At 35.0% G+C, this 57,671-nt stretch carries 46 protein-coding genes, 1 rRNA gene and 1 riboswitch (1 of these 48 running past the window's edge); of the genes, 23 read left to right on the top strand and 24 right to left on the bottom strand.

Translation table 11 applies throughout. The annotated features are described in order from the left end of the window. The 8 genes from fdnG to A9G12_RS06560 all read right to left on the bottom strand — a co-directional run. On the bottom strand, window positions 1-414 hold the 5' portion of the coding sequence (fdnG, locus tag A9G12_RS06595) for a formate dehydrogenase-N subunit alpha (RefSeq protein ID WP_081299684.1). The gene continues 2,655 nt to the left of window position 1, outside the view; only the first 414 of its 3,069 coding nucleotides appear in the window; its start codon is at window positions 412-414; its stop codon lies beyond the left edge, outside the window. Between the two features lie 283 nt (window positions 415-697). Next, window positions 698-3,124 carry a glycerol-3-phosphate 1-O-acyltransferase PlsB gene (gene plsB, locus A9G12_RS06590; RefSeq protein ID WP_065565075.1) on the bottom strand — a complete coding sequence of 809 codons (2,427 nt, stop codon included), beginning with the start codon at window positions 3,122-3,124 and terminating at the stop codon, window positions 698-700. 225 nt (window positions 3,125-3,349) lie between these two features. After that, on the bottom strand, window positions 3,350-5,392 hold the full coding sequence (locus A9G12_RS06585) for an oxidoreductase (protein WP_065565074.1): 2,043 nt from the start codon (window positions 5,390-5,392) through the stop codon (window positions 3,350-3,352). A gap of 208 nt (window positions 5,393-5,600) precedes the next feature. Next, window positions 5,601-5,888 (bottom strand): putative quinol monooxygenase, encoded by a 288-nt coding sequence (locus A9G12_RS06580; RefSeq protein ID WP_065565073.1) that lies wholly within the window; start codon window positions 5,886-5,888, stop codon window positions 5,601-5,603. Window positions 5,889-6,004: 116 nt separating this feature from the next. Continuing rightward, window positions 6,005-6,853 carry an SDR family NAD(P)-dependent oxidoreductase gene (locus A9G12_RS06575; protein ID WP_065565072.1) on the bottom strand — a complete coding sequence of 283 codons (849 nt, stop codon included), beginning with the start codon at window positions 6,851-6,853 and terminating at the stop codon, window positions 6,005-6,007. Between the two features lie 88 nt (window positions 6,854-6,941). After that, entirely contained in the window at window positions 6,942-7,706 is a 765-nt protein-coding gene (gene aroD / locus A9G12_RS06570) for a type I 3-dehydroquinate dehydratase (protein ID WP_065565071.1), read from the bottom strand. Window positions 7,707-7,878: 172 nt separating this feature from the next. Next, on the bottom strand, window positions 7,879-8,751 hold the full coding sequence (locus tag A9G12_RS06565) for a shikimate dehydrogenase (protein ID WP_065565070.1): 873 nt from the start codon (window positions 8,749-8,751) through the stop codon (window positions 7,879-7,881). Window positions 8,752-8,796: 45 nt separating this feature from the next. After that, entirely contained in the window at window positions 8,797-9,618 is an 822-nt protein-coding gene (locus tag A9G12_RS06560; RefSeq protein ID WP_065565069.1) for a sugar phosphate isomerase/epimerase family protein, read from the bottom strand. Between the two features lie 447 nt (window positions 9,619-10,065). On the opposite strand from A9G12_RS06560, the gene A9G12_RS06555 reads away from it, so the two are divergent. Further along, the gene (locus A9G12_RS06555) at window positions 10,066-11,409 is read left to right on the top strand and encodes a Na+/H+ antiporter family protein (RefSeq protein WP_065565068.1); all 1,344 of its coding nucleotides are present in this window, start codon (window positions 10,066-10,068) and stop codon (window positions 11,407-11,409) included. 35 nt (window positions 11,410-11,444) lie between these two features. Next, window positions 11,445-12,734, top strand: coding sequence for a 16S rRNA (cytosine(967)-C(5))-methyltransferase RsmB (rsmB, locus tag A9G12_RS06550; protein WP_065565067.1), 1,290 nt, complete (start codon window positions 11,445-11,447; stop codon window positions 12,732-12,734). Between the two features lie 64 nt (window positions 12,735-12,798). Here rsmB and A9G12_RS06545 read toward each other — a convergent pair whose 3' ends face one another. Continuing rightward, window positions 12,799-13,338, bottom strand: coding sequence for an NAD(P)H-dependent oxidoreductase (locus tag A9G12_RS06545; protein WP_065565066.1), 540 nt, complete (start codon window positions 13,336-13,338; stop codon window positions 12,799-12,801). Window positions 13,339-13,448: 110 nt separating this feature from the next. On the opposite strand from A9G12_RS06545, the gene A9G12_RS06540 reads away from it, so the two are divergent. The 3 genes from A9G12_RS06540 (at window position 13,449) to radA (ending at window position 16,362) form a co-directional block, all read left to right on the top strand. Further along, a complete protein-coding gene (locus A9G12_RS06540; protein ID WP_065565065.1) occupies window positions 13,449-13,790 on the top strand; it encodes a winged helix-turn-helix transcriptional regulator in 342 nt (113 codons plus the stop codon). A 208-nt stretch (window positions 13,791-13,998) separates the two neighbouring features. Further along, the gene (gene serB, locus A9G12_RS06535) at window positions 13,999-14,973 is read left to right on the top strand and encodes a phosphoserine phosphatase (protein WP_065565064.1); all 975 of its coding nucleotides are present in this window, start codon (window positions 13,999-14,001) and stop codon (window positions 14,971-14,973) included. A gap of 9 nt (window positions 14,974-14,982) precedes the next feature. After that, entirely contained in the window at window positions 14,983-16,362 is a 1,380-nt protein-coding gene (gene radA, locus A9G12_RS06530) for a DNA repair protein RadA (RefSeq protein WP_065565063.1), read from the top strand. Between the two features lie 71 nt (window positions 16,363-16,433). Here the strand turns inward: radA and ppnN are convergent, their stop codons facing one another. After that, a complete protein-coding gene (ppnN, locus tag A9G12_RS06525) occupies window positions 16,434-17,810 on the bottom strand; it encodes a nucleotide 5'-monophosphate nucleosidase PpnN (RefSeq protein ID WP_065565062.1) in 1,377 nt (458 codons plus the stop codon). Between the two features lie 217 nt (window positions 17,811-18,027). Further along, window positions 18,028-18,159, top strand: a riboswitch (molybdenum cofactor riboswitch). On the opposite strand from ppnN, the gene moaA reads away from it, so the two are divergent. Next, complete coding sequence (gene moaA, locus A9G12_RS06520; RefSeq protein ID WP_065565061.1) at window positions 18,154-19,128, top strand: GTP 3',8-cyclase MoaA; 975 nt, start codon at window positions 18,154-18,156, stop codon at window positions 19,126-19,128. (Overlaps the previous riboswitch by 6 nt.) On the opposite strand, the gene gluQRS is transcribed toward moaA, so the two are convergent. The 5 genes from gluQRS to syd form a co-directional block, all read right to left on the bottom strand. Further along, window positions 19,108-19,998 carry a tRNA glutamyl-Q(34) synthetase GluQRS gene (gene gluQRS / locus A9G12_RS06515; protein WP_065565060.1) on the bottom strand — a complete coding sequence of 297 codons (891 nt, stop codon included), beginning with the start codon at window positions 19,996-19,998 and terminating at the stop codon, window positions 19,108-19,110. The genes moaA and gluQRS overlap by 21 nt on opposite strands. Before the next feature lie 39 nt (window positions 19,999-20,037). Beyond that, the gene (gene dksA / locus A9G12_RS06510; RefSeq protein ID WP_065559802.1) at window positions 20,038-20,493 is read right to left on the bottom strand and encodes an RNA polymerase-binding protein DksA; all 456 of its coding nucleotides are present in this window, start codon (window positions 20,491-20,493) and stop codon (window positions 20,038-20,040) included. 135 nt (window positions 20,494-20,628) lie between these two features. Beyond that, the gene (gene folK / locus A9G12_RS06505; RefSeq protein WP_065565059.1) at window positions 20,629-21,114 is read right to left on the bottom strand and encodes a 2-amino-4-hydroxy-6-hydroxymethyldihydropteridine diphosphokinase; all 486 of its coding nucleotides are present in this window, start codon (window positions 21,112-21,114) and stop codon (window positions 20,629-20,631) included. A gap of 133 nt (window positions 21,115-21,247) precedes the next feature. Beyond that, on the bottom strand, window positions 21,248-22,423 hold the full coding sequence (locus A9G12_RS06500) for an amino acid aminotransferase (protein ID WP_065565058.1): 1,176 nt from the start codon (window positions 22,421-22,423) through the stop codon (window positions 21,248-21,250). A gap of 112 nt (window positions 22,424-22,535) precedes the next feature. Continuing rightward, window positions 22,536-23,084, bottom strand: a complete 549-nt coding sequence (gene syd / locus A9G12_RS06495) for a SecY-interacting protein (protein ID WP_065565057.1) — start codon at window positions 23,082-23,084, stop codon at window positions 22,536-22,538. Window positions 23,085-23,390: 306 nt separating this feature from the next. Between syd and glnS the strand changes: the two genes are divergently transcribed. Continuing rightward, complete coding sequence (gene glnS / locus A9G12_RS06490) at window positions 23,391-25,070, top strand: glutamine--tRNA ligase (protein WP_065565056.1); 1,680 nt, start codon at window positions 23,391-23,393, stop codon at window positions 25,068-25,070. 43 nt (window positions 25,071-25,113) lie between these two features. Here glnS and A9G12_RS06485 read toward each other — a convergent pair whose 3' ends face one another. Then, a complete protein-coding gene (locus tag A9G12_RS06485) occupies window positions 25,114-26,505 on the bottom strand; it encodes a DUF3999 family protein (RefSeq protein WP_065565055.1) in 1,392 nt (463 codons plus the stop codon). A gap of 57 nt (window positions 26,506-26,562) precedes the next feature. Then, window positions 26,563-29,325, bottom strand: a complete 2,763-nt coding sequence (locus tag A9G12_RS06480) for a DUF2339 domain-containing protein (protein WP_065565054.1) — start codon at window positions 29,323-29,325, stop codon at window positions 26,563-26,565. Window positions 29,326-29,562: 237 nt separating this feature from the next. Between A9G12_RS06480 and purL the strand changes: the two genes are divergently transcribed. Then, a complete protein-coding gene (gene purL / locus A9G12_RS06475) occupies window positions 29,563-33,465 on the top strand; it encodes a phosphoribosylformylglycinamidine synthase (protein ID WP_065565053.1) in 3,903 nt (1,300 codons plus the stop codon). A gap of 57 nt (window positions 33,466-33,522) precedes the next feature. Here the strand turns inward: purL and A9G12_RS06470 are convergent, their stop codons facing one another. Then, the gene (locus A9G12_RS06470; protein ID WP_065565052.1) at window positions 33,523-34,599 is read right to left on the bottom strand and encodes a 3-deoxy-7-phosphoheptulonate synthase; all 1,077 of its coding nucleotides are present in this window, start codon (window positions 34,597-34,599) and stop codon (window positions 33,523-33,525) included. A gap of 688 nt (window positions 34,600-35,287) precedes the next feature. Next, complete coding sequence (aroB, locus tag A9G12_RS06465; RefSeq protein ID WP_065565051.1) at window positions 35,288-36,367, bottom strand: 3-dehydroquinate synthase; 1,080 nt, start codon at window positions 36,365-36,367, stop codon at window positions 35,288-35,290. 121 nt (window positions 36,368-36,488) lie between these two features. On the opposite strand from aroB, the gene A9G12_RS06460 reads away from it, so the two are divergent. After that, a complete protein-coding gene (locus A9G12_RS06460) occupies window positions 36,489-38,096 on the top strand; it encodes an NAD+ synthase (protein ID WP_442903475.1) in 1,608 nt (535 codons plus the stop codon). A 23-nt stretch (window positions 38,097-38,119) separates the two neighbouring features. Beyond that, on the top strand, window positions 38,120-38,458 hold the full coding sequence (gene glnB, locus A9G12_RS06455; protein WP_065565049.1) for a nitrogen regulatory protein P-II: 339 nt from the start codon (window positions 38,120-38,122) through the stop codon (window positions 38,456-38,458). A gap of 1 nt (window position 38,459) precedes the next feature. Here glnB and A9G12_RS06450 read toward each other — a convergent pair whose 3' ends face one another. Next, window positions 38,460-39,083, bottom strand: a complete 624-nt coding sequence (locus tag A9G12_RS06450; RefSeq protein ID WP_065565048.1) for a hypothetical protein — start codon at window positions 39,081-39,083, stop codon at window positions 38,460-38,462. Window positions 39,084-39,335: 252 nt separating this feature from the next. On the opposite strand from A9G12_RS06450, the gene A9G12_RS06445 reads away from it, so the two are divergent. Then, window positions 39,336-39,944 (top strand): TfoX/Sxy family protein, encoded by a 609-nt coding sequence (locus A9G12_RS06445; RefSeq protein ID WP_065565047.1) that lies wholly within the window; start codon window positions 39,336-39,338, stop codon window positions 39,942-39,944. 38 nt (window positions 39,945-39,982) lie between these two features. Here the strand turns inward: A9G12_RS06445 and rhlB are convergent, their stop codons facing one another. After that, window positions 39,983-41,278, bottom strand: a complete 1,296-nt coding sequence (gene rhlB / locus A9G12_RS06440) for an ATP-dependent RNA helicase RhlB (RefSeq protein ID WP_442903474.1) — start codon at window positions 41,276-41,278, stop codon at window positions 39,983-39,985. A 91-nt stretch (window positions 41,279-41,369) separates the two neighbouring features. Between rhlB and trxA the strand changes: the two genes are divergently transcribed. From trxA to nrdG, 5 genes are all read left to right on the top strand, one after another. Then, the gene (gene trxA / locus A9G12_RS06435) at window positions 41,370-41,696 is read left to right on the top strand and encodes a thioredoxin TrxA (protein ID WP_065565046.1); all 327 of its coding nucleotides are present in this window, start codon (window positions 41,370-41,372) and stop codon (window positions 41,694-41,696) included. Window positions 41,697-42,063: 367 nt separating this feature from the next. Further along, complete coding sequence (gene rho, locus A9G12_RS06430; RefSeq protein ID WP_065565045.1) at window positions 42,064-43,326, top strand: transcription termination factor Rho; 1,263 nt, start codon at window positions 42,064-42,066, stop codon at window positions 43,324-43,326. Between the two features lie 160 nt (window positions 43,327-43,486). Then, complete coding sequence (gene gndA / locus A9G12_RS06425; protein WP_065565044.1) at window positions 43,487-44,902, top strand: NADP-dependent phosphogluconate dehydrogenase; 1,416 nt, start codon at window positions 43,487-43,489, stop codon at window positions 44,900-44,902. A gap of 366 nt (window positions 44,903-45,268) precedes the next feature. Then, window positions 45,269-47,404, top strand: a complete 2,136-nt coding sequence (gene nrdD / locus A9G12_RS06420; protein WP_065565043.1) for an anaerobic ribonucleoside-triphosphate reductase — start codon at window positions 45,269-45,271, stop codon at window positions 47,402-47,404. Between the two features lie 13 nt (window positions 47,405-47,417). Further along, window positions 47,418-47,882, top strand: a complete 465-nt coding sequence (nrdG, locus tag A9G12_RS06415; RefSeq protein WP_065565042.1) for an anaerobic ribonucleoside-triphosphate reductase-activating protein — start codon at window positions 47,418-47,420, stop codon at window positions 47,880-47,882. Between the two features lie 22 nt (window positions 47,883-47,904). Here nrdG and can read toward each other — a convergent pair whose 3' ends face one another. Together can and A9G12_RS06405 are read right to left on the bottom strand one after the other, a co-directional pair. Further along, window positions 47,905-48,555: a carbonate dehydratase gene (gene can, locus A9G12_RS06410; RefSeq protein ID WP_065565041.1), complete on the bottom strand. Its 651-nt coding sequence runs from the start codon at window positions 48,553-48,555 to the stop codon at window positions 47,905-47,907. 68 nt (window positions 48,556-48,623) lie between these two features. Further along, the gene (locus A9G12_RS06405) at window positions 48,624-49,682 is read right to left on the bottom strand and encodes an FAD-binding protein (RefSeq protein ID WP_065565040.1); all 1,059 of its coding nucleotides are present in this window, start codon (window positions 49,680-49,682) and stop codon (window positions 48,624-48,626) included. 487 nt (window positions 49,683-50,169) lie between these two features. Here A9G12_RS06405 and murA point away from each other — a divergent pair, with 487 nt between their 5' ends. The 6 genes from murA (at window position 50,170) to A9G12_RS06375 (ending at window position 55,766) form a co-directional block, all read left to right on the top strand. Continuing rightward, window positions 50,170-51,423, top strand: coding sequence for a UDP-N-acetylglucosamine 1-carboxyvinyltransferase (gene murA, locus A9G12_RS06400; protein ID WP_065565039.1), 1,254 nt, complete (start codon window positions 50,170-50,172; stop codon window positions 51,421-51,423). Between the two features lie 56 nt (window positions 51,424-51,479). After that, window positions 51,480-52,055 (top strand): DJ-1 family glyoxalase III, encoded by a 576-nt coding sequence (locus tag A9G12_RS06395; RefSeq protein ID WP_065565038.1) that lies wholly within the window; start codon window positions 51,480-51,482, stop codon window positions 52,053-52,055. Window positions 52,056-52,062: 7 nt separating this feature from the next. Continuing rightward, on the top strand, window positions 52,063-52,977 hold the full coding sequence (locus A9G12_RS06390; RefSeq protein ID WP_065565037.1) for a cation diffusion facilitator family transporter: 915 nt from the start codon (window positions 52,063-52,065) through the stop codon (window positions 52,975-52,977). 74 nt (window positions 52,978-53,051) lie between these two features. Further along, window positions 53,052-54,014 carry a 6-phosphofructokinase gene (gene pfkA / locus A9G12_RS06385; RefSeq protein ID WP_065565036.1) on the top strand — a complete coding sequence of 321 codons (963 nt, stop codon included), beginning with the start codon at window positions 53,052-53,054 and terminating at the stop codon, window positions 54,012-54,014. A gap of 300 nt (window positions 54,015-54,314) precedes the next feature. Further along, on the top strand, window positions 54,315-54,563 hold the full coding sequence (locus A9G12_RS06380; protein ID WP_065565035.1) for a GNAT family N-acetyltransferase: 249 nt from the start codon (window positions 54,315-54,317) through the stop codon (window positions 54,561-54,563). 132 nt (window positions 54,564-54,695) lie between these two features. Then, a complete protein-coding gene (locus A9G12_RS06375) occupies window positions 54,696-55,766 on the top strand; it encodes an acyltransferase family protein (RefSeq protein ID WP_065565034.1) in 1,071 nt (356 codons plus the stop codon). 6 nt (window positions 55,767-55,772) lie between these two features. Here A9G12_RS06375 and A9G12_RS06370 read toward each other — a convergent pair whose 3' ends face one another. Continuing rightward, window positions 55,773-56,192, bottom strand: coding sequence for a hypothetical protein (locus tag A9G12_RS06370; protein WP_065565033.1), 420 nt, complete (start codon window positions 56,190-56,192; stop codon window positions 55,773-55,775). Between the two features lie 569 nt (window positions 56,193-56,761). Between A9G12_RS06370 and A9G12_RS06365 the strand changes: the two genes are divergently transcribed. Continuing rightward, window positions 56,762-57,671: ribosomal RNA gene (locus A9G12_RS06365) — 16S ribosomal RNA — on the top strand; the annotation flags it as partial.

The raw sequence follows: 57,671 nt of genomic DNA, 5'->3' as shown, positions 1-57,671 counted from the left end.
TTTCATTAACCTAGCTATGCGATCAATTGCTTCTTCCCAACTAATACGTTGCCATTTATCTGAACCAGGGGCTCGGTATTGTGGGTACCTAACGCGGTTTTCACTTTTGATATAATCTAGAACGCCAGCACCTTTAGGGCAAAGAGAACCACGGCTGACGGGATGGTCAGGATCACCTTCAATATGGAAAATAGAAGATTCAGCATTTTTGGCGCCATCTCCGCGGCTATAAAGAAGCATTCCACAACCTACAGAGCAATAGGTGCAGTTATTACGAGTTTCTTTTGATTTTAACAATTTATATTGGCGAGTTTGTGCAAGCGCAACATTGGGAGCAAGCCCAAGTGTGGCTACAGTTGTTCCTGCCATACCACCAGCACAGATCTTAAAGAACTGTCTACGGTTAAGTAGCATATGAACTCCTTAGAAAGCTGACATTACATTACTTATTATTTTATAATTTGTATAGATCCTTATTTACTCACAATAATAATCGTTTATTAAATGGAAATAAAGGGAAAAAAAGATGTAAATACCTAAAGTTTGATAAATATCAAAAATAAGTAAGCTATTTTATTTCTCTAAATTAACTTCTAATATAAAAATAATTCTGATAACAAGATTTTAAGAAGTAGCAAATTGTTTAATAAAATTAGATGCCTTGTCTATGGTTTAATAGACAAGGTCAAGCTAGCAATTATTTAATTAATGGATTGATTTCGTCGATTGTTTGCATTACACGCGCAGTGATAAGTGGTTTAAGTATGTCATTCATTTTGTCAATTTTTTGAAGGTTAGCGCCATCTTTATCATCTAAATATCCCTGTTCTCTTAAAGATGAAACTAGGATTGAAAATACGCCTTTATCAAAGAATTCTGGGGCATTAATTCCATGTAGCACTGATAATCGCTCAGCAATTAAACGAGCTTCTTTTTCAAGAGATGATCTACTAATTGTTGGATCTTTTTGTAATAATGAAAATGCAATCGCGTAACGCTGTAAAGTATCTCTCGATGAGGATGCGATTAGTTGCATTCCCGACATTTTTAAATAATTGAGCACTAATTTATCAGGTGAATAGTTAATCAAATTTAACTCTGCATAACTATGTATAATTTGCTGTACATAAGTGGTTAGTTGTTCTTCGTTTTGATAAAGAAATAATTCTGATTTGATTAATGGATAAAGCAGTTTTACTTGATGTATAACTTCATCTAATGAAATTCTATTATGTTTGATTATTATTCTTGCCACTATGGCAGGAATGATAAGTAAGTGTTGAATATTGTTGCGATAATAAGTCATTAATACCGCTTGGTCGGTAGTTAAACCAACTATTTCACCCACTTCATCAGTAGTTATTACAAATTTCCCCATCTCTTTAGCATGCTCAAAAAGTTGTTCCGCAGTTTCATCAGGTATGGTAATTGAATTAGAATAAGGAATATTTTTTAATAAATTCAATAAATAATTAATATTTTCTAGTAATCTAACTTTAGTTAGCGCACGTTGATCTGCCGCAAGTAAAATAGAGCAACATAAATTCATGGCATTAATGGCTGATGAAGCGTTAATTCTTTCCATAATCTCCGTCGCTAAAAGGTTCGTTGTCGGAGTCAACCAATTAGGACGTTGAGTACCTGTAGGATCAATAGCTTCACGCCAGTCGGGAATGTGATTAGTTAAAAATTGATTTAACTGAATTGGTTGTCCAAAATTAACATAACCAAAACCTAATTTCTTCAATTTAAAAAATGCGTTAACTGTACGCCATAAGTTCTCTTTTTCTTTTTTGGCACCACGTAGCTCATTAGCATAAGTAGCTACTTCCAAAACATGTTCATAGCCAATATAAACAGGTACCACCGTAATTGGACGAGGATCACCGCGTAATAATGTTTGAATAGTCATCATGAGCATGCCGGTTTTGGGGTCGAGTAGTCTTCCTGTTCGTGATCGGCCACCTTCAATAAAGTATTCTACAGCATAACCGCGAATAAATAATTCAGCCAAGTATTCACGAAATACAGACGTATAAAGTTTGTTACCTTTAAATGAACGACGAATGAAAAACGCACCTAAACGCCTAAATATAGGTCCGGCAGGCCAAAAATTTAAATTAATACCTGCGGCAATATGAGGGGGGACCAGACCTTGTCGATAAAGCACATAAGATAATAATAGATAATCCATATGACTACGATGGCAAGGTACATACACAATCTCATGTCCATTTTGAGCTAACTCTCTTACTGGTTCGGTATTGGTTATTTTTAGTCCTTGATACAGTCGGTGCCATGCCCAAGTTAATACAAAATCGGTTATTCTTAACATGCGAAACGAAAAATTAGCGGCAATTTCGTTGAGCATAGCTAAGGCATTTTTCTTAGCTTTTTCTTGCGAAATATCTTTACTTTTAGCTTCTTCCTGTATTGCTTTGGCAAGTCCAATATTATTTAATAATTTATTTAACATCGCTTGACGATCAGGGAGTCTAGGTCCAATAGATGCTGTTCGTTGTTTAGTAAAATGAATGCGTGCAACACGAGCTAATTTATGTGCTAAAACCGATAAATCCTGCTGATTATCCACATTAATATTTTTGAAAGATACTGTACGAGAAAAATGAGTATAACAATCTCGTCCGGATACAATTATTTTATATAATTTAAATGTGGCCCCTAAAACTTGTAATGATGGTTTTTTCTTGCCTTCTTTGTCTGGGCTACGTCCAAACATTACTGAGACAGGCAATAGTTGAATATCAAGTTGTGGGTTTTGTTGATGTGCTGAAATATAATCTCTTAAAATTTCTATTGCTTTTTTTTGTTGGCGCTTAGAGGCAAAAATACCCGGTCCTTTATCAATATAAATAAATCCAGGTACTAATTTACCATTAATGTTAATGCCTGCTAATGGATCGGGAAGATCGTAACGTAAGCACAGCGAACGAACGACCATTAAGTCTATATTAGAATTATAAGGTAATACATATAAAATTGGCCGATTAGTATCAAGTTCTAATTCGGTTATTGGATCAGTAGGGATAGGTTTACTTTTAATAAAAAGCTTAACAGGGATTTGAATAAGAAAAAAATAGGCTTTAACCCACCAAGAAAACATAACCAATAAACCTTTTAATTTTTGTTAATCACCTAATATAGATATTAACTTGCTAATTTATCAACTAACTAAAAAATCTTTTAGTTCCTAATTTCAACAACTCTCTTTTTCTATTCTCGAAAAAGAGAGTTTAATTAAGTATATACTCGTTATTATTTTACTGTTAGCAAATTTCTATCATCTTTACATGACTCAATTTAAATATTGTTATTGGTTTTAAGAGTATTATAAAGGTTTGTTAATATCAACCCCACGAATGTCTTTCGCTTTAATTCTTTCTAATTTCTGGATAATTGCAATGACATCACGTCCTTCCCGCATACCATCAATTAATTTTCTTGCTTGTTTGCTATCACCAATTTTATGAAAAATATAGTTATGTTGTTTTGCATGTTCAGTAAATGCTTGACTAAATGTGTTTTCAGCTTGCATACCAAGGCAGACAAAACCATAGTCAAAATCAAGCTCAAATTCATTACCATCTTTATCTTTTACTAAAAAATAGTTATCAGCAACTTCAAGTAATGTAGTTGATAAATGAACATTGACATGATTGTTTTTGAGCATAGTCATCATTGATATGCGGCCTATATAATCTAAGTCTTCAGCCATTGCGGGTTTCATTTCTACGATAGAAACATCTTTAGCCTTGTTTTCTGAAAAATATTCGACAACATCAAGTCCAACTGCTCCACCACCGATGACAACTACTTTTTTGTTTGGAATATCCGTAAACTGATCAAAGTCTTCCATAATGTCAAAAATAGAAAAAACCTTTCTATTGACAGCAGATAACTGATTTTGTAAGCCTTTTATTGGTGGTAGTAATGGTTTAGATCCAGTAGCATTTACTACTAAATCTGGTTTTAGACTTTCAATGAGTTCGGGCGTGGCTATAGTATTTAATTTTATAGTTAGATTTTTTAAGGTTTTGGCTCGATTTATTAAAAATTTAGGTAAATCAGCAATACGTTTTTTATATGGGAAGCGAGAAATCATCATTGATAATCCACCAAGAAACGATTTTTCTTCAAACAGGGTTACATTACAACCTACTTCTGTTGCTGTACATGCTGCTTCAAGGCCTGATGTCCCACCACCAATCACTACAACATTAAGTGGTGTTGATATATGATAACGTTTATAATCTTCATAACTAATAATATCAGGATTAACAGTACAACGGATTGGTTTTGAACGAGCAATTCGATGATCTGCGCAGCCAATATTACAGGAAATACATTTTCTGAGTGTATCAAGTTCATTATTCTGTACTTTTTCAACCCAATAAGGTTCAGCAATTAATCCTCTTCCTAAAACTACAAAATCAGATACCCCATCTTCGATGGTTTTCGCAATAATTGCTGGATCACGGAAGTTACCAGACGCAATTGTTGGTTTTTTGAATTTATCGCGTACCGCTTTTGCCATATATGAACGCCATCCATCAGGCATATTCATCTGATCGATTTGGAATTGAATGGTATCATTTTGTGCTGCAGATACATCAAAAATATCAACACCATCATTAAGATATTCTAATGTTTCTAATGTATCTTCTAAGGTATTACCACCATCAATAAAGTCAACTGCACTTATACGTAAAAGAATTGGAAAAAATGGACCAACTTTAGCTCGAATTTCATCGATAACCATACGGATCAAACGAGCTCTATTTTCAATACTTCCACCAAACTCATCAGTACGATTGTTATATAGAGGCGATAAAAATTGACTTAATAAATATGAGTGACCTGCATGAATCTCAATCGCATCAAAACCAGCTCGTTGAGCGCGATGAGCCGAAAGTCCATATTGTTTTACGATTTCATGTAGTTCTTCAACAGTAGCTGCTCTCGGAATATTACCACCAGTTTTTGAAGGTATATTCGATGATGAAATTGGTTGTAAGCCATTTAAACGCCCAGGATAAGCTGATGCACCAGCATGATTAATCTGTACGGCAACCGATGCACCGTGTTTATGCATACGTTCTGTGAATTTATAAAGTCCGGGAATATATTGATCATTATCTATTCTAAGTTGGGTTGTGCCATTAGTACCATATGGAAAGTCGATACAGACATTTTCAAGAATAATGAGTCCTGTTCCTCCTTTTGCCCGTTGTTCATAATACTGAATATGATCATCAACCATTTCCCCGTTTAGTGTAGCAAAATTTGTACCAATGGGAGGCATGACAATTCTATTACGGATAGTAGTTCTATTAATCACATACGGTTCAAATATAGCTGAAAAGTTAGGCATATTTGGCTCCTTTTTTGTAATATCTTTATTAACAGGGTAGGTACTCTTATCTAAAGTTAAATTGATAATCAAAGAATACCTATTAATTTATTAATTAAAACTATAAAATATACAAAATCAATATAATTATTCTATAGATTATTTAAAACTATAATGGCTCACGTATTAACTAAGACGTGAGCCATTACTAAAAAATGAATTTATTTAATTATAATTTATTGGTTATATAAAAATTTCTTTCAACTAATTTGTTATCTAAAAACGCTATAAACTCTAAAAAATGCGCTGTTTGTTTGTGATATTCAATGGCTTGCTTTGTTGCCCATGTTTCAGTGAAAATAAAAGTATTTGGGTTATTGATATCAACATTTACCTCATATTTCACACACCCAGATTCTTGTCTGCTTTTAGTTAGGACTATCTTTGCTGCTTGATGATATTCATTTACAAATTCTGGTTTAACTTTGTGAATAGCTATTATGTTGATATCACTCATTAAAGCTCCTTATTTTAGATTACTCTCTTTGGTTGATATGCCACTAAAGAGAGTAATCACACAATCCTATTGAATAACAATAATCATTTTTGATAAGGTTAATTGCTATAACCTTATTATTTTTTTGCAGACAGAGAGGCTGCGTGCTGTTCTATTGCAAATTGACGACGTCCTCCCGGGCGTGGAACTAAGTCTCCTAACATGACTTCATATCCACCATCTACAACAAGCTCTGTACCATTAGAATAATCAGAACGTTTACTGGCAAGATATAAAACTGCATTTGCAATATCGATAGTTTCTCCAATACGTCGGCTAGCAATCATACGAGTACGGCCGTTCTCTACTTCTTTATCTTCATAAAATTTCTTAGATAAAGGTGTTTTAACAAAACATGGGCAAACAGCATTACTACGGATACCAAATTGTCCCCATTCTGCTGCAAACTGTTTTGACATCATTGACACTCCAGCTTTAGTTGCACTGTAGGCACCACTATATGTTTCAGGAGTGTGAGAGGCTACAGTTGAAATATGTACCATGCGACCTGATTTTTGCTCAAGCATCAGACGACCAAAACGTTGAGACATTAAGAAATAACCTGTTAAATTAATATTAACAGTAGCACTCCATTCATCTAATGGTAAATCTTCAATTGGACAAAAACGTAAAATGGCAGCAGTATTGACAAGTACATCACAGCGTCCAAAAACTTCTTTTACTTTTGCAACCGTGGCATCAACTTGTGCTTCATTGGTCGTATTACAAGCTAAACCTATTGCTTTAATTCCATATTCTGCAGTGAGTTCTTGAGCAAATTGTTGGCATTTTACTTCATCTAAATCTATTAATACTAAATTGGCTTTTTGTTTTGCAAACTCACGGCAAATCTCTGAGCCCATACCACCAATAGCACCAGTTATTACACAAACATCATTTTCTAATCCTAACCAATTCTGACTCATAAAAACTCCCCTTGATAAACTTGTATAACCAATTTTGTCTGATTTATATCTCGAAGTAATTTAAATTTATTAAAATATAAATATTTAATTAGGCTTTACTTCTATACAAAACATCCAAAATATATCGTAATTCTTTTATATCTAATTGACCTGGAGCCGAAGCATTTTTTGCAGCACCAAATGTCATTGATGAACCAAATGTTGTCCCAGCTACTCGACTAATTGCCCCCAGTCCTGCCATTGACATAGTGATAAGTGGTCTCGTTGCATATTTTTCATTCATTTCAGTTGTTGCCGCAAGAAGTGTCAAAACATCTTCTGTTGTTTGTGGCATAACCGCTATTTTGGGAATATCAGCACCAAGATCTTGCATTTTTCGTAAACGATAAATAATGTCGCTTTTAGACGGTGTTTTTTGGAAATCGTGGTTTGATGCAACTACCAAAACTTGGTGTTGATGAGCGACATTAATAATATCGGTTACATATTCATCACCGATAAAAACTTCAACGTCTATTAAATCAACTAAACCACTACGTGCCATTTCTTTATTCAATTCAATATATGCTTTAAGTGGCCATGGTTTTACACCGCCTTCATTTGCAGTTCTGAAGGTAAATAAAATAGGTTTATTGGGTAATAATTGAGTAATTTTTTTTGCTACATCTTTAACAGCGTCAATATCATCAACTAAGTTAAAGTGATCAACTCGCCATTCTAAAACATCAAAATCTATGGATTTTAAAAAGGTGATTTCATCAAGTAATTCGGTTTCGGTTTTGCCCACAACCGGAACAATAATCTTAGGTGCTCCCGAGCCAATCTCAATTTCTTTTATAGTAAGTGTGTTCATTTAATATCCTATAAACAAAGATTCATGTTATTAGAAGATACTATTCATATAAATGATTAATTTAAAATTGAAAATAAAAAACTAATCGTATTTCTGTTTCATGTTAAGTTATTACTACCAAATAGTAATTCGGTAGTAATATATTTTAAAGACCAAAAACAGATTTCATCTTTTAATCATTGAATCCCATTTTTTCTTTTACGTATTCAATAGGTGAATCTTCTCCAGTCCAAATTTTGATTTGGGCTGCGCCTTGCCATAACATCATGCCAATACCATTTAAAATTTTACAACCTTGTTGCTCAGCTATTTCCAGTAATTTGGTTTTTCGAGGACTATAGATACAATCTGTAACCACAAGATCTGCTCTTAATAAAGTAGGATCAGTAATCAGGCTTTGTCCTTCCATTGGTTTCATTCCAACACCAGTAGCATTACAAAGCACAGTACTATTTGCAATTTCTTTCCTTAGTTGATCTTTATCAGCTAGATCATGCACATGTACTTTACAATTGGTATTTTCATTTAATTTTTTAGCAATCGCCTCTATTTTTGGATAGCACTCATCTTTCTGATTGAATATTGCTATTTCTTTTACACCATCTAATGCTGCCTGTACGACAATGGCTGTTGCTGCACCACCTGCACCTAAAATGGTTATTTTTTTATCAATAACATCAACCTCGGCTTCCTTTAACATACGCATATAACCAATGCCATCAGTGTTGTAACCAGTTAAGACACCGTTATCATTAGATATAGTATTACAAGCACCACTCATTTCCACTGCAGGTGTTAATTTATCAAGATATTGACAAACAAGTTGCTTATTAGGCATTGATACTGCAGAACCGCGTAACCCTAGTGCTCGAATGCCTTTTACTGCATCTGGTAACTTTTGTTGGTCAACTTCAAAAGCTAAATAAACATAAGGGATATTCAATTTAGAATAGATAGTATTTTGCATTTGTGGCGATAAACTATGGCGAATTGGATAAGCCATTAAGCCAATTAGTAAAAAATGGCCGTCAATATTGTTTCTCATTAAATATTCTCCAAATAATCTTTTTTGTAGCTAGGTTTTATACTATTAAGACTCTTCAGCTACGCGTTTTAATAAAGCTCGGGTATCTTCAATATACATTTTAGCTCGTTCAATTGGTGATTTTGATAAAGCTAATTCATCATTACAGCATTCAATTGAAATTGGCATTTCAGGTAATGCTTTTAATAATGAAACTAAATCAATTCCTCCCCGACCTGGAGATAATCGGTAATTACGAGCTTGATAAAGTAGACCTTCAATATCTTTTGGCTTTTCTTTTGTTCCATCACATAATTGCATATAACGCCAACAATCTTTAGGTACTTTTTTCAAATCTTCTAGAGTATTAGGACCACGATCAAAGTGTAATGGATCAATAATCATTCCTTGATTATTTTGATTAGCTTTTTTTAGTAATTCAACCCCTGAGTTAACACTAGGAATGTCGGTCCAAGGCATTGGTTCAATATTAATGGCAATACCTAATGGTGCAGCAATCTCACAAAGTTGAGCAAAATTATCAGCTAGGCGATTTTGATCAGGATCATTACCAGCTAATAAAACTTGGCTAGCACCTAGTCTTGCTCCTGTTTCAAGTACTGGCAAAAAGTTAATGACTCGAGTGTCAGGTTTTAAACGGAAAATTTCAATATCTAGGACTTTAACACCTGTTTCTTTTAAACGGCGTTCAACTTCACGTATTAAAGGTGTATCACCAACAGTTGCATAAACTGGTTCTGTTGGTGTAGCAGGAATAAGCCGTAAACCTACATGGGTGTAACCAGCTTCAGCAGCGACAATAACTTGGTTTGCAGGTGAAACATCTAAAACAGTTAATGCAGCCAATCCTATTGGACGTTTAGACATATCGTTCTCCTTCATTTAAAAAATAATTTATATAAAACAAAAATTCAGGTAATTTTAAAATCTTTTAAATAACTATCTATTAGAATATTTCTATAAATAAGTTGATTTCTATTAAAAATATTTATTGTTTAAAATATAGATTTATTGACAAATTAGCAAGGTAAAAAAAAGAATTTTTATTAAAATGAGATCTTCATCAATAAAAATAATCATACAATTGCAATTAATATTGCTAATATATTAAGCAATTTATTGATTTTATTTTTATTTATATTTTTTAATAATTATTGAGAATCTATTAAAAAATAAAATAAGTATTTTTCATATTAAATACTTATTAATCATCTAGTTTATTTCGATAGGTTGATGTTGGTGCAAATTGCACTTTTAACCTGCATCACCTAAAATAGACGGTTTGTTTGTCTATCTATTTATTTTGAGTTTTTTATGGATTTTATCCTTAGTCTGTTCTCATCAGTTAATGCCGTTGTGATGGCAGTAATTTGTATGCTAATACTTTCGTTATGTCGGGTTCATGTCGTTATTAGTTTGATTATAGGGGCATTTGTTGGTGGGTTGTTTAGTCATCTCACTTTAAATGAAACGATTAATGCTTTTAATACGGGTATTAGTAATGGTGCAAACATTGCGCTTTCCTATGCTATGCTTGGTGCTTTTGCGGTTGCCATTTCTAAATCTGGATTACCGGAACTATTAGCGGAGAAAGCAGTAAAACAGCTCACATCCAGTGGCGCCAAAAGACGTATTAAATGGGCATTAATTATTATTATTGCGTTAGTAAGTATTTCCTCACAAAACGTAATTCCAATTCATATCGCTTTTATTCCCCTTTTGATTCCGCCGTTATTATATGTGATGTCGCGATTACAACTTGATCGGCGAATGATTGCCTGTATTATGACCTTTGGCTTAATCACGCCATATATGTTTTTACCCGTTGGCTTTGGGAATATCTTTTTAAATCAAATATTATTAAAAAATATCATTTCATCAGGTATGGATGTCAGTCATGTTAATGTGATGCATGCAATGGCAATCCCGGCTTTTGGTATGTTTATGGGATTATTATGGGCTATTTTTATTAGTTATCGTAAACCGAGGCAATATCAAATCATTCATGAAACCATGAGTTCACAAGCGGCAACTAATGTTAGTGCGCGTTCACTTATTATTTCATTAATAGCCATTGTGTTATCGTTTAGTATTCAACTTTATACCGGTTCAATGATTCTTGGCGCATTAATTGGTTTTATTTGCTTTATTGTTTCAGGATCAATTAAATGGGGGGAAGCCGATGGAGTATTTACTGATGGTATCAAAATGATGGCCATGATTGGCTTTGTGATGATTTCTGCGCAAGGTTTTGCTGAAGTATTAAAACAAACTCATGAAATTGAGCCTTTGGTTATCAATAGTGCAGCTTTATTTGCGGGCAACAAAGTTATTGCTTCGTTTATGATGATGTTAGTTGGTCTGGTTATTACATTAGGTATTGGTTCTTCATTTTCAACAGTGCCAATTATTGCCGCCATCTATGTGCCACTGTGTGTACAACTTGGTTTTTCTCCGGTTGCTACCGTATGCTTAATCGGTGCATCAGGGGCAATTGGTGATGCCGGTTCACCGCCGTCAGATACGATTTTAGCTACCTCGGCAGGGTTAAATAGTGATGGGCAACATGACCACATTCGCGATAGTGTTATTCCCACTTTTACCCATTTTAATATTCCATTGTTTATAGCTGGTTGGCTTGGGTCATTAATTTTATAATGAATCGAATTAGCTAAATTAAGGTCATGACCTGTATGAATAACAAATCTCAGCCAAATATTCGAGCCGTTTGTGCTCAAGCCATTTTTAATGTACTTGAACAAGGGCATTCCCTGAGTGCTACATTGACTATTTTAAATGATAAGGTGGCCGATAAAGATCGCGCTTTAGTGCAAGAAATCTGTTTTGGTGTAATGCGCGTATTACCTGAACTGAATTTTTATGTTCATACCTTGATGAATAAAGTACTAACCGGAAAAAATCGAATCTTGCACTATTTATTATTAGTTGGCATTTATCAGATCCTTTATACTCGCATCCCTGAACATGCCGCGGTTGGTGAAACGGTTAGTGCGGTTCAGCCACTGAAAAAAATACCATTTAAAGGCTTAATTAATGGTGTACTGCGTGAATTTTTGCGCCAGCAAACATCATTACCGCAAAAATTTAGACAAGATACTAAGCAACAAGTTAGCCAAACCTTGCACCCGAGTTGGTTGTTAAATCGTTTAAAACAAGCTTACCCACAGCAATGGCAAGCAATAGTTAATGCCAATAATCAAAAACCACCAATGTGGTTACGAATTAATCAAACGCATTATTCAACACAAGAGTATCAACAGTTGCTTAAACAGCAACAAATTGAAACTAAAATTTGTCCGGAGGTACCTGATGCGCTCCAGTTACTCACACCGGTAAATGTTAATCAATTACCGTATTTTGATAATGGCGCGGTAACCGTGCAAGATCTCTCTGCTCAATATGCGGCCTACTTATTAGCGCCACAAGATGGCGAGCAGATTTTAGATTTATGTGCCGCACCAGGTGGCAAAACGACGCATATATTGGAAGTTGCCCCAAAAGCTAACGTGTTAGCAGTTGATATTGATGCCGGTCGCGTTAAACGTATCTATCAAAATTTGGCACGTTTAAAACAACAAGCAGAAATTAAAGTTGGAGATGGACTTACGCCTGAACAATGGTGTGCAGGGCAAGAGTTTGACCGAATTTTGCTTGATGCACCTTGTTCGGCAACTGGTGTTATTCGGCGTCATCCCGATATAAAATGGTTGCGTAGAGATAGTGATATAGCGCAATTAACTGAACTACAATATGCAATTCTAAGCAAAATTTGGCACTATTTAAAAATTGGTGGCACATTAGTTTATGCAACTTGTTCAATCTTACCGGATGAAAATAAATTACAAATTGAACGTTTTTTACAAGCGCATAGTGATGCAAAGTTACAAGGTGAAATGAAGCAATTTTTACCTGTACCAGAGGGTGGTGATGGCTTCTTTTATGCAGTATTAAATAAATGCTAAGAGATAAATAAGAGATAAAATAGAATGTGATGATTGATTAGTTAATCATCACATTTGATCATACTCAGCTATGTTGTTTAATGATTTCCTGTAATCGTTGGCTTTGCTTTAACGCTAACGCTTTTATTTTATCGTGGCTACTTTCAATTACTGGTGACACGCCATATATAAAAATCGGTGAAAGATATTGCATTTGTGTATAGATGGTTGAGATTTTGACCGGTTGTAAAAAATCATCGATTAAATTATGCCCATCTTGTTGATAGACTTCTTGATTGGCTCCAATGGTCAAACTCGGTAACAGTTTTTTATTTTTTAATTTATCGCCTTTAGAGCCATAGGCAAATTGGTAAGTTAATACTTCATCGAACCATATTTTTAGAATAGCTGGCATATTAAACCAATACATAGGATATTGTAAAACAATCAGATTATGCCTTAAAAGTGCTGCTTGTTCTTCTTGGACATTGATTTGATAGTCTGGATAAAGTTGATGAATATTGCGTATTTCAATATCCGGCATATTGACTTGCACATTCTCAATAATTGTTTTGTTAGCCACAGATTGTTCGATGTTTGGATGACCTAAAATAATTAATGCCATAATGATCCCCTTTCCCTTTTTTTACTATTAAAATGATAGCTTCTATTATTAGTTTATTACTAAATAACTTTATCGCAATATCTATCAAATTAGATAGTTAGGAATATGTCATGCAAACAGATAAACAACGACCGTCAAAACGTTATAAAAATAAAATTTATTATTGCCCAATTAGTTTGGCGATGGATTTAATTGGTGGCAGATGGAAAGGGGTGATCCTTTACTATCTGTTATTAAGTGAAAAACGTTTTAGTGAATTAAAAACAGTGATCCCTGAAATTACGGATATGACCTTAAGTATCCAACTCAAAAAACTGGAAGATGATGGTTTAATTACGCGCACTGTTTTTGGCGATAAACCACCTTTAAAAGTAATATATAAATTGACCCCACTTGGTGAACGACTAGGACCAGCGTTAGAGCAACTCAGCGTGTGGGGATTAACTATCTAATCGTCAATAAAGATATCGATATATATTAAAAAAATTCAGAAAATGGAATATTTAAGTATAAAAATAGTGGTTATTTTGTAAAAACTATTGCGGAGTCTATGCCGTTTCATTTTATTTTTTAGTTTATATGCGCAAAAAACGTAGTTTGGACAAATATTGGTAGATATGATAAATTCGGACTTTGTTTTATGTTATAAAGACTTTTGATATGGCTTACACGCTTACCTATACGGATCTTCCTGAAAATATTCAACATTGGCAAGGTTTACCACTTTCTTTAAATGGCTGTGAAGTAGTACCACTTGATTATAATGCCGGTAAAACAGGCTGGATTATTTATGGGCGCAAGTTAAATAAGACTATATTGTCTAAATTTCAAAACCAACTAGCTATGCCTATGGTAATTGTTTCTTCATGGAAGATTAAAACTTATCAAATTGTTCGTATTGCAGGAATGATGCCTAAAAAGGCTAAATCTATATCATTGGCACTAGGTATTGATGTTGCGCCGATTGATAATTTACCAACACTACATTCACCCGGATTACTTGTCATGGATATGGATTCAACGGCGATTGGCATTGAATGCATTGATGAACTGGCCAAATTACACGGTGTTGGGGAACAAGTGGCAGCAGTGACGGAACAAGCGATGCGTGGTGAACTTGATTTTGCCGCTAGTTTACGTAAGCGGGTTGCTACTTTGAAAGGTGCACAGCAAGATATTTTAGATCAAGTCAAAGATAATTTACCGTTAACTCCGGGTTTAACCTATTTAGTTAGAGAATTGCACAAAAAAAATTGGCATGTAGCTATTGTTTCTGGCGGGTTTACCTATTTTGCCGATTACTTAAAACAACGATTAAAACTTGTTGCGGTTTATGCTAATGAACTCGAGATCAAAAATAACAAATTAACCGGTAAAGTTGTGGGCCAAATTGTGGATGCAAAGTATAAAGCCAGAACATTACAACAGTTAGCTGCATCACTAGAAATACCAATTGAACAAACCGTTGCGATTGGGGATGGTGCTAATGATTTGATGATGATTCGTATTGCCGGGCTTGGCGTTGCTTATCATGGTAAACCCAAAGTAGTCGAAAAGGCGCGCATTAGCATTAATTATGCAGATTTAACTGGGTTATGGTGTATTTTGTCTACCAGTTTATTAAGTGAAGGCTAGGAGAATAATTTGGCAAAAACAGTAAAGCGAGCTTATGTATGTAATGATTGTGGGGCAGATTATCCACGTTGGCAGGGTCAATGCAGTTCTTGTCATGCTTGGAATACTATCACCGAAGTTAGGCTTGCTAGTACATCTTCGCGTAATGACCGCTTAACTGGTTACGCCGGTAGTGGCGCTGGGCAAGCTAAAATCCAAAAATTATCCGAAATCAGTTTAGAAGCACTACCGCGTTTTTCAACCGGTTTTTCCGAATTTGATCGGGTATTAGGTGGCGGCGTGGTACCCGGTAGTGCTATTTTAATTGGTGGTAATCCAGGAGCCGGTAAAAGTACTTTGTTACTGCAAACCATGTGCAGGCTTGCTTCACAAATGAATACCTTATACGTCACGGGTGAAGAGTCTTTACAACAGGTAGCGATGCGTGCTCACCGTTTAGGGTTACCGACAGATAATATCAATATGTTATCTGAAACCAGTATTGAACAAATTTGCTTGCTTGCCGAACAGTCGCAACCCAAATTAATGGTAATTGACTCTATTCAAGTTATGCACCTTGCTGATATTCAATCATCGCCCGGTAGTGTGGCACAAGTGCGTGAAACCGCCGCTTATTTAACCCGTTTTGCTAAAACTAAAGGCATTGCCATTATTATGGTTGGGCATGTGACCAAAGATGGTTCACTGGCTGGCCCTAAAGTGCTTGAACATTGTATTGATTGCTCTATTTTATTAGATGGTGATGCTGATTCACGTTTTCGAACATTACGCAGCCATAAAAATCGCTTTGGTGCAGTAAATGAACTTGGCGTATTTGCCATGACTGAACAAGGTTTAAAAGAGGTAAGTAATCCATCAGCCATCTTTTTAAGTCGTGGTGATGAAATGCTACCTGGTAGTTCGGTAATGGTGTTATGGGAAGGCACGCGGCCATTGCTGGTTGAAATCCAAGCCCTTGTTGATCACTCCATGTATGGTAATCCAAGGCGAGTTACGGTTGGTTTGGATCAAAACCGACTGGCATTGCTCCTAGCGGTGTTACATCGACATGGTGGCTTGCAAATGGCCGATCAAGATATCTTCGTTAATGTAGTAGGTGGGGTAAAAGTAACCGAAACCAGTGCGGATTTGGCATTGATTGCCGCTTTAGTCTCCAGTTTTCGTAATCGTGCGTTACCACAAGATGTCGTTATCTTTGGGGAAATTGGACTAGGTGGGGAAATTAGACCAGTTCCTAGTGGGCAAGAACGAATTGCAGAAGCTGCTAAACATGGCTTTAAAAAAGCGATTGTGCCGATTGCTAATATGCCAAAAAAGAAACCTGATAATATGCAGATATTTGCGGTTAAAAAAGTGTCAGAAGCACTGGATATTTTGGCTGATTGTTAAAAATATTCACAGCTAAGATTTTCCGCCGAGCTGATTATCGGCGGAACATGTTAATTTACTTAGATTTTCAGTTAATAACAAATCTCATAACAAGGTTGATAGGCGGTTCCACCCGGCAATTTCATCCGATCTTGCTTAATGAAGCTACGCAATAAGTTATCTAAGTGCTGCATAATCTCCGGATCGCCTTGTAATTTATAAGGTCCATGTTCGGCAATTAGTTTCATGCCGAACTCTTTGACATTACCGGCAACAATACCTGAAAACGCCCGGCGTAAATCTGCCGCTAATAGCTCAACCGGCTGATCTTTATGCAGATTTAGCGATGCCATATTTGCATGCGTTGGATCGAACGGATGTTGTAATGATTCATCAATTTTAAGTAACCAGTTAAATCCATATGCATCGCCAGTGGTTAAACGTGATGATTTAACCTGTTTTACCCCTTCCTTCATAATCCGTGCTACTTGTTCTGGTGAATCAATCACAATTTGATACAGTTTAGTCGCTTCATCACCTAAGGCACTACGAATAAAATTATCAATCGCAGTAAAGTATTCCTCACACTCTTTCGGCCCAGTTAAAATAAGTGGTAAAGTTTGGGTTTTATTAGCTGGATTTAATAAAATACCTAGTATATACAGTAACTCTTCCGCGGTACCAGGACCTCCAGGGAATATAATAATACCATGGGCTATACGCACAAAAGCTTCAAGACGCTTTTCGATATCGGGCATAATAATAAGTTCGTTAACCAAGGCGTTAGGTGGTTCGGCGGCAATAATTGAGGGTTCAGTCATACCAATAAAACGGCTATCTTTATAACGTTGCTGAGCATGACCAACAGCAGCCCCTTTCATTGGTGCTTCCATAATCCCTGGACCACAACCAGTACAAATATTAAGTTCACGTAACCCAAGTTGCATGCCAACTTGGCGTGCATAGTAATATTCATTTTCATTAATTGAATGCCCACCCCAGCACACAACTAAGTTTGGTTCTTCACCTACATGCAATGCATTAGCATTACGTAAAATCGAAAAAACTAAGTTAGTAATATAAAAGGAATGGTCTCTTTCTAGCTTAACATTGGATACTAATTGTTTAATGGCACTGATTTGATTATTTAAAAACAAGATATCGCGCAATACGGCAAAAAGGTTGGCTTGAATGGAACGAATGATGCGGCGATCCACAAAGGCGCTTTCGGGGGCATTAACCAGTTCTAATTTAACACCGCGCTCTTTACTAATCACATTAATCTCAAACGATTGGAATCGGTCTAGCAGTTCTTTAGTATTGTCAGTTTTACTACCAGCATTTAATGTTGCTAGTGAACAATTTCTAAATAATTGATAAAGTTCACTGTTAGCAGATCTTTTTAAAATATCCACTTCAGCTTGAGCAAGTAAATCCATTGATCCCAAAGGACTAATATGAGTGATCATCACAACCTCCATTTGACGGTTTTATCGACTAGATATTCATTATATACATAAATTGATCTAATAAGTAAAACATAAAAAGCTAACTATATAGTAGCTTTATTAAAAAATTATATTAAAACGCTAGCATTACCTGAAATTTTTTTATACAGATAATCAATCAAAACTGTTTAAATTTGCCAATACATTTGCTCATAGTTAAAAAATAAAGACTGTGCTAAACTTAAACAAACTCTGAAGCTTTTTATACCTAAGTGTTATCTATACTGATTTCATAAGGTGAATTAGCCGCGGTATAGTTCAGAAATGGCTATGCTTCCCGATTTGGATAAGGTGTTTTTAAAATATGCAATTAATGGATAATTATCAGCGTCGATTTCAATATCTACGTCTGTCGATTACCGAACAGTGTAATTTTCAGTGTCAATACTGTTTACCTCAAGGTTATCAACCTAATAAAGATCATCAATTTTTATCACTGAGTGAAATCAATAATATTGTGGGTACATTCACTGAGTTAGGTGTGCATAAAATCCGTTTAACTGGTGGTGAACCTACCTTACGCCGGGATTTTACTGATATTTTGTCAATAATTTCATCTTATCCAAGTATTAAAGAACTGGCTATTACCACTAATGGCTCGCGGTTACTAAAGAATATTTCCTATTGGCAACAAGCGGGTCTGAATGCGGTGAATATTAGCATTGATAGTTTTTCGCCACATTTATTTAAATTAATTACTGGTCAAGATAAACTCAAAGAAATAGTTCAATGTGTTGAAAAATCGTTAGAAGTCGGTATTAAAAAAGTCAAAATTAACACCGTGTTGATGAAAAATATGAATGATAATCTAAAAGATTATTTAGCTTGGATAAAATATCGACCTGTAGATTTACGTTTTATTGAGCTTATGGAAACTGGTAAAAACAATGATGTATTTAATCGTTATCATTTAGCTGGTAATTTGATTGAAACTCAACTCCTTGCTCAAGGATGGCAATTGCAATCGAAAGTGGCATTATCTGGGCCTGCTAAAGTGTATTCGCATAGTGATTATCAAGGTAAAATTGGGTTAATCATGCCATATTCCAAAGATTTTTGTAAAAGTTGCAATCGATTGCGGGTTTCGTCACTAGGTAAATTACATTACTGTTTATTTGGTGATGCTGCAGTAGACTTACGGGATTTGTTAGTTAGAGCCGATCAAAAAGAACAATTAAAAGCCAGAATTTTTGCTTCATTAATGAGTAAGCCGGAAAAACATTTTTTACACGATCATAAGGTGGGTATTTTACCTAACTTATCTTACATTGGTGGATAATAGACTATTTTGCTGGGGAACCTTAGTTAAGTCCCAATGTTCAATAGCCCAATCTAACAGTTGTTGTTGGCTAGCATCTTGCCAATTTCCCGGAATAATTTGCCCTAAGAATTGTAATGCTTGAGCTGTTGCGGTAGTTAGATCATTTAGAACCAGTGGTTGAGCGTGATTTTGCTTGGAAAGTTTATTGCCATTGTTATCTAATACTAATGGTAAGTGACAATATGTGGGCACGGGTAAATCAAGTAATTGATAAAGTGATATTTGTTTGGCGGTAACAGGCAATAAATCTGCGCCACGGACAATTTCAGTAATGCCTTGCTGATGATCATCGAGCACCACAACTAAATTATAAGCAAACAAGCCATCTTTACGATGAATGATAAAATCTTCTTGAGCATTGGTTTTGTCGACATTTTGTAAACCACGAATTTGATCGATAAATTGATAAACAGGACAGGTTTGTTTCAAACGTATAGCAAGTTGTTGGCTAGCAGGTTGGCATAGATGCCGATTTCGACAAAAACCATCATAAAGGCTATCAGGTAAATGGTGGATGCGCTGGCGAGTACAGTCACAATAATATGCGAGTTGTTTATCCAGTAGAGACTGTAAAGCTGCGTAGTAACGCTCACTACAAGTCGATTGGTATAAGATGTCATCATCCCAATATAAATGGAGTGCTTCTAATGTCTTTAGAATTTGGGATGATGCCCCTTTGATTTCACGAGGAGGATCAATATCTTCAATGCGAACCAGCCATTTACCATTTTTAGACTTAGCTTGTAAGTAGCTACCAATCGCTGTCACCAACGAACCAAAATGTAATGGTCCAGAAGGTGATGGTGCAAAACGACCAATATAGCGCATGGTGTATCAAATAATAGTCAATAATTACTGTCGGAGTAATTACATACCCATTTGTTTTTCGCGTAGTTCAGCTAGTGTTTTACAATCAATACATAAATCAGCCGTTGGTCTTGCTTCTAAGCGGCGAATGCCAATTTCCACACCACAAGACTCGCAAAAACCAAAATCATCCGTTTCAATTTTCTTTAACGTTTTTTCGATTTTCTTAATGAGTTTACGTTCTCTATCCCGAGCACGAAGTTCTAGGCTGAACTCTTCTTCCTGTGTTGCCCGATCCGCTGGGTCTGGGAAGTTTGCAGCTTCATCTTGCATGTGAGAAACCGTTTTACCCATTTCACCTTGTAATTGAGCTAACCATGCTTCTAAAATTAGTTTAAAATGTTTCAATTGCTTAGGATTCATGTACTCCTCACCTTTAGCCTCTTTGTAAGGCTCCAGCCCTGCAATTGATAGTAGGCTTAGAGAAGATGTATTTACTTTTTGTTCCTTTTTCACAGCAATCCCCTTAAGTACATATTATTTTTAGGGGGTAAACTATAGCAATAAATTAGCTATTGGCAAATTTTTTTTATCATTTTTTTGCGGTAAATAATGCGATTTAATACAACTCTATGTTATTAATGAAAATAATTATTCATGCCACTTTGTAAGCCCATTTTTAGCACATTTACTCACTAAATCGAGTAATTTTTCGTTATCAGGTAAGATAAGTTGTGGTTCTATATCAAATAATGGGTAGAGTACAAACTCTCTATGCTTCATATGGTAATGTGGAATAGTTAACCTTTCACTATTAATAATCAAGTTATCGAATAGTAAAATATCCAAATCTAAAGTTCTGGCTCCCCAGCGATTTTCTTTGCGTATTCTTCCTTGTGACTTTTCTATTGTTTGTAGTTCATCCAGTAAAGCTATTGGCGATAAATCAGTATATATTTTAATAACCGCATTAAGATAATCATTTTGATCCTGAGGTCCTAACGGTTTACTGCGGTAAAAGGGGGAAACATCAATAACTTTACTTTGTGGTGACTGTTGCAAAGCTATAATGGCTCGATTGGCTTGGGCAAAAGGGTCTTCCAAATTGCTACCTAAAGCGATATAACAAATTGACATAATTAGATTTTTAATTTTTTGCTGGTAATTAGCCTTATAGGATAAGGCGCCTATTTGTGAATTAAAAAGTTGTTATTAATACACAGTAATAGCTTGATTAAAAATTAAATTTTTATCAAGCTATTTGCACATTTTATAAAACTTCGACAATAGATTCACATAGTCTTGACATATTATCAAGAGTCATTCCTGCTACATTGATACGTCCAGAATTAATAATGTAAATACCGTAATCATTGCGTAATTTTAGAACTTGTTCTTCGTTTAAACCACTAAAGGAAAACATTCCATTTTGTTTAGCAATAAAACTAAAATCTTGGTTAGCTCCTTTTTCTTGTAAGGTTTTAACAAATAATTGGCGCATACGGTGAATTCTTTGACGCATCCCTGTTAATTCATCAATCCACTCTTCTTTCAATTCGGGTGTGTTGAGAATGTAAGAAACAGTTTTGGCACCATGCGCTGGTGGATTAGAATAATTGGCTCGAATAATCGTCTTAACCTGACTAAAGGCACGATTAGCAATATCTGCACTAGTTGCAATTAAAGTGAAGGCGCCAACACGTTCATTATAAAGACCAAAGTTTTTAGAATATGAACTAGCAATCAGTAATTCTGGTTGTGAGTTGGCAAATAATCTTAAACCATAAACATCTTCTTCTAAACCTTGACCAAATCCTTGATAAGCTAAATCAAATAGTGGTAACCAACCATTTTTTAATGCTAAATCAGAAATTGTTTGCCATTGTTCAGGAGTAGGGTCAATGCCGGTTGGATTATGGCAACAGCCATGAAATAATACTGCTTCGCCAGCTACAACTGAACTTAAATCATTCATCATGGCATCAAAGTCAAGTTCGCGAGTTTGTGCATTGTAATAACGGTATTCGCGCACTTCGAGTCCAGCGGTTTGGAACACGCTACGATGATTTGGCCAAGAAGGATTACTAACCCAAATACGTTTTACTTTAGTTCGGCGCGCTAAAAAATCCGCCATGATTCGTAATGCACCAGTGCCTCCAGGTGCTTGTGCTGTTTTAGCTCGTTCGTTTTCACTACCAAAAAGCAAATTTTGTGTAGCAATATTAAATGCATTAACCCCAACAATTGGTAAATAGCTTTTAGTCGTTTCTTCATTTAATAAAAAGTGCTCAGCTTTTTTTACACTGGCTAAAATAGGAGTTTGTGTCGTTTCATCTTTATATACACCAACACTTAAATTAATTTTATTAGTGCGTTCATCATTATTATAAAGATCTGCTAACCCAAGAATGGGATCTGCTGGTGCAGCGGTTAAATTTTCAAACATAAATCACCTATTTCTTTTAATTACCTTAAAGGCATTATATACACATTATTTTATAAGATACAATTTAGATAATTACTATTCTGATAATGTTAATCGTAAGTGCTTTGTTATTTTAAAGGTTTATTTTGACGTCAGTAACGATAAGTCTATTTAAAAAAGTTATTAAATTATCTGCTAATATGGTTAATTCAGCTGAAATTAAATTTTCTTTTACAACTTCACCCGTTAAATTATTTATAGAGATTATTTCACTACCTTCATCGGTTGATGCAATAAAAATAGTTGGTGTGCGTTTTAATTTTTTTTGTTGAGATAAATGGGCAATTAAGTTTCGTTCTAAATTGGAAAAATCATCATCACTCCACGCTTGAAGTAGTAATAAATTGTTTTCAGCTAATTTTGCCGTCATATTGCCTGCATATTGAGTACCGTAAAAGATGTGTGCACTGGGGTGCAAGGTAATTCCAACTACTTGTTCAATAATGGTAAGTGTTCTCGGTGGTTCTAATAAAAAAGGCTGCCAATATACTGTTAGTTGTTTCGTCGTTAAAATACATGGGGAAGGAATTGCATGTAAATCTTCACTGTTAGGTGCGAATTCAAACTGATTGATCCAGCGCGTAGTAAAATCGATTAAGGCATTTTTAGTGGTTGAGTCCATTGGCAACTATTTTTCTGTTAATGATAAGTGAACTTTATTGCTTATTATACTGATCAACAATGAATATGCACTATTTCTTGTAATGGTTAGACGTTTAATCAATTTGGTAAATTATATAAAAACTAGTTATCAAACAACTTGATAATAGCTAATTTCTAAGTATAAATCTAATCAATAGTTTCAATACTATATTTTTCCCATTTCGGAATAACAAAAAATTTGTTATATTCGTTGGTCAATACGATAACAGTGACAAAAATAGCTTGTTAAATTAGTCATTATTAATTATAAAATCAGAGGTTTTTTATGAGCGGTTCGCTACCGGCAGAGACTCGTCCAACTAATTTTATTCGTCAGATTATTGATGCCGATCTTGCGGCAGGGAAATATCAAACCATCCATACTCGCTTTCCACCAGAGCCTAATGGTTATTTGCATATTGGTCATGCTAAGTCAATTTGTTTAAATTTTGGTATTGCCAAAGACTATCAAGGTAAATGTAATTTGCGTTTTGACGATACTAATCCGGTCAAAGAAGATGTTGAATATGTTGAATCCATCAAAGAAGATGTGCGTTGGTTAGGTTTTGAGTGGGATGGTGAGATATGTCACTCCTCTGATTATTTTGATCAACTTTATGACTATGCTATCGAATTAATAAGTAAAGGCTTAGCTTATGTTGATGAACTTTCAGCTGACGAAATTCGCGAATACCGTGGCACTTTAACTCAAGCGGGCAAAAATAGTCCTTATCGAGATCGCAGTGTCGATGAAAATTTAACCCTATTTAAGCAAATGAAGGACGGTAAATTTGCTGAAGGAAAAGCTTGTTTACGCGCTAAAATCGACATGGCGTCGCCATTTATTGTGATGCGCGATCCGGTTTTATATCGCATTAAGTTTGCTGAACATCATCAAACAGGTAATAAATGGTGTATTTACCCAATGTATGACTTCACTCACTGCATTTCTGATGCGATTGAAAATATTACGCACTCTTTATGCACACTAGAATTTCAAGACAACCGCCGTTTATATGATTGGGTATTAGATAATATTACTATTAACGCGCGACCGCATCAGTATGAATTTTCAAGATTAAACTTAGAATATGCAATTACGTCAAAACGTAAACTAAATTTATTAGTATCAGAAAAAATAGTTGATGGCTGGAACGATCCACGCATGCCAACCATTTCAGGTTTACGTCGCCGTGGCTATACGCCAGCGTCTATTCGTGATTTTTGTCAGCGAATTGGTATTACTAAGCAAGAAAATACTGTTGAAATGAGTACACTTGAGTTTTGTATTCGCGAAGATCTTAACGAAAATGCGCCACGAGCTATGGCCGTACTTGACCCGGTTAAAGTAATTATCGAAAACTTTTCCGATACACTTGATGAAGTACTGAGTATGCCTAATCATCCAAATCGACCTGAACTCGGACACCGCGAAGTGACTTTTACCCGTGAGATTTACATCGATCGTGCTGATTTTAGAGAAGAGGCAAATAAGAATTACAAACGACTGGTATTAGGTAAAGAAGTCCGTTTACGTAATGCCTATGTTATTCGTGCCGATAAGGTTGAAAAAGATGCGCAGGGAAATATTCAAACTATTTATTGTACTTATGATCCGGCAACACTAAATAAAAATCCTGAAGATGGTCGCAAAATTAAGGGTGTTATTCATTGGGTTTCGGCTAAGTTTGCCAAACCAGCGGAAATTCGCTTATATGACCGCTTGTTTAATACACCAAATCCAGGCGCAGCCGAAGACTTTTTGGCAACTATTAATCCATCTTCATTAGTTATTAAGCAAGGATTTGTGGAACCAAGCTTACAAAATGCTATGATTGGTCATGCTTATCAGTTTGAGCGCGAAGGTTATTTTTGTTTAGATAGTAAATATGCAACTGAAAACAATTTGGTGTTTAATCGTACTGTCGGCTTAAGAGATAGCTGGAACGAATCTTCATCAAAATAGTAACTACCTAGTAACTAGCGCCGACAGATGTCGGCGAATTTTTTTAATCTTCATTACTGGTTTTTTTAATTTCATTGACTAGTTTTATCGCTAAGAAAATTAAGAAAACAGCGCCAGCAATTAAACAAATCCAAATTACCCATTTAGGGAAATGAGACGGTTCAGTGGTGGTTTGAATTAACGCATTTTTACCACCAAGTTCGATTCTGTCATCAAGGTAAGCTTGGGGTAAATCTATCGCCGATTGCGCATTTGAAAGTAATGCTTGCTCGGTCAATGATGCTGAAGTTGCTTTGATAGAACCCCAGGCTAAGATGAACGGCCCATTATTGCTACTATTAAAAATAAGACTCATACGATCGCGATATGCAGTAATTTTTGGTGCATCATCAAAGCTGGCATTGATGGCTTTGATTTGTAATTGTTGGATATTTAAATTGCTATGATCTAGTTTAATGCGCTGTGGTTCATCTTCGCTATAAACTCTTCGGATAATATAATCATTGAGTTTATGCCAGGTTTTATCTTCGTTGCTGGTTTTATAATAAATGCTAAGTGGTAACACCGAGCGAGTATCAGCCAGTTGTACAGTTAATTCTTTAACAGGTTGTGGTGATGGCAACTCGTAGGTTGCTTCTTGATGATTTGAGTTTGTAAGTACAGAATTAATTGGGAACAAGGCCACTTCGGTACTATTATGGTTAGTGGTAAATTCAACTGTTTTGATATTTGGAATGGTATTTTGTTTTGTTGTTAATACGATAATCCAATAACGAGCTTGTTGATTATAGTGTGCTGGAATGTCAATGGTATTTAGCTTAAGCGATTGGTTATTATTGTTATCAGTAAGTGACATAATTGGAATATCACTCATCACTGATCGCCAATTTTTTAAATCATAACTACACAGTAACTCAGCCGTTGCTTGCCAATTTTGAGTTTTGGTGGTATCGAAATCAATCGATAAACTAGTTATCGGTGGTTTTATTTTTATATCATCAGGAATTTGTAGCAAATAGGTTGCACTGTTACTATCTTTATCAGTGGTTTTATCAAGATTAATTTGAATATCTTTGCTATTGATATTGATGTTGTATCGATCAAGATCTTGGTTGCTGTTATCATCTGAATTAATTTTACGGCTGTTATCTAATGAATAAATCGAGGCCGGAAAAGTTTGACTCTCATTATTTTGCTGGTAGATATTGACTAATGAATAAGGCACCGGTTGTCCTTTTTGATTAAATACTCTGACATCATCTAAATGACTTGAAATAGTTTGGGTATAGACATCATTAGTAAGATCAATTCGATTATACATGCTAGCTTCATCAGTTAGCTTAATTGTGGCGCCATAGGCATAATCAAGAGTTGTTTCGGTCGCATGACTTAGTCCACTGATTAACAATAGCAAGCATAATAATGGTTTTTTCATAATTTATTCATCCATAAGAGAAATCTATATTATCTTTTATACTTAAAGGTATAACTGTTATTCCTGTTGTTTATCTATATTTACTGGGATTTTGGGTGGCAATGGTGCTAAATAACCAATTAATAGCATTAATAATGCGACGCCGATAAACACGAATGCTCGTAATAATCCATCGAGTTCCACACTATCTACAAAGACTAATTTGATCACAATAACGCTTTGTAAAATAACGCCGGCATACCATACCTTACGCAATAAGTAACGGTGAGCGATCCCCACTAATATAACTGCGGTTAATGTCCAAATTAGTGATAGTACCACTTGAATAATATTAGTATGCCATAATGAGTAGAATGACCAAGTAAGATTCAACCATTCGTTTAGGCTTCTTAATACCATGCTGTTTGTCCATAAAAAAGCCAGTGCAATTAATACCGTAGTACTAATATTGGTTAATGGTTTTTGAATGTTAGTGGTATCGATGATTGCGGAATGATTTTTTAAAACAGGTGTAGCTAGTTTTAACCATAGACCAAGCATCATCCAAGCGAAAATTGCACCTTCTTCCAGAGGATTAAGCAATGGTATATAGTAACAATAAATAATTTGCCCACTCAATGTAATGCCAATTATTAATGAATAAGTCAAATAAATGATGATTGGTAATAAACCCACTAACCAGTATGATTTAATCAGAGAAGATGTAACCAGAATTCGTCGTTTAATTAAATAATAATATACTAAAATAATGCTACTAGCTAAAGTAACCAGTAAGCTAAACTCAACGGTTCCAAATCCCCAAGGTAGTAAAATTAATAATACTTTAACTTCATTAAATAGCCAAGCTATCATGATCCAAAACAAACTAATATGTAATATATAAAATAGCTGTTTTTGTAATTGGTTAATAAGTAGTTTAGCTTTAGATAAATAAATATAAGCACTGATAAAGGCAATTGGCCAAACCAAGCTCCAAAGACCGATATTTTTTATACTATAATGTAAAGTAGCAGCATTATTTAAAATGGCTAATAATAGCACCGGCCAGAGTGAAAGGGTTGCATAACATAGCAGATCCCATTTTAATTTTCTGCCAATGAAGTACCATAACCACACCGAAATGATAAAACATAGGATAATAGGTTGGGTTTTAGGGATAGTCCCCATGATTTGCATTAAGCTAATTAAAATCCAAACAGCCCATATGATACTAGCTATTATAATAAATACGACTTTTAACACATTTGCTGAAGTATTATGTAAGTTACGATAGTAGTGCCATAAACAAGCATTAAACAGTAAACTCGCACTCATAATACCAAACAGTGTAATAAACTCAGTTGTGGTTAGATTACATAATGGTATAGAAATAATACCTGAAATCACCCCTAGTAGCGTTATTAGCGTACCAAACCACGCAAAATGATATTGTTTTTGTGTAATCATCGCCCAACTTAACGCCGTACCTTCAAATAACCAGATTAGTGCTGTCCAGTTAGCCGTAAAGGCTAAAGGAATAGCTAAACTACTAAATCCAAGACCAATAGCTAACCCTAATAGAGATGTTGTTTTAGCAGTCTTACGCCAAGCATGTAATGTAATATATGCACCAACTAAATAAAACAGTCCAAATCCTAAGGATGAAAATGCCGGGCCAAATTCCCACTGGCGTGTAATTGCATATTGCAAGGCAAAACCAGATATAGGCACGCCAAAGAGTAAAATTAAGTCTATAGGATATTGGTAATGTTCTTTTCTTATACTACGGATAGAAAGTAATACGGCGAGAACACCATAAATTAACATGTTAGCGAGGATAAAAATTTGGCACTCAGTATAAAATTCTGGTTGGTAAGATTTCGTGCCCCATAATAACGACACAATAAAGGTAAATAAGAAACCAATAAGGTTAAGTAAACGCCAAGACTGCCAGTTACTAATCACTAATATAGCACTTGAAAGCATCAAATAATAACTAAATAATGCAATATGATTGCCGGAACCTGTGGACAATAAAATTGGGGCTAAATAACCTCCGACACTGGCAATAATTGCCATAATCATGGTGCGTTGTAATATGGCAAATAAAATACTGGTGCCACAAATAACTATTAACAAAGCAAAGGCTAGTAATACCGGCACCAGATCATAAAGTTTGAATGCCGCAAATATGGTTAAATATAAAATACCAATGGCTCCGCCTTGTAATATTAACGCATAAAGTTGTTTTTTATGGCGTAGGCGCCAGCCTACAGTTAATAGCACAATTCCTAGAACTAAAGCACCTAACACCCTAATTTCTGGTGATAATAAACCATGTTCAACACTATATTTAAACAGATACGAGAGACCGAAAAACAGAATAATAATAGCGACCTTGGCCACAAGATTGCCTTTAAGTAGCCAACTAATAAAATGATTGGCAGTTTGATCCGATTCGGTTGATGATATTTTTTGTGGTGGGTAAAAAACATTATTTGCTTGTTGTGGTAGTTGCGGCGATTCCTTATTTGAATTACTGTTAGAACCAAGCTCGGTTATTGGTTGATCTTGTGTATTGAGTGTTATGGTCGTTATGTCATTACTTTGTGCACTATTTTGTTGCAAAGATTGTTGGTGATTTAAAATTTCATTACTAACATTATGGTCAGTTTTTGATTTATCTGCAGAATGAACTTTATCTAATTCCAAATTTTGAACTTTTTTTTGCAGTTCATTCAACTGAATTTGCAAAACAGTAATACGTCTTTTCGTATTAGATGGAACTATAATCACCACAACAAATACGGCAATTACTATGATTAGAAAAAGTAAATCCATTGTTTTTCTCGTATTGTTTCATTAGTTATTATTTATACAATTTACAATTCTAATACATAATCAATAAAGAAACCTAAGTATATTTTTACTTTTAACTAAACTTTATACTGAAACGTTATGCTATTTGGAAACATTTTTACAAGATTGATAGTAGTTTTTTAAGATAGCCACAACGGTTACTTTCTTTTATAATATTGCCCTGTTTTACTTATTTTTTACTTAAAAAGAGTAATTTACATGAAAATTTTAGCTGGTTCTGTTGCTTTATCAACATTTCGTATTAATAAACTCCTCTCAATTTGTCGTGAAAAATCCATTCCGGTTAGTAATATTGATGCACAGTATATGCATTTTATTGACATGAAAAGTGAATTGACCTCAACCCAACAAGGCATTCTCGATAAATTACTTCAATATGGACCTAATACCACACAAAAAAGAGATGAAAATAACACCAGTAAACAACTGTTTTTAGTCACACCCAGAGCGGGAACCATATCACCGTGGTCATCAAAAGCTACGGATATAGCTCATAATTGTGGATTGGTGCAAATTCATCGCATAGAAAGAGGAATCGCTTATTTTATTGATACACAATCACCATTAACTGCAACCCAAAAAAGTGAGTTTGAGAGTTTAATTCACGATCGGATGATGGAAATGGTATTAAGCAGTTTTGAGCAAGCAGAACAATTATTTAGTGTTGAGCAACCAATACCTGTTTGCATAATTGATTTATTAGGGCAGGGGCGTCCAGCATTAGAGGAGGCTAATGCAAAATTAGGTTTGGCATTAGCCCCGGATGAAATTGATTATTTAGTCGAAAACTTCCAAAAATTAAAACGTAATCCGACTGATGTTGAGCTGTATATGTTTGCACAAGCAAATTCTGAACATTGTCGCCATAAGATTTTTAATGCTGATTGGATTATTGATGGTAAAAAGCAACCTAAGTCATTATTTAAAATGATTAAAAATACCTTTGTAACGACTCCGGATTACGTTTCTTCAGCTTATAAAGATAATGCCGCTGTAATGGATGGTTCCGAAGTCGGTCGTTTTTTTGCTGACGCTAGCAACCAAACTTATCATTATCATCAGGAATATGCTGATATATTAATGAAAGTCGAAACGCATAACCACCCAACAGCTATTTCACCTTGGCCGGGCGCGGCAACGGGGAGTGGTGGTGAAATTCGAGATGAAGGTGCAACCGGGCGTGGGGCTAAACCTAAAGCTGGCTTAGTGGGATTTTCGGTTTCTAATTTACGTATTCCTAATTTTGAACAACCGTGGGAACAAGATTTTGGTAAACCCGATCGCATTGTCAGTGCCTTAGATATTATGCACGATGGGCCTTTAGGAGGCGCAGCATTTAATAATGAATTTGGTCGTCCGGCGTTACTTGGTTATTTTCGTACCTATGAAGAAAAGGTGAATAGTCATAATGGTAAAGAATTGCGTGGTTATCACAAACCAATAATGCTTGCTGGTGGTATGGGCAATATTCGCCGAGAACATATTCAAAAAAATGAATTTCCTGTAGGTTCGAAACTGATTGTTTTAGGTGGTCCGGCTATGAATATTGGTTTGGGTGGGGGAGCGGCCTCTTCTATGACCTCCGGACAATCCGATGCTGATTTAGATTTTGCTTCGGTACAACGTGATAATCCGGAAATGGAACGCCGTTGTCAGGAAGTGATTGATCGTTGTTGGCAATTAGGTGCTAACAACCCAATCTTATTTATCCATGATGTCGGTGCAGGTGGTTTATCCAATGCCATGCCAGAATTAGTCAGTGATGGTGGTTGTGGCGGGCAGTTTGAGTTGCGCAAAATCTTGACCGATGAACCAGGAATGTCACCACTGGAAATTTGGTGTAATGAATCCCAAGAACGTTATGTGCTAGCGATTCATCCAGACAGTCTTGAATTGTTTGATGAACTTTGTCAACGCGAACGAGCACCTTATGCAGTAATAGGGGAAGCAACAGTTAATAAAGCGGTGACCTTACATGATGCGCACTTTAATAATAATCCGATAGATTTACCTCTTGATGTGCTGTTGGGTAAAACGCCTAAAATGTTACGTGATGTTAAGACGCAATTGGCACACGGAGATAATTTTTCAACTCATGATATTAATTTATATGATGCAGTTAAACGCGTACTTCATTTGCCAACAGTTGCGGAAAAAACGTTTTTAATTACTATTGGTGATCGCTCAGTAACAGGAATGGTGGCGCGTGATCAAATGGTTGGTCCATGGCAAGTACCGGTTGCTGATTGCGCGGTGACTACTGCCAGTTTAGATAGTTATTATGGTGAAGCCATGTCAATGGGTGAACGAGCGCCAGTTGCATTACTTAATTTTGCTGCTTCAGCACGATTAGCCGTGGGGGAAGCGATTACCAATATTGCTGCAACAGATATTGGTGACATAAAACGCATTAAACTCTCTGCTAATTGGATGGCAGCAGCCGGTCACCCAGGTGAAGATGCCGGACTTTATGCGGCGGTTAAAGCAATTGGCGAAGAGTTATGCCCAGCTTTGGGCCTCGCAATTCCGGTGGGTAAAGATTCAATGTCAATGAAAACTACTTGGCAACAAGAGGGTGAACAAAAGACTATGACATCGCCGCTTTCACTCGTTATTTCTGCATTTGCTCGAGTGGAAGATGTTCGCAACACCGTAACTCCAGTATTGCAAGTTAATATAGAAAACACCCTGTTATTTATCGATCTGGCCAAAGGCCATCAAACACTTGGCGCCACCGCCTTAGCCCAGGTTTATCGGCATTTAGGGCAAAAAACTGCAGATGTACATGATGCTAAAGAACTAGCTGCCTTTTATCAATCCATGCAAACCTTAGTGAGTGAGCGGGCGTTGTTAGCTTATCATGATCGTTCTGATGGTGGCCTATTGGTAACATTAGCTGAAATGGCGTTTGCTGGCCATTGTGGTATTGATGTTGATATTTCAGCTTTAGGTAGTGATGTTATTGCTTCATTATTTAATGAAGAATTGGGAGCGGTTATTCAAGTTGCTAATAACCGTTTGGATGAAGTAATGGCTTGTTTTAGTCAATTTGGTTTAGCACATGCGGTGCATGTGCTCGGTAGTGCAAAAGCTGGGCAACAATTTATTGTACGTAATAAATCGGCAGTGGTGTATAGCGAATCTCGTTCAACATTAAGAACTTGGTGGGCAGAAACTACATGGCAAATGCAACGCTTACGTGATAATCCAGAGTGTGCCGACCAAGAACATCAAGCCAAACAAAATGAAAGCGATCCTGGTTTAAATGTGCAATTAACGTTTAATCCACAGGACGATATCGCGGCACCTTATATTGCTAAAGGCAGTAAACCCAAAGTGGCGATTTTACGCGAGCAAGGTGTTAACTCGCATGTTGAAATGGCTGCAGCATTTAATCGGGCTGGTTTTGAAGCTATCGATGTGCATATGACAGATTTGCTTTCCGGGCGTATTACCCTTGCGCAATTTAGTACCTTAGTTGCTTGTGGTGGATTCTCTTATGGTGACGTGTTAGGTGCCGGCGAAGGGTGGGCTAAATCAATATTATTTAATGAACAGGTAAGGCATGAATTTGCACAATTTTTCCAGCGTAATGATACCTTGTCATTAGGTGTGTGTAATGGTTGTCAAATGATGTCTAATTTGAAAGATCTTATTCCCGGGGCAGAATTATGGCCACGGTTTGTGCGTAACCTTTCTGAGCGTTTTGAAGCGCGTTTTAGTTTGGTGCAAATTCAAGCCAATCCTTCTTTGTTCTTTACCGATATGATTGGTTCACATATGCCAATTGCTGTTTCGCATGGGGAAGGTCGAGTTGAGGTTAGTGATGAGCAACATTTAGCTAATCTCGAAGCTTCAGGTTTAGTTGCTGTACGTTATATTGATCATATGGCTCAAATTACTGAGCAATATCCGGCTAATCCAAATGGTTCACCTCATGGGATTACTGCTGTCACATCCAAAGATGGCCGAGCTACAATTATGATGCCTCATCCGGAGCGAGTCTTTAGAACAATAACTAATTCATGGCATCCAGATAATTGGGGCGAAGATAGTCCGTGGATGCGTATGTTCCGTAATGCTCGCAAGCAATTAGGTTAAGTTAATGGTTATCGCCGAGATAACTCGGCGATCTGCTGGTTAGTATTGATTACGCAGTTACTGCTTGTTTTGACGTTGGACTAGTGATGTGGCTAGTGTGTGGTTCATGTTACGTAACAATTCCTCAGTAGTTTCCCAACTGATACAGGCATCAGTCACTGACACACCATATTTAAAGTTCTCCTTAGGTTGTTCAGATGATTGATTACCTTCCAACAAATTACTTTCAATCATAACCCCAATAATAGAATTATTACCTTGGGCAATTTGCTTAATAATGGTATCAGCAACAAGAGGTTGGTTACGATAATCTTTGTTAGAATTAGCATGGCTACAGTCGATCATTAAATTAGGGATTAATCCCGCTTTTTGCATTTGAGCCTCACATAACGCAACATTTTCAGCATCGTAATTTGGGGTTTTACCGCCACGTAAAATGACATGCCCATGAGGATTTCCCATAGTTTGTAATACGGTTACTTGCCCTTGTTGATTAATGCCTACAAAACGATGCGACATGGATGCCGATTTCATGGCGTTAATTGCGACATCTAAACTGCCATCAGTACCATTTTTAAAGCCTACTGGCATTGAAAGTCCAGAGGCCATTTCCCGATGGGTCTGTGATTCAGTGGTTCTAGCTCCAATTGCTGACCAACTGATTAAGTCACCAATATATTGTGGGGTATTGGGATCTAATGCTTCAGTAGCGATAGGTAAGCCAATTTTAGTAATATCAAGTAGCAATCTACGTGCTTTTTTCAGGCCATGTTCAATATCAAATGAGCTATCCATATGGGGATCGTTAATCATGCCTTTCCAACCAACCGTGGTCCGAGGTTTTTCAAAATAAACCCGCATCACAATAAACAGATGGTCTTGTAGTTCATCAGAGAGTTTTTTGAGTTTATGGGCATATTCAATTGCGGCCTCAGGGTTATGAATTGAACAAGGACCACACACAATGAGTAAACGGTGATCCCGACGTTCTAAAATATTAACTACGGTTTGACGAGATGATGCAATTTTTTGTTCTAATTCACTTGATAATGGATAAAGGTTTTTAATTTCTTCAGGGGTAATTAACATGTGCTCATCTCGAATTCGGATATTATTTAGAGTGTCTTTTATCATTATAGCTTTCCTTATGAAATCATTCAAATTTTCTATATGTACAATATTAATTACATAAACAAATAATATGTAAACACAAAATTACAAAATAGTAAATTGTTTTTTGCGGATGATGCTGAATAAAGGCTTATTGGATTTTTTATTTTTAATTATAGATTAATTTTATGGGAATATGGTTTTATATAATAATTACAACAAATAGATGTAATAAAATATTTACGAATATTTATTGAATAATTTTATCATTCATCATATTTTTTCATTTATAACTAATTTTTAATATTAGGTTATTGTATTTTAATTAAAAATATTAAAATTGTAAGAGGTTTACATCAGGTTTTTTGTGATAAATTATTTAATGAATTTATAGTTATATTGAATAGTTAATATGTGATATTTTATAATATTTTGATTTTTTGAAAATTATAGTGTAATTGTAATGCTTGCTATAGGTATAACTGGTTAAGTTGTAAGATTTTGTTTAAGAGTTATTTTTCAATGAATTCTTCATTATTTTTAGTTATATATTTATGTAATTTAATCTAGATATTTGGGAGCTTTTATAAAAAACAGCTAAAAATGATAATGATATGCTAATTAATTCTCTAATACAAAAGGATTACATACTCATTATTGGTTCCTTTTTTATTAGAATTGGTGATATCTGAATTAGTATAACTAAGAATATTTAAGTAAGTCTTATTGATTCGAATATAACATTTTTATCAATTCCATCAATAACTTCTACATGCCCAATTTTGGTTGGTAAAACAAGTCGCAATTGTCCTGATATTACTTTTTTATCACGCAACATGTGTGGTAGATAGGATTCAACTGCCATCTGTGTTGGCCTTTTAACCGGAAGTTTAGCTTTTATTAATAGGTTTTTGATTCGTTCAATATCGGTGGTAGTAAATTTACCTAAAAGTTTAGCTGCATGAGCTGCCATTAACATACCAACGCTTATCGCTTCACCATGTAACCAGTTGCCATATCCAAGTTCTGCTTCAATAGCATGACCATATGTATGACCAAGATTTAATATCGCCCGCATATCTTGTTCGGTTTCATCGGCAGCAACTACTTGGGCTTTAAGTTCACAACAGCGATAAATACAGTAACTTAGAGCATTTACATCTAAATTTAATAAGTCATCAATATGAGACTCTAACCAATTAAAAAATGTATTATCTAAAATAATTCCGTATTTAATAACTTCCGCAAGTCCCGATGATAGCTCTCTTGACGGTAGCGTTTTTAAACAATTTATATCGATAACAACTGATTGTGGTTGATAAAAAGCACCAATCATGTTTTTCCCTAACGGATGATTGATAGCAGTTTTGCCACCTACAGAGGAGTCAACTTGAGACAGTAAAGTAGTTGGAACTTGAATAAATTTAATACCACGTTGATATGCTGACGCTGCAAACCCGGCAACATCACCAATAACCCCACCACCTAAGGCAATTAAAATGCTGCTTCTGGTATGATTATTAGCGAGTAGTGCCGTTAAAATCATGTTCCAGGTTTCCATGGTTTTAAACTGCTCACCATCAGGGACAATGACGGAATCTGTTTTGACACCATGTTTTTCGAGCATAGCAATTAAAGTTTGTAAATAGAAGGGTGCAATAGTTTCATTGGTAGCAATAAGTACTCGCTGGCCCGCTTTAAGTTGGAAATGCTCAAATTCAGATAAAAGACTTTCACCAATAGTGATTGGATAACTACGGTTTGCTAAAGCAACGTTTAATATTTTGAGCATAATAATTTCCAAATAAATCGAAGTTAATTTTATTGTTGCATGTTAGCGAGAAAAAAGTAGCAGTGCAACCTAGAATGATTTAAACTGAATGGCAATTTTTATTTATACTATTCAATTTAATATGTCTTTATCAATTGTTTTAGCACAAAAAAATTGGCGTGTTGGTGATATAGAAGGGAATACTCAGCAAATTGTTGAACTTATTAGGCACCATTCTTCTGATGATCTGATTATCTTTTCCGAATTGGCTATTTGTGGTTATCCACCCGAAGATTTAATTTACCGATCGGATTTTAAACAACGTTGTCAAAGTGCATTAACATCTGTGCTTCAAGCTAGTTTACATTGTGCGGTAGTAGTTGGCCATCCGCATTGGCAAGATGGACATATTTATAATGCTCTTTCTTTTTTTTCAGATGGTAAATTGCTTGCTTGTTACTATAAACAACAGTTACCTAATTATGATGTATTTGATGAAAAACGTTATTTTACTGCAGGTGATCAAACTTGTGTGGTAGATTTTAAAGGCCAAAAAATTGGCTTATTAATTTGTGAAGATCTCTGGAAAAATAGTCCAATTGATAATATTAAAACTGCCCAAGCTGAGTTTGTCATTGCTATTAATGCATCACCTTATGATCATGAAAAGCCAAAACACCGTCAAGATCTAGTCAAAGCCCATGTTAACCGTACTGGTCTACCAATCCTTTATGTTAACCAAGTGGGAGGGCAAGATGAGTTAGTATTTGATGGTGGCTCTTTTGTGTGTAATCAACATGGCGATATAGTCTGTCAGTTAGAATCTTTTAAAGAACAAGTAGCAGATTTTAATTTTAACGCTAATAATCAAACAATGATTGCTAAGGCTAATAATCATCAACCATTAGCTTCGATTTATGATGCGTTGGTGTTAGCTACCAAAGATTACGTTACCAAAAATGGTTTTCAGGGGGCGGTATTAGGACTTTCTGGGGGGATTGATTCTGCGTTAACACTGGCTATTGCGGTGGATGCATTAGGAAAAGATAAAGTCCAAGCGGTGATGATGCCATTTCGTTATACAGCTGATATTAGTATTGCTGATGCCAAAGAAGAAGCTGAAATTTTAGGTGTTGAATTTGATATAGTTTCGATTGAACCTATGTTTGATGCATTTATGTCATCATTGACACCACTGTTTACTGGTTCCCCTAAAGATACTACAGAGGAAAATCTTCAAGCTCGGTGTCGTGGAGTGATCTTAATGGCATTATCCAATAAACGCCGTAGGTTAGTTTTAACTACCGGTAATAAAAGCGAAATGTCCGTAGGTTATGCTACCCTTTATGGTGATATGGCTGGTGGCTTTGATGTTCTGAAAGATGTGCCTAAGACGATGGTATTTGATTTAGCCAAGTATCGCAATACAAAATCTTATGTTATTCCGGAAAGAGTGATTACTCGGCCGCCTTCAGCAGAACTTGCCCCAGACCAAAAAGATGAAGACTGCTTGCCTCCTTATGATATTCTTGACGGCATATTAAAAGGTTATGTAGAGCAAGATCTTGCCATTGAACAACTGATTGAGCAAGGTTATGATGAATCTACCATTAGGCGAGTTATTAAGCTAGTTGATATCAATGAATATAAACGACGTCAGTCAGCAGTAGGACCCAAAATTACCTCACGTAATTTTGGTAAAGGCAGGCGTTATCCTATTACCTCGGCTTTTGGTTACAAAAATTGGTGATCTCGAATTAAAGGAAAATAGATATGAAAAAAATAGAAGCTATTATTAAACCATTCAAACTTGATGATATTCGAGAAGCATTAGCAGAACAAGGTATTACCGGTATGACGGTGACAGAGGCCAAAGGTTTTGGACGCCAAAAAGGTCATACTGAACTTTATCGTGGTGCAGAATATATGGTGGATTTTATACCCAAAGTAAAAATTGAGCTAATTGTTTCAGATGATATTTTGGAGATGTGTATAGAAACAATTATGAAAACTGCGCAAACGGGCAAAATTGGTGATGGTAAAATTTTTGTTTATAACGTTGAGCAGGTAATTCGTATTCGTACTGGCGAAATGGATGAATCAGCGATTTAATTTAGTGAATATCGGGCCGTTCTTGTTTTAGTAATTCGGGTGTAACTACACCTTGAATTGAGCAAATAAGTAATGTCATGTTTTCGCCTTTTTCCAGTAGTAACAGTTTTTCTGTGGTTTCTGGTGCAGGAATGGTTTTTACACCAACAACAGTACCAGTATTATGATGCCAAGTTTGAACATCATCACTAATATGGCGAATCATAGGATTAGCAATATAAAGTAAGTTATCTTCCATCTCTTTCCAGTTTAAAAAACTTAATGTATTTTTAATTTGTTTGATATCATTATCGATGATAAAGCCCCAAAAATAATACTTGCCAATTTTTTTAAGATCCATCGCACTATCATAATATCCTTTTATAATTAAGTCCTTATACATGATTGGGGTGGAAAAAAAAACAAAATTTTTAGTAATATCCACACGATTTGGCACGGGTATATAAGCTTGATTGTTATTAAAAAATTTTATTTCAACATGTGAAGTTAATTCATCTTTATTCTCATAGACTTTTTTAAAAAAATCAGGGTTACAAAGTACTAAAGATTCTATAAGCGGTAATTTATCGGCAAAAGCAGTAAATGAACTAAATAGTAAAAACAAAATAACAATTTTTTTTGTCATGTGATTTTATCGGATAAAAGTGAATTTTATTAATTAATTGTATGTGATTGTATAATTATTAACAGCGAATAACAACGTTAAAGCATTTTTAATTTATTTTTATCATTATTTATTACCCATTTATGGAATGTAGATCTCATAATCATGAATCGATTCAAAAAATAGGTTGAGTATTAGAAAAATTACTATAGTTTAAATTTAAAAGTAAGTGATTTATGTTATTTAAAATAATAAGTGAGGTGGAATTAAATTATGAATGTAAAATTTGCTAATCAAATTCTACAAGAATTTTCTTGTTTTGATGATGTTTCAATTAAAACATTTTTTGGTGGATTTAGTATTAATAGTAAAGAAATCATGTTCGGTTGGATCGGGAAAGGTGACCTTTATTTAAGAGGTCATTCAAATTATCGTTCTCTATTTATTGATTCAGGTATGCAACCATTAAGTTTACCGACAGGTATTTCCATGAAATTACTAGATTATTATAGAGTCGATAAAGAACTATTTTGTGATCGCAAGAAACTACACACTATTGTAAAAATGGTAATTGAATGCGCAGAATATGAACAAAATGAAAAAAATAAACTTAAAGAACAACGAATAAAAGAATTACCTAATATGACATTGTCATTAGAAAGATTATTATTTAGTGTTGGCATTAAAAATATTCCGATATTTCATGAAATCGGTTATCTTGAGGCTTATCATAGAATAAAGACTAAAAAAACAAGTATTTCAATTAATATTTTATTTAGCTTGTATGCTTCATTACACCGACGGCATGTGGCTTCATTATCCCAAACTAAAAAAGATGAGCTCAAATTAAATTATCAATGTTTTTTAGAAAAATTGCTATAAATGCATCAATAATTAATATTGATATGGCAACCATTCCATTATTTCTTTAAAGTCGTTTTTCTATGAAAAGTTCTCTTAAATACTTTTGGCATAGGCAAATCAACTAATAGTGCTGTAGGATCATATTGACTTACTGGAATAGAATGTTCTATCGCCTTTTCAATTGCAGGAAGATTTTGTGAATAACGCTCACAAGCCAGTGAAATTGAATTCCCTTCAGCTCCTGCTCGTCCGGTTCGACCTATGCGATGTCTATAATCATCACAATCATCCGGAAGATCATAATTGAATACATGGGTAACATTGGGAATATGTAAACCACGGGCAGCAACATCGGTGGCAACTAAAATATCAAGATCACCTTTTGTAAACTGTTCTAAAATCGCTAACCGTTTTTTCTGAGCAATATCTCCTGTTAGTAAGCCAACACGGTGACCATCAGCAACTAGATGACGCCAGATTTTTTCGCATGCAACTTTAGTATTGGCAAATACAATACATCGCTCCGGCCACTCTTCTTCAATTAAGGTTTGCAACAAGGCTAATTTATCTTCATTAGATGGGAAAAATAGTTCTTCTTTGATTCGATGACCAATTTTTTGTTCAGGCTCTACTTCAACATATTGTGGATTATTCATATGTTCAAAGGCCAATTCGCGAACACTATGAGTAAGAGTAGCAGAAAATAACATGGTCAAACGTTGTTGTGGTGGAGTCATATGTTTAAAAATCCAACGGACATCACGTATAAATCCTAAGTCAAACATACGATCAGCTTCGTCTAATACCGCAACTTGGATGGCATCTAGATTGATGTAATTTTGCTTAGCGTAATCAATTAATCGTCCTGTTGTTGCAACTAAAATATCTACACCTGCAGCTAGCATTTTTAACTGCTTGTCATAACCATCACCACCAAAGGCTAGTCCTAGTTTAATTCCAGTTTCCGCCGATAGTGCTTCGGCATCATGGAATATTTGTACAACTAATTCACGCGTTGGTGCAATAATGATAGCTCGAGGTTGGTTAGTTTTATGTTCAGGTAATGGGGTATGATTCAATAAATAATTAAAAGTTGATGCCAAAAACGCGATTGTTTTGCCTGTCCCTGTTTGCCCTTGTCCGGCAATATCAACTCCTTTACTAGTTAATGGTAATGTTTTTTCTTGAATTGGAGTACAATTTACAAAACCTTGTTTTTCTAGTGCTTTTATTATTAAAGGATGAAGTGGAAACTGACTAAAAGTTGTTTTTGTTAGATATGATTGAATCATAGTGGTTTCAAGTATAATTATCAAAGTTGTTTGATTATAACATATTCGGAATAGCAACATCACTAATAATTATGTCCTATTGTATTAATCGCTAGTAAAAAAATATAAAATTTCTTAATATTAAAACAAATAAAATTTGGAGATAAACTAAATGAGTAAAAATATTGTTTCACTTTCAGAGGCAAATTTCGATACAACTGTCAATGATTCAACTCAACCGGTATTGGTAGACTTTTGGGCAGAATGGTGTGGTCCTTGTAAAATGGTTGCCCCAATCTTAGAAGAAGTAGCGCAAGAATATAGTGATAAAATGGTATTTGCTAAATTAAATGTTGAAGAAAACCCTAATGTTTCACCGAAATTCGGCATTCGTGGAATTCCAACATTGTTGATTTTCAAAAATGGGCAAGTAGTGGCAACGCAAGTCGGGGCTTTGTCTAAAGTGCAACTTAAAAATTTTATTGAAGCCCACTTATAATAGTTTAATAGCTGTATCTATAATGCTATAAAATTTTAAGAGTAACGCCCTGTGGATTACTCTTAAAAAAACATAATAACTAAATATTATTGATTTAAAAAACATACTTAATAAAGTATGGACATTATTCTATTTTTAGTGTAAATTGCTACTTTCTTACAAAAAGCCTATCTGCCATTCATTGTTATTCTTGATAAAGTGATGAAAAATTCTATTTTCAGAAATTTAATATCATTGAAAGTATCACAAACAATAGCATTTAAGTGATGTCAGAAAGAGTAAAATTTAATAAATAAATGAAACAAATATATAAAACTAGCATTAGTTGTAAACATATCAATTTTATCCTCAAGAATTTTTTAAAATTATGAATTTAACTGAATTAAAAAACACTTCTGTTTCCGAGCTGGTAACGCTTGGTGAAAAAACAATGGGGCTTGAAAATCTGGCCCGCCTGAGAAAACAAGACATTATTTTTGCAATTCTTAAACAACATGCTAAAAGTGGTGAAGATATTTTTGGTGATGGTGTTCTGGAAATTTTGCAAGATGGATTCGGATTTTTACGTTCAGCCGATAGCTCTTATTTAGCTGGACCTGATGATATTTATGTATCGCCAAGTCAAATTCGGCGATTTAATTTAAGAACGGGTGATACTATTGCGGGTAAAATCCGACCGCCAAAAGAGGGTGAGCGTTATTTTGCTTTACTGAAAGTTAATGAAGTAAATCATGATAAACCAGAAGATGCCCGCAATAAAATCCTATTTGAAAACTTAACTCCCCTTCACCCTAATTCTCGCTTACGTATGGAACGTGGCAATGGTTCGACTGAAGACATTACCGCTAGGGTGCTTGATTTGGCTTCTCCAATTGGTAAAGGTCAACGTGGTTTGATTGTAGCCCCACCTAAAGCTGGTAAAACTATGTTGTTACAAAACATAGCTCAAAGTTTAGCCGTAAATCATCCTGAATGTGAATTAGTTGTATTAATGATTGATGAACGTCCGGAAGAAGTGACTGAAATGCAGCGGTTAGTTAAAGGGGAAGTAGTAGCCTCAACATTTGATGAGCCTGCAGCAAGGCATGTTCAAGTTGCCGAGATGGTTATTGAACGCGCTAAACGTCTGGTTGAGCATAAAAAAGATGTGATTATTCTATTAGATTCAATTACACGTTTAGCTAGAGCGTATAACACTGTTGTTCCATCATCGGGTAAAGTATTAACTGGTGGTGTGGATGCTAATGCATTGCATCGCCCGAAACGTTTTTTTGGGGCCGCACGTAATGTAGAAGAAGGTGGTAGTTTAACCATTATTGCAACGGCTCTGATTGATACTGGTTCCAAAATGGATGAAGTTATTTACGAAGAGTTCAAGGGTACGGGCAATATGGAAGTCCATTTATCGCGTAAAATTGCTGAACGTCGGGTATTCCCTGCGATTGATTTCAATCGTTCAGGTACGCGTAAAGAAGATTTAATGACTTCGCCAGATGAATTACAAAAAATGTGGATTTTACGTAAAATTCTTAACCCTATGGGTGAAATTGATGCAATGGAATTCTTAATTGATAAACTTGCCATGACTAAAACTAATGACGAGTTTTTCGAAATGATGAAACGTTCATGATGGTTATAGTTATTATAAAGTAGCTAAAGAAAGCCGTATTTATTGATACGGCTTTTTTATGGCAAAATACATGGGTATTATTATTCAACCTAAATTTATTTAGGTTGTTGTTGAAACCTTATTATTAAGGTTATATGCGATTAATTAAAGGAGCCAAATCATGTCTAAGCAACAAATCGGTGTTATTGGAATGGCGGTTATGGGGCGAAATCTAGCACTTAATATTGAAAGTCGAGGGTTTTCTGTTTCTATTTATAATCGTTCTAAAGAAAAAACAGCAGAAGTAATAGCCGAACATTCTGATAAACAATTGGTTCCTTTTTTTACGATTGAAGATTTTGTCAATTCGTTGGCAAAGCCGCGGCGGATCCTTATTATGGTACAAGCCGGTAAAGGTACTGACGCAGTGATTGATGAGTTGCGCCCATTATTAGATAAAGGTGATATTATTATTGATGGTGGTAATGCCTACTTTGAGGATACTATTCGTCGTAATAAGTTGCTTTCTGATGAGGGTTTTAATTTTATAGGAGCAGGAGTTTCTGGTGGTGAAGAGGGAGCATTGAAAGGTCCTTCAATTATGCCTGGTGGTCAAAAAGCGGCTTATGATTTAGTTGCCCCTGTTTTGGAAAAAATTGCGGCAACATATAATGGTGAACCCTGTGTTACTTATATTGGTCCGAATGGTGCAGGTCATTATGTTAAAATGGCGCACAACGGTATTGAATATGGTGATATGCAACTTATTGCTGAAAGTTATTCAGTGTTAAAACATGTGGTAGGTTTAACTAATGAAGAGCTTGCTCACGTTTTCACTGAATGGAATAAAGGTGAGTTGGATAGTTATTTAATTGAAATTACTGCAGACATCTTTAAATATAAAGATGAAACAGGTAATTATTTAATTGATATGATTTTGGATGCGGCTGGTAATAAAGGTACTGGTAAATGGACAAGCCAAAGTGCTTTAGATTTAGGTGAACCATTATCATTAATTACAGAGTCAGTATTTGCTCGTTATATTTCTGCGATTAAAGATCAACGTGTTGCTGCCGCAAAAGTTTTAAAAGGGCCAAAATTAAGTGATTATTCAGGTGATAAAAAAGAATTAATTGAGAAAGTTCGCAAAGCTCTATATATGGGTAAAATTATCTCTTACGCACAGGGTTTTGCACAATTAAAAGCAGCATCAGAACAATATAACTGGCATTTAAATTATGGCGAAATAGCTAAAATATTTAGATCTGGGTGTATTATTCGCGCGCAATTCTTACAAAAAATTACTGATGCTTATACAGATAATAATGATATTAATAATTTATTACTAGCTCCTTATTTTAGACAAACAGTCGATGCCTATCAACAGTCTCTACGTGATGTGGTTTCTTTATCTATACAACAAGGGATTGCTGTTCCAACCTTATCAGCTGCAATTGCTTATTACGATAGTTATCGTTCAGCAGTATTACCTGCCAATTTAATTCAAGCACAGAGAGATTATTTTGGGGCTCATACTTATAGGCGTATTGATAAGGAAGGTACATTCCATACTGATTGGCTCGGTACTAAATCATAATCTTATTGTATTTAATCTCTACTTTTTAATAATTAATACGAGCGCAAGATAGTTCTTGTGCTCTTTTTTATTTCATATCTTAATTCATCCATAAAGTTATCTTTTGGGGAAATACTTGTAAATATTGGTCTTATCGCTGTCAAGTAATTTATTTATTAAAAAACCTAGAAAAACACAATATACAGTGTATAATTATCACAAATTCACTATATATAGTGTTCCTCAAGTAATGTAAAGTCTCTGTCTATATTAAAAAAGAGAATAATATTCTGATAAAAATAGTTGTTTAAATTATAACAGGAATATTAATTTTGCTATAAAAACCTCTGTTATGAGGTAATTAAGAATGAATGTTAAGGAGTGGTTATGCCTGTAGTAATTAAACGTGATGGTTGTCAAACTGCATTTAATGAGACACGAATCAGAGATGCCATAGTTAAAGCGGCGGTAGCCGCGAATGTTAATGATTCTGATTATTGTGCAGCGGTTGCCCGCGTAGTCACTAATCAAATGTCTGAACGTGAGAGTGTAGACATTAATGAGATCCAAAATGCTGTTGAAAATCAATTAATGTCAGGTCCTTATAAGAAGTTAGCAAGAAAATATATTGAATATCGACATGATCGAGATCGTGCTCGAGAAGAACGTAGTCGACTCAACCAAGATATTCGTGGATTAATTGAACAAAGTAATGTTGCGATTCTTAATGAAAATGCCAATAAAGACAGTAAAGTAATCCCAACTCAGCGTGATTTACTCGCAGGTATTGTTGCTAAACACTATGCTAAACAATATATTTTACCTAAAGAAATTTCGCGAGCTCATGATTGTGGGGAGATTCATTATCATGATTTAGATTATGCACCATTTTTCCCAATGTTTAATTGCATGTTAATTGATTTAGATGGTATGTTGACAAATGGTTTCAAAATGGGAAATGCTGAAATTGAACCACCAAAATCGATTGCTACCGCCACAGCTGTAACTGCACAAATTATTGCTCAAGTTGCTAGCCATATTTATGGTGGTACTACTATAAATCGTATTGATGAAATTTTAGCAAAATTTGTAACTATTAGTTATCAAAAGCATAAACAAGTTGCTGAAGAATGGCAAATTGCTAATCCGGAAGCTTATGCAGAAAGCCGTACTCAGAAAGAGTGTTATGATGCATTTCAATCGCTTGAATATGAAGTCAACACATTACATACTGCTAATGGGCAAACACCATTCGTTACTTTTGGTTTTGGATTGGGTACTAGTTGGGAATCACGTTTGATACAAGAATCTATTTTAAAAATTCGTCTTAAAGGTCTTGGTAAAAATCATAAAACTGCGGTGTTCCCAAAATTGGTATTTGCGATCAAAGATGGTATTAATCATAAACCTGAAGATGCTAATTATGACATTAAACAACTTGCTTTAGAGTGTGCAAGTAAACGTATGTATCCTGATATTTTAAATTATGACAAAGTCGTAGAAGTTACTGGATCATTTAAAACACCAATGGGGTGCCGCAGCTTTTTAGGAGTATATGAAGAAGATGGTAAGCAAATTCATGATGGTCGTAATAATTTAGGTGTAATTAGCTTAAACTTGCCACGTATTGCCATTGAAGCGCACGGTGATGAAACCTATTTTTGGGAATTATTAGATAAACGTTTAGAACTATGCAAAAAAGCCTTGATGACTCGTATAGCTCGTTTAGATGGCGTTAAAGCTCGTGTTGCCCCTATTTTGTATATGGAAGGCGCGTGTGGTGTTCGACTTAAAGAAGATGATAGTGTATCTGAAATATTTAAAAATGGTCGTGCATCAATTTCTTTAGGTTATATAGGTATTCATGAAACGTTAAATGCACTTTATGGTAATAAAACTCATCCATTTGATAGTGATACTTTACGTGAGAAAGGAGTAGCTATCGTTGAACGTTTACATAAAGCTGTTGAACAGTGGAAAGATGAAACAGGCTACGGATTTAGTTTATATAGCACGCCAAGTGAAAACTTATGTGACCGATTCTGTCGTTTAGATACTGCTGAATTTGGCATAATTCCTGGAGTGACAGATAAAGGTTACTATACCAACAGTTTCCATTTAGATGTTGAGAAAAAAGTTAATCCATACGAAAAAATTGAGTTTGAAAAACCGTACCCTGCTATCGCGAGTGGTGGATTTATTTGTTATGGCGAATATCCAAACATGATTAATAATGTTAAAGCGTTAGAAGATGTGTGGGATTACAGTTATACTCGAGTTCCTTATTATGGTACTAATACTCCAATTGATGAGTGTTATGAATGTGGTTATGCCGGTGAGTTCTCATGTACCAGTAAGGGTTTCGTTTGCCCAAGTTGTGGTAATCATGATTCATCTAAAGTTTCAGTCACTCGTCGAGTGTGTGGTTATTTAGGTAGCCCTGATGCTCGTCCATTTAACGCAGGTAAACAAGAAGAAGTTAAACGCCGTGTTAAACATTTAAATAATGGTCAAATTGGTTAATAATAAATGAGTTATGAATTATCATCGTTATTATCCTGTTGATGTTGTTAATGGCGAAGGAACTCGCTGTGTACTTTTTGTTGCCGGGTGTGTACATCAATGCCGTGGTTGTTATAACAAAAGTACATGGGGATTAAATTCTGGTTCGCCATTTACGCAGGCTCTAGAAGATCAAATTATTAAAGATCTGCAAGATACTGAGATAAAACGTCAGGGATTAACCCTCTCTGGCGGTGATCCATTACATCCACAAAATGTGCCAACTATTCTTGAACTGGTCAAACGGGTTAAAACAGAATGCCATAATAAAGATATTTGGCTTTGGACTGGCTATAAACTTGACGAATTAACTCCGGAACAACAAGAAGTCGTATCGTATATTGACGTGTTAATTGATGGCAAGTTTGTTCAGGAACTGGCTGATCCCAAATTGCTTTGGCGAGGTAGTAGTAATCAAGTTATTTACCGTTTTAAATAATCTAATTATATGGTGTTAGCGGTTAATGTTGGTTTAATAGATATGAAATTGCTTCACGGTAATTGATTTCAAGGTTTTCACTACTTGATGAGCTAATATGTAGATCAGTAATTTTACCGTTATTTATGCCATAAACCCATCCATGTAGATTTACTTTTTGGCCTTGTTGCCACGCAGACTGAATAATAGTTGAATGACCTAAGTTATAAACTTGTTCAATAACATTTAACTCACATAAAATGTCCATACGTGTGTGGGCAGGGAATTCTCCGATTAACCAACTATAGCGAAACCATAAATCTCGAATATGCAGTAACCAATTATTGATTAGACCTAAGTCAGGATTTTCGACTGCAGCACGAATACCTCCGCAATCTAAATGACCACAGACAATAATATCAGTAATTTTTAAAACATCTACAGCATATTGAACCACTGATAAACAATTCAAATCGGTATGAATAACCTGATTACCAACATTGCGGTGCACGAACAGCTCACCTGGCTTAAGTTTTATCAGTTTTTCTGCTGGAACACGGCTATCTGAACAACCAATCCATAAAAATTTGGGGTTTTGTGTAACAGCTAATTGTTTGAAAAAATTAGGATCTTCTTGTTGTATTTTTTCTGACCATTCGTGATTAAAGCGAATCAAATCTTTTACATCAAACATAATAGCTATTACCTCGTATATATTAATATTTGGATTTGGTCTATTTATTGATATTAATTCCTCGGTGCTTAATTGATTTTAATATGCTGAAATTTACTTCGCATAATCAACTTGCGCCATAATGGCGTAGTTATAATTTTTGCTTTGATTATTTTGCTATATAGTTTTAAACGTAGTGGAATAGTCCTTTGATAATAACAATTATTAGGTTTTGGATGACCACTATTTAAAATTTTACTTAGTATTTCTGCACTATCAAGTGCATAACTTATTCCTTCTAAAGAACTAGCACTAATAAATCCGGCGGCTTCACCAATTAAGAATATATTTTCATTACCAGTATAAAAATCACGCAAGCGGTTTGGATAAACCACAAGGCATTTTTCAGTTTTAAGTGGGGTACCGAAAATAAAACCATGTTTAGTTAATTTTTCTTTTAATAATTCAAAATGTTGATTAGCATTTTTTTTCGGGAAAGCACCACCGAAAATAAAATAACCATCTTTAGATATACTCCAAGCATAGCAGTTGGTTAATTTATTATCAAAAATACAAGAATAAAAAGGAATTGGATGTTTTTCGCTAAACCATTGTTGGATAGCAACATATTGCCTAATACTATGATTAGGATAGCGCATTCTCCTTACAATAGAATTGGCCCCATCAGCACCCACCACATATTTAGCTGTAACCTTGTGTTCAACTTTATCATTGCTAACGTAGGTAATTTGATAACCATCGATAATACGTCTAACTTCTTTGCATAAGGTATTATGGAAAACAGTCACATTTGACGGTATTAGTGATTTTAGCCACAGATCAAATTTTTGCCGATCAAAGTTTACATAGCTACGCTGATAATTACGAACTAAATTTGTTTGGAGATCAAAGGTTTTAACACTAAAAATTTGTGGGTTGGTTAAAATATCAATTGGTAAGTTGATTTGTTGGCGAATGAATGCCTTTTGTGCATCATTAGCTAATAATCCACCACAAGGTTTACGAAAGCCTTCATTACCTTCTTGTTGTTTTTTATCTAAAGCAATAACTTTAAACGATGGGTTAAGTAGGCGTGCTAATGTGCTACCTGCTGGGCCAAGACCAATGATTGCAATATCGTAATCCATATATTATTTGTCATTAAGATGATAACTTTCGAGGATTGTTTATGTTATCAAATTAAAACATATGTGGCTATTAGAGATATTAATCTACTCATTATCTAATTTTGTAAAAATGTTTCAGATTCACTATACGTTTAAATATAAGATTTAAAATGGAGATGATATTATTATTGATTAATATTATTGCTGAGCTTTATTCTGTGATTATTTTCAAATTAATTAATTAATTTAATTTTGCAAATGGTTGTGTTAAGCAAATAACTAATAATATGGTTAATGTTAAGGTACTAACCTTGGTTTGAACTCATATTTTTATACCATGAAGATTGTAATCGTGATTTTAATTTTACTCCTTTTATGAAAGTTAAGTTATGCATAGTAAATACAATTCTACTCAAAAGAAATATAAGGATATATTTTATTAAATTGATTTATCTCTGAGTAAATAGCTTTTATAATACACGCCATTTATCATGTATAAGAGTTAATAATGGAAAGGTTTCATGTTTCAGGTCCAACTTCATTAAATGGTGAAGTGATTATTTCTGGCGCTAAAAACGCCGCGTTACCAATTTTATTTGCAGCAATTTTGGCTGAAGAACCCGTGGAAATACAAAATGTTCCCAAGTTAAGAGATATAGATACTACTTTGGAATTATTAAGCCAATTAGGTGTTAAATGTCAACGAAATGGTTCTGTTTATCTTGATGCTAGTCATCTTGATAATTACTGTGCACCTTATGAACTTGTCAAAACCATGCGTGCATCGATTTGGGCTTTAGGTCCACTAGTCGCTCGCTTTGGTCAAGGTCAAGTTTCATTACCTGGTGGTTGTGCTATCGGTGCCAGACCTGTTGATTTGCATATTAGCGGCTTACAGCAATTAGGTGCAACTATCACCCTTGATGAAGGGTATGTCAAAGCCTCTGTGGCCGGACGATTAAAAGCGGCGCATATTGTAATGGATAAAGTTAGTGTAGGGGCAACTGTAACCATTATGTCGGCAGCCACTTTAGCCGAAGGGAAAACCATAATTGAAAATGCTGCATGTGAACCAGAAATTGTTGATACGGCAAAATTCTTAAATACGTTAGGTGCAAAAATTAGCGGAGCTGGCACAGTTCGCATTGAAATTGAAGGTGTAGAAAAGTTAACAGGTGGAGTTCATAAAATTGTTGCCGATCGTATTGAAACTGGTACATTTTTAGTGGCTGCAGCAATATCAAAAGGTAAAATTACTTGTCGAAAAACAGATCCCGCTTTACTAGATGCTGTTTTATCAAAATTGAAAGAAGCTGGAGCAAGTATTGAAATTGGTGAAGATTGGATTAGTTTAGATATGCAAGGTAAACGGGCAAAAGCCGTTAATATTCATACAGCACCACATCCAGGTTTTCCAACCGACATGCAAGCACAGTTTTCACTATTGAATATGGTTGCTGAAGGTACTGGCATTATTAAAGAAACAATTTTTGAAAATCGATTTATGCATGTGCCAGAGTTGATTCGCATGGGAGCGAGAGCGGAAATTGAAGGTAATACATTAATTACTCATGGCGTCGATAAACTAAGTGGCGCACAAGTGATGGCAACAGATCTGCGTGCTTCGGCCAGTTTAGTTTTAGCTGGTTGTATTGCCGATGGCTCAACGATGGTTGAGCGTATTTATCATATTGATCGGGGCTATGACAACATAGAGGAAAAACTTAGAAAGTTAGGTGCTAATATAGAAAGAACAAAATGATTTCATTTCAATATCAAAAACTTGTATAAAGTTTTTGCCTAAAAGGGAGCGTAATAATGACAAAACATGCATTGGTATTTTTATCAAATGGTTGTGAAGAAACTGAAGCGGTTACAGCTATGGATTTATTAACGCGAGCTGGAGTTAAAGTCACCATTGCTAGTATTTCAGATTGCCGTGAGATTGAATGCTCACGTGGTGTGACTATTTTAGCTCAAAAAACTTTGTCGCAAGTTAAAAATATTGACTATGATGTCGTTATTTTACCTGGTGGAGTAAAAGGCGCCGAAAATTTTCGAGAATGTTCTGCATTAATTGATAAATTAAAACAAACTCATCAGAAAGGTAATATCGTCGCGGCAATTTGTGCTTCACCGGCAATGGTTTTGCAATATCATAATTTATTCCCTCAAGCTTATATGACAGGTTATCCTTCAACTAAAGGTACAATTAAGTTGTGGAAAGATGATCGAGTTTATTTTGATGAAAAAAATAAGATTATTACTAGTCAAGGTCCAGCAACTTCAATGGACTTTGCTTTAAAAATTATAGAAGTTTTATTAGGTCGAGCAAAGGCAGCCGAAGTAGCTCAACAATTAATTCTGCCAACAGGTATAGACTGTTATCAATAGGTACCAAATGCGAAATTCCTATTTGTACGAAAAGTCGGTTAAAAGAGCGACATTATGTGCTGTTTTAGTCTCTATTTTTTTAATTATTATTAAACTTATCACTTGTTGGTTAACCGGTTCGATGAGTTTGTTTGCTTCACTGCTTGATTCTAGTATCGATTTATTGGCTTCGGGTCTTAATTTCTTTTTAGTGCGTTATGCTCTTAAACCGGCTGATGATGATCATACTTTTGGTCATGGCAAGGCTGAATCGTTGGCAGCATTAGCGCAAAGTACTTTTATTATTGGTTCTGCTTCTATTTTACTGTTGTCGAGTATAAAGTCTATAATTCACCCTAGTGATATTGAATTACCGCTATTAGGGATTATCATATCGGCAATTTCTACGGTGATCACCTGTATTCTAGTTATATATCAAAAATATGTTATAACGTTAACTAAGAGTAAAGCGATTCAGGCAGATATGCTACACTACTCATCGGATATGTTTATGAATATAGCCGTTATATTTGCATTAGGTTTAAGTTGGTATGGTATTACTTTTGCTGATGCTGCTTTTGCATTTTTTATTGCTTTATTTATTTTTTATAATGCTTATAAAATTGCTTATAATGCAATTCAAGATTTGCTTGATAGAGCCTTGCCTGATGGCGATAACATGAAAGTAGCAGATATTGTAGCTTCATTTCCCGAAGTACATGGATTCCATGATTTAAAAACCAGACAGGCGGGCCCAGTAAAATTTATTCAATTACATATTGAACTTGATGACAATATGCCTTTAATTAAAGCTCATGCTATTGCTGATAGTATTGAGAAATTGATTTCTAAAGAATTTTCACCCGCGATAGTTATTATCCACCAAGATCCACTTTCAGTTGTCCCCGTTGAAATGATGTACATCAAAAATCAACCAAAATAGCTTTTATCATCTATTGTTAGTTACCTTTTAAGAAACTATAATAACTAAGATTTAATAATCTGGAGTTATTTTATATGATAAAAAAAATAGGTATTTTAACCAGTGGTGGTGATGCACCGGGAATGAATGCAGCTATTCGTGGAGTTGTGCGAACTGCATTAACGGAAGGTTTGGACGTGTTTGGTATTTATGATGGTTATTTGGGACTCTGTGAGAATAGAATTACTAAGCTAGATCGCTATAGTGTTTCAGATATTATCACTCGTGGTGGGACTTTTTTGGGGTCAGCTAGATTCCCAGAGTTTAAAGATAAGTCTGTTCGAGAAAGAGGTATTGAAAACTTAAAAAAACATCAAATTGATGCATTAGTTGTCATTGGTGGAGATGGTTCTTACATGGGAGCAATGAGGTTAACCGAAGAAGGCTTTCCATGTATTGGATTGCCAGGCACTATTGATAATGATATTCGTGGTACAGATTATACAATTGGCTACTTTACTGCACTTAGTACTGCTGTGGAAGCAATTGATAAATTACGCGATACCTGTTCTTCTCATCAGAGAATTTCTGTTATTGAAATTATGGGAAGAGATTGTGGTGACTTAACCTTAAATGCTGCTGTTGCTGGTGGGTGTGAGTTCATGATTATTCCTGAGGTCGCCTTTACCAAAGAAGATTTGATTGAAGAAATCAAACTTGGTTTTGCTAAAGGTAAAAAACATGCGATTGTTGCAGTAACAGAACATATGTGTGATGTAAATCAACTTGCTAAAGATATTGAAAATGCAGTTCATCATGAAACCCGCGCAACCGTATTAGGTCATGTTCAACGAGGTGGTTCACCGGTTCCTTATGATCGCATTTTAGGTTCAAGAATGGGAGCTTATGCTGTTGAATTATTGTTAGAAGGTCATGCAGGTAGGAGCGTTGGTGTACAAAATGGTAAATTAGTTCACCATGATATCTTGGAAGTACTTAATAACATGAAGCGTCCATTTGATGTGGATCTTTTCAATACAGCGAAAAGGTTATTTTAATTATCAATTTTGCCAATTAATTTGGCACTAAAAATAAATTTGTTTTATTATTGGTGAATAATTAATGCGTTAAGTGATTTTACTTGCGTTTTTAAATATTCACCTTATTAGTATTTAGAACTAATATTTAATTAACTTTTTTATAAAATTAACATTAAATCATGATGATAGAAGAATGGTTTTTTTGTGATTTATTGTTAATAAGTTGACAATTATTTACTATTTAAGGATATGAAAATTCTTATCACTAATACGGTGGCGCTAGATTTCATAATAAATAAATTTTAGGGTGGAAATTTTATGTCATTGCATTACTTAGAAGCTAATAATCGATTTTATGTTCGTAATGATGATCAAGAAATAGGCGAAATGACATTTACTCGAATAGGGCAAAAAAAAGCAACAATCGATCATACTTATGTTGATCCTAATTATCGGGGGCAAGGAATTGCGGATAAATTATTGGAGCTAGTTGTTAAAACATTACAACAAGAAAATCGCGAGATTATTCCATTATGTTCATTTGCAGTCAAAAAATTAGTTAAATAAATTTTTATTTTCCCTATATTGCTTAGATTTTATAACTTATACTCATATATTATTTTGTAAATGCTAGTCATAAACGAATGAATATATGATAATGTATGGCAATTTATATTTATTGTTTTCTCAATGTCAAACATGGCAACACAAAAAGCGCAAAAAATTAAATCTATTCATGTATTACGTGGTGTAGCGATTATTATGATTGTTTTTAGTCACTGTCTAGGAGTGTTTAAAAATACTAATTTAATTGTGAGTAGCTATTTATTTTCCTTTTTGAATTTATTTGCCTTTAATTTCACAACTTTTTTTGTATTAATTGCTGGTTTTTTATTTCAACACCTAACTTATAAATTTAATACCAAAACATATTATTTATCTAAATTTAAAACAGTAATATGCCCTTATATTTCAGTATCTATTTTTTGTTTTCTTTTTTTTCATTATCAATATTTATCGGATTTACCTTGGTATTCATCAACAGAACCTAGCATTGTTAGTACTATAACCAAAATGATGTTGACGGGTACTCAATTGTTACCTTTATGGTTTATGCCGATGATCATTATTGTCTATTTAATGGGGCCGTTACTTTATTATTGGTCTAAAAAGAGTTTAATTATTGCTGGTTTGATTGCTATGTTTTGGGTAGTGATTTTTACCAAACCCGATTATACACAACCTTTTTTAAACTTATTGCATTATGGACCAGTTTATTTGACTGGAATGATGATAAGACAAAATTATGAATTGATTATGAAAGCGGTAAAAGACAATCTAATTTTGTTTATTTTCTTCTTTGGTTTATGCTTTTTTGGACCTTTTACTTATCGTTATGTTAGCCATTTAGATATTGAAAATCTTTATTTAGATACATTACAAAAAATTATTTTATTTATATTGGCACTTTATTTTTTAGACAGTTTAAATCATAAAGAAGATGAAGGAAAAATTTATTGTTTTTTCTCTTATATGGCTAATATCAGTTTTCCTATTTATTTTATTCATGAAATAATTGTTTTGGCATTAGAACAACAACTCTTTAATTCTCCAATAGGATATATAATTGAAACAGATAATGGGCAATTAGCTTCAATAGGCGCGATTAGTTTCCTTGTGTTGACACTATTGATCAGTATCATTATTGCGAATTTGATAAAATTCATTTTCAAAAATAATGCTAAATTTCTTATTGGGGGTTATCGTTAATACTAGCTATTCACATTTAAATTCAGCACTTTTTAAATATTTCTTATCATTAGATGAAACAGTATGAGCATTACATTCAGAAACATAAATAGCTTTTTTAGTTAATTGAACGTTATTTTCATATATACATACAAAATATATCCATTCATTTAAGCCTTGATGATAACTATTTAGTTCTTTCCAAAAATAATTTTTGCCATCATTTTTAGCAGTTTTCATAGTTTGACTATTATTATATAGATTCACCCCAACAAGATGAGCTTTAGGTCGGTTAAATTCATTTACTTCTACATTAAATGGTAGAGACTGATTATTTTCTAATACTACAGAATCAATATACACAGCTTCCGGACAACGGAATATCATTTCGTCAGCATAAACAGTAAATGAACAAAATATGCTTAATAATATTGCATAACTTTTCATTGTTTTCTCTATTTTGCATTTAATAACAAATGTATGATTGATAATACGAGTATATCAATTGCTATTCAAGATTAAAAAGATAATTAAATAGAAAAATAGTAACTTATTGAATTTAAGTAAATATTTTCTTATTTGTCATTGAGGTGCTAATATCGATAACAACCTTAACAGGTGAAAAAAAGTGCAAACGGCAAAAAAAATGTAATAAACCCTTGCAGGAAAAAAAGAAGTGCTTATAATGCGCATCCACTGACACGCAGTGATGAGCAATCAGACAGTGGCAAGTTAGTGAGCGGGATCGAAATTTTAGAAAAAAGATCTTGACGAATAAGAAGGTGTAGCGTAGTATACGCAGCCCTTGAGACAGCAAACTGAATCAGCGAAAAGGTTGAGGAAGGTTAAGAATAAATAGGCTGTCAGCTCTTTAAAAATTAAGAAACAGACAATCTGTGTGGGCACTTGCGAGACGAAGAAATTAAAAGTCTACGGACTTAAAAAATTAAGTCTTGATAAGTGACACTGAAGATTCATTTGAATATGTCAGAGACAGTTATTGAGCATCAAACTTTAAATTGAAGAGTTTGATCATGGCTCAGATTGAACGCTGGCGGCAGGCTTAACACATGCAAGTCGAACGGTAACATGAGTGCTTGCACTTGATGACGAGTGGCGGACGGGTGAGTAATGTATGGGGATCTGCCGAGTGGCGAGGGACAACAGTTGGAAACGACTGCTAATACCTCATAAAGTTGAGAAACCAAAGCATGGGACCTTCGGGCCATGTGCCATTTGATGAACCCATATGGGATTAGCTGGTTGGTGAGGTAAGGGCTCACCAAGGCGACGATCTCTAGCTGGTCTGAGAGGATGACCAGCCACACTGGAACTGAGACACGGTCCAGACTCCTACGGGAGGCAGCAGTGGGGAATATTGCACAATGGGGGAAACCCTGATGCAGCCATGCCGCGTGTATGAAGAAGGCCTTCGGGTTGTAAAGTACTTTCGGTAATGAGGAAGGTGGTGTATCTAATAGGTGCGCCAATTGACGTTAATTACAGAAGAAGCACCGGCTAACTCCGTGCCAGCAGCCGCGGTAATACGGAGGGTGCGAGCGTTAATCGGAATGACTGGGCGTAAAGGGCATGTAGGCGGATGATTAAGTTAGGTGTGAAAGCCCTGGGCTTAACCTAGGAATTGCACTTAAAACTGGTCATCTGGAGTATTGTAGAGGAAGGTAGAATTCCACGTGTAGCGGTGAAATGCGTAGAGATGTGGAGGAATACCGGTGGCGAAGGCGGCCTTCTGGACAGATACTGACGCTGAGATGCGAAAGCGTGGGGAGCAAACAGGATTAGATACCCTGGTAGTCCACGCTGTAAACGATGTCGATTTGGAGTTTGTTGCCTAGAGTGATGGGCTCCGAAGCTAACGCGATAAATCGACCGCCTGGGGAGTACGGCCGCAAGGTTAAAACTCAA

This window comes from Gilliamella sp. wkB112, from assembly GCF_001690685.1.
Lineage (GTDB): Bacteria > Pseudomonadota > Gammaproteobacteria > Enterobacterales > Orbaceae > Gilliamella > Gilliamella apicola_J.
Note: the sequence above shows the minus strand (reverse complement) of the source record. Positions and strands in the feature narration are given on the sequence as shown.

Excerpts from the sequence above, each read along its gene's own strand:
- plsB (WP_065565075.1), bottom strand. The coding sequence starts at position 3,124 with ATGTTTTCTTGGTGGGTTAAAGCCTATTTTTTTCTTATTCAAATCCCT.
- A9G12_RS06585 (WP_065565074.1), bottom strand. The coding sequence starts at position 5,392 with ATGCCTAACTTTTCAGCTATATTTGAACCGTATGTGATTAATAGAACT.
- A9G12_RS06580 (WP_065565073.1), bottom strand. The coding sequence starts at position 5,888 with ATGAGTGATATCAACATAATAGCTATTCACAAAGTTAAACCAGAATTT.
- A9G12_RS06575 (WP_065565072.1), bottom strand. The coding sequence starts at position 6,853 with ATGAGTCAGAATTGGTTAGGATTAGAAAATGATGTTTGTGTAATAACT.
- aroD (WP_065565071.1), bottom strand. The coding sequence starts at position 7,706 with ATGAACACACTTACTATAAAAGAAATTGAGATTGGCTCGGGAGCACCT.
- A9G12_RS06565 (WP_065565070.1), bottom strand. The coding sequence starts at position 8,751 with ATGAGAAACAATATTGACGGCCATTTTTTACTAATTGGCTTAATGGCT.
- A9G12_RS06560 (WP_065565069.1), bottom strand. The coding sequence starts at position 9,618 with ATGTCTAAACGTCCAATAGGATTGGCTGCATTAACTGTTTTAGATGTT.
- A9G12_RS06555 (WP_065565068.1), top strand. The coding sequence starts at position 10,066 with ATGGATTTTATCCTTAGTCTGTTCTCATCAGTTAATGCCGTTGTGATG.
- rsmB (WP_065565067.1), top strand. The coding sequence starts at position 11,445 with ATGAATAACAAATCTCAGCCAAATATTCGAGCCGTTTGTGCTCAAGCC.
- A9G12_RS06545 (WP_065565066.1), bottom strand. The coding sequence starts at position 13,338 with ATGGCATTAATTATTTTAGGTCATCCAAACATCGAACAATCTGTGGCT.
- A9G12_RS06540 (WP_065565065.1), top strand. The coding sequence starts at position 13,449 with ATGCAAACAGATAAACAACGACCGTCAAAACGTTATAAAAATAAAATT.
- serB (WP_065565064.1), top strand. The coding sequence starts at position 13,999 with ATGGCTTACACGCTTACCTATACGGATCTTCCTGAAAATATTCAACAT.
- ppnN (WP_065565062.1), bottom strand. The coding sequence starts at position 17,810 with ATGATCACTCATATTAGTCCTTTGGGATCAATGGATTTACTTGCTCAA.
- moaA (WP_065565061.1), top strand. The coding sequence starts at position 18,154 with ATGCAATTAATGGATAATTATCAGCGTCGATTTCAATATCTACGTCTG.
- gluQRS (WP_065565060.1), bottom strand. The coding sequence starts at position 19,998 with ATGCGCTATATTGGTCGTTTTGCACCATCACCTTCTGGACCATTACAT.
- folK (WP_065565059.1), bottom strand. The coding sequence starts at position 21,114 with ATGTCAATTTGTTATATCGCTTTAGGTAGCAATTTGGAAGACCCTTTT.
- A9G12_RS06500 (WP_065565058.1), bottom strand. The coding sequence starts at position 22,423 with ATGTTTGAAAATTTAACCGCTGCACCAGCAGATCCCATTCTTGGGTTA.
- syd (WP_065565057.1), bottom strand. The coding sequence starts at position 23,084 with ATGGACTCAACCACTAAAAATGCCTTAATCGATTTTACTACGCGCTGG.
- glnS (WP_065565056.1), top strand. The coding sequence starts at position 23,391 with ATGAGCGGTTCGCTACCGGCAGAGACTCGTCCAACTAATTTTATTCGT.
- A9G12_RS06485 (WP_065565055.1), bottom strand. The coding sequence starts at position 26,505 with ATGAAAAAACCATTATTATGCTTGCTATTGTTAATCAGTGGACTAAGT.
- A9G12_RS06480 (WP_065565054.1), bottom strand. The coding sequence starts at position 29,325 with ATGGATTTACTTTTTCTAATCATAGTAATTGCCGTATTTGTTGTGGTG.
- purL (WP_065565053.1), top strand. The coding sequence starts at position 29,563 with ATGAAAATTTTAGCTGGTTCTGTTGCTTTATCAACATTTCGTATTAAT.
- A9G12_RS06470 (WP_065565052.1), bottom strand. The coding sequence starts at position 34,599 with ATGATAAAAGACACTCTAAATAATATCCGAATTCGAGATGAGCACATG.
- aroB (WP_065565051.1), bottom strand. The coding sequence starts at position 36,367 with ATGCTCAAAATATTAAACGTTGCTTTAGCAAACCGTAGTTATCCAATC.
- A9G12_RS06460 (WP_442903475.1), top strand. The coding sequence starts at position 36,489 with ATGTCTTTATCAATTGTTTTAGCACAAAAAAATTGGCGTGTTGGTGAT.
- glnB (WP_065565049.1), top strand. The coding sequence starts at position 38,120 with ATGAAAAAAATAGAAGCTATTATTAAACCATTCAAACTTGATGATATT.
- A9G12_RS06450 (WP_065565048.1), bottom strand. The coding sequence starts at position 39,083 with ATGACAAAAAAAATTGTTATTTTGTTTTTACTATTTAGTTCATTTACT.
- A9G12_RS06445 (WP_065565047.1), top strand. The coding sequence starts at position 39,336 with ATGAATGTAAAATTTGCTAATCAAATTCTACAAGAATTTTCTTGTTTT.
- rhlB (WP_442903474.1), bottom strand. The coding sequence starts at position 41,278 with ATGTTGCTATTCCGAATATGTTATAATCAAACAACTTTGATAATTATA.
- trxA (WP_065565046.1), top strand. The coding sequence starts at position 41,370 with ATGAGTAAAAATATTGTTTCACTTTCAGAGGCAAATTTCGATACAACT.
- rho (WP_065565045.1), top strand. The coding sequence starts at position 42,064 with ATGAATTTAACTGAATTAAAAAACACTTCTGTTTCCGAGCTGGTAACG.
- gndA (WP_065565044.1), top strand. The coding sequence starts at position 43,487 with ATGTCTAAGCAACAAATCGGTGTTATTGGAATGGCGGTTATGGGGCGA.
- nrdD (WP_065565043.1), top strand. The coding sequence starts at position 45,269 with ATGCCTGTAGTAATTAAACGTGATGGTTGTCAAACTGCATTTAATGAG.
- nrdG (WP_065565042.1), top strand. The coding sequence starts at position 47,418 with ATGAATTATCATCGTTATTATCCTGTTGATGTTGTTAATGGCGAAGGA.
- can (WP_065565041.1), bottom strand. The coding sequence starts at position 48,555 with ATGTTTGATGTAAAAGATTTGATTCGCTTTAATCACGAATGGTCAGAA.
- A9G12_RS06405 (WP_065565040.1), bottom strand. The coding sequence starts at position 49,682 with ATGGATTACGATATTGCAATCATTGGTCTTGGCCCAGCAGGTAGCACA.
- murA (WP_065565039.1), top strand. The coding sequence starts at position 50,170 with ATGGAAAGGTTTCATGTTTCAGGTCCAACTTCATTAAATGGTGAAGTG.
- A9G12_RS06395 (WP_065565038.1), top strand. The coding sequence starts at position 51,480 with ATGACAAAACATGCATTGGTATTTTTATCAAATGGTTGTGAAGAAACT.
- A9G12_RS06390 (WP_065565037.1), top strand. The coding sequence starts at position 52,063 with ATGCGAAATTCCTATTTGTACGAAAAGTCGGTTAAAAGAGCGACATTA.
- pfkA (WP_065565036.1), top strand. The coding sequence starts at position 53,052 with ATGATAAAAAAAATAGGTATTTTAACCAGTGGTGGTGATGCACCGGGA.
- A9G12_RS06380 (WP_065565035.1), top strand. The coding sequence starts at position 54,315 with ATGTCATTGCATTACTTAGAAGCTAATAATCGATTTTATGTTCGTAAT.
- A9G12_RS06375 (WP_065565034.1), top strand. The coding sequence starts at position 54,696 with ATGGCAACACAAAAAGCGCAAAAAATTAAATCTATTCATGTATTACGT.
- A9G12_RS06370 (WP_065565033.1), bottom strand. The coding sequence starts at position 56,192 with ATGAAAAGTTATGCAATATTATTAAGCATATTTTGTTCATTTACTGTT.